At 65.5% G+C, this 57671-nt stretch carries 49 protein-coding genes and 1 tRNA gene (1 of these 50 running past the window's edge); 39 read left to right on the top strand and 11 right to left on the bottom strand.

The genetic code is table 11. The features are described from left to right. The 3 genes in view from ABW18_RS21305 to ABW18_RS21295 are tightly spaced (each overlapping or abutting the next) and all read right to left on the bottom strand, a layout consistent with a single transcriptional unit that may run on beyond the window. Positions 1-1096, bottom strand: partial view of an ABC transporter ATP-binding protein gene (locus ABW18_RS21305; protein ID WP_152930172.1) — the beginning only. The gene continues 2810 nt to the left of window position 1, outside the view; the window shows 1096 of its 3906 coding nt (coding positions 1-1096); its start codon is at positions 1094-1096; its stop codon lies beyond the left edge, outside the window. Beyond that, entirely contained in the window at positions 1093-1833 is a 741-nt protein-coding gene (locus tag ABW18_RS21300) for a hypothetical protein (RefSeq protein ID WP_049701001.1), read from the bottom strand. Before ABW18_RS21300 ends, ABW18_RS21305 begins: the two co-directional genes overlap by 4 nt. Continuing rightward, a complete protein-coding gene (locus ABW18_RS21295; RefSeq protein ID WP_049701000.1) occupies positions 1830-2939 on the bottom strand; it encodes a glutathione S-transferase family protein in 1110 nt (369 codons plus the stop codon). Before ABW18_RS21295 ends, ABW18_RS21300 begins: the two co-directional genes overlap by 4 nt. A 97-nt stretch (positions 2940-3036) precedes the next feature. Here ABW18_RS21295 and ABW18_RS21290 point away from each other — a divergent pair, with 97 nt between their 5' ends. From ABW18_RS21290 to ABW18_RS21270, 5 genes are all read left to right on the top strand, one after another. After that, positions 3037-3726 (top strand): PadR family transcriptional regulator, encoded by a 690-nt coding sequence (locus ABW18_RS21290; protein ID WP_083444493.1) that lies wholly within the window; start codon positions 3037-3039, stop codon positions 3724-3726. Beyond that, positions 3723-5258, top strand: coding sequence for an MFS transporter (locus ABW18_RS21285; RefSeq protein WP_049700998.1), 1536 nt, complete (start codon positions 3723-3725; stop codon positions 5256-5258). Before ABW18_RS21290 ends, ABW18_RS21285 begins: the two co-directional genes overlap by 4 nt. Before the next feature lie 65 nt (positions 5259-5323). Then, entirely contained in the window at positions 5324-6535 is a 1212-nt protein-coding gene (locus tag ABW18_RS21280; RefSeq protein WP_049701008.1) for an exonuclease SbcCD subunit D, read from the top strand. Further along, positions 6532-9513 (top strand): AAA family ATPase, encoded by a 2982-nt coding sequence (locus tag ABW18_RS21275; protein WP_049700997.1) that lies wholly within the window; start codon positions 6532-6534, stop codon positions 9511-9513. Before ABW18_RS21280 ends, ABW18_RS21275 begins: the two co-directional genes overlap by 4 nt. Positions 9514-9699: 186 nt before the next feature. Next, positions 9700-9772: transfer RNA gene (locus ABW18_RS21270), tRNA-Arg, on the top strand. 50 nt (positions 9773-9822) lie between these two features. On the opposite strand, the gene ABW18_RS21265 is transcribed toward ABW18_RS21270, so the two are convergent. Continuing rightward, positions 9823-10206: a cupin domain-containing protein gene (locus ABW18_RS21265; protein ID WP_049700996.1), complete on the bottom strand. Its 384-nt coding sequence runs from the start codon at positions 10204-10206 to the stop codon at positions 9823-9825. A gap of 69 nt (positions 10207-10275) precedes the next feature. Here ABW18_RS21265 and ABW18_RS21260 point away from each other — a divergent pair, with 69 nt between their 5' ends. The 7 genes from ABW18_RS21260 (at position 10276) to rho (ending at position 20141) form a co-directional block, all read left to right on the top strand. Continuing rightward, positions 10276-11169 (top strand): class II glutamine amidotransferase, encoded by an 894-nt coding sequence (locus ABW18_RS21260; RefSeq protein ID WP_049700995.1) that lies wholly within the window; start codon positions 10276-10278, stop codon positions 11167-11169. Positions 11170-11251: 82 nt separating this feature from the next. After that, positions 11252-12904, top strand: coding sequence for an arginine--tRNA ligase (gene argS, locus ABW18_RS21255; RefSeq protein ID WP_049700994.1), 1653 nt, complete (start codon positions 11252-11254; stop codon positions 12902-12904). Next, positions 12901-14319, top strand: coding sequence for a diaminopimelate decarboxylase (gene lysA, locus ABW18_RS21250; protein WP_049700993.1), 1419 nt, complete (start codon positions 12901-12903; stop codon positions 14317-14319). Before argS ends, lysA begins: the two co-directional genes overlap by 4 nt. A 78-nt stretch (positions 14320-14397) precedes the next feature. Further along, positions 14398-15705, top strand: coding sequence for a homoserine dehydrogenase (locus tag ABW18_RS21245; RefSeq protein ID WP_049700992.1), 1308 nt, complete (start codon positions 14398-14400; stop codon positions 15703-15705). Beyond that, positions 15698-16792, top strand: a complete 1095-nt coding sequence (thrC, locus tag ABW18_RS21240) for a threonine synthase (protein WP_005205757.1) — start codon at positions 15698-15700, stop codon at positions 16790-16792. The genes ABW18_RS21245 and thrC overlap by 8 nt, the downstream gene beginning before the upstream one ends. 19 nt (positions 16793-16811) lie before the next feature. Then, the gene (gene thrB, locus ABW18_RS21235) at positions 16812-17750 is read left to right on the top strand and encodes a homoserine kinase (RefSeq protein ID WP_200903299.1); all 939 of its coding nucleotides are present in this window, start codon (positions 16812-16814) and stop codon (positions 17748-17750) included. A gap of 399 nt (positions 17751-18149) precedes the next feature. Further along, positions 18150-20141, top strand: coding sequence for a transcription termination factor Rho (gene rho / locus ABW18_RS21230; protein WP_049700990.1), 1992 nt, complete (start codon positions 18150-18152; stop codon positions 20139-20141). 36 nt (positions 20142-20177) lie between these two features. Here the strand turns inward: rho and ABW18_RS21225 are convergent, their stop codons facing one another. The 4 genes from ABW18_RS21225 to ABW18_RS21210 form a co-directional block, all read right to left on the bottom strand. After that, positions 20178-20708 carry a CGNR zinc finger domain-containing protein gene (locus ABW18_RS21225; RefSeq protein WP_049700989.1) on the bottom strand — a complete coding sequence of 177 codons (531 nt, stop codon included), beginning with the start codon at positions 20706-20708 and terminating at the stop codon, positions 20178-20180. Positions 20709-20902: 194 nt separating this feature from the next. Next, the gene (locus tag ABW18_RS21220; RefSeq protein ID WP_338043855.1) at positions 20903-21892 is read right to left on the bottom strand and encodes a ChuX/HutX family heme-like substrate-binding protein; all 990 of its coding nucleotides are present in this window, start codon (positions 21890-21892) and stop codon (positions 20903-20905) included. 35 nt (positions 21893-21927) lie between these two features. Continuing rightward, entirely contained in the window at positions 21928-23778 is a 1851-nt protein-coding gene (locus ABW18_RS21215; RefSeq protein ID WP_049700987.1) for a sulfite reductase subunit alpha, read from the bottom strand. 1 nt (position 23779) lies between these two features. Beyond that, positions 23780-29200 carry a glutamate synthase-related protein gene (locus ABW18_RS21210; protein WP_049700986.1) on the bottom strand — a complete coding sequence of 1807 codons (5421 nt, stop codon included), beginning with the start codon at positions 29198-29200 and terminating at the stop codon, positions 23780-23782. Between the two features lie 448 nt (positions 29201-29648). On the opposite strand from ABW18_RS21210, the gene rpmE reads away from it, so the two are divergent. The 15 genes from rpmE to ABW18_RS21135 all read left to right on the top strand — a co-directional run bounded on the left by rpmE (position 29649) and on the right by ABW18_RS21135 (position 42935). After that, positions 29649-29876 (top strand): 50S ribosomal protein L31, encoded by a 228-nt coding sequence (gene rpmE / locus ABW18_RS21205; protein WP_049700985.1) that lies wholly within the window; start codon positions 29649-29651, stop codon positions 29874-29876. Between the two features lie 99 nt (positions 29877-29975). Beyond that, positions 29976-31082 carry a peptide chain release factor 1 gene (prfA, locus tag ABW18_RS21200; RefSeq protein WP_049700984.1) on the top strand — a complete coding sequence of 369 codons (1107 nt, stop codon included), beginning with the start codon at positions 29976-29978 and terminating at the stop codon, positions 31080-31082. Between the two features lie 26 nt (positions 31083-31108). After that, positions 31109-31966, top strand: a complete 858-nt coding sequence (gene prmC, locus ABW18_RS21195) for a peptide chain release factor N(5)-glutamine methyltransferase (protein WP_049700983.1) — start codon at positions 31109-31111, stop codon at positions 31964-31966. Between the two features lie 35 nt (positions 31967-32001). After that, positions 32002-32655: an L-threonylcarbamoyladenylate synthase gene (locus ABW18_RS21190; RefSeq protein ID WP_049700982.1), complete on the top strand. Its 654-nt coding sequence runs from the start codon at positions 32002-32004 to the stop codon at positions 32653-32655. Then, positions 32655-33872, top strand: a complete 1218-nt coding sequence (locus ABW18_RS21185; protein ID WP_049700981.1) for an MraY family glycosyltransferase — start codon at positions 32655-32657, stop codon at positions 33870-33872. The genes ABW18_RS21190 and ABW18_RS21185 overlap by 1 nt, the downstream gene beginning before the upstream one ends. A 339-nt stretch (positions 33873-34211) precedes the next feature. Further along, entirely contained in the window at positions 34212-34628 is a 417-nt protein-coding gene (locus ABW18_RS21180; protein ID WP_005205734.1) for an ATP synthase subunit I, read from the top strand. Further along, positions 34625-35395 carry a F0F1 ATP synthase subunit A gene (gene atpB / locus ABW18_RS21175; RefSeq protein WP_049700980.1) on the top strand — a complete coding sequence of 257 codons (771 nt, stop codon included), beginning with the start codon at positions 34625-34627 and terminating at the stop codon, positions 35393-35395. The genes ABW18_RS21180 and atpB overlap by 4 nt, the downstream gene beginning before the upstream one ends. A gap of 86 nt (positions 35396-35481) precedes the next feature. Beyond that, entirely contained in the window at positions 35482-35739 is a 258-nt protein-coding gene (locus ABW18_RS21170; RefSeq protein ID WP_005179417.1) for a F0F1 ATP synthase subunit C, read from the top strand. Between the two features lie 49 nt (positions 35740-35788). Next, positions 35789-36292: a F0F1 ATP synthase subunit B gene (locus tag ABW18_RS21165; protein WP_049700979.1), complete on the top strand. Its 504-nt coding sequence runs from the start codon at positions 35789-35791 to the stop codon at positions 36290-36292. 2 nt (positions 36293-36294) lie between these two features. Next, entirely contained in the window at positions 36295-37647 is a 1353-nt protein-coding gene (locus tag ABW18_RS21160) for a F0F1 ATP synthase subunit B/delta (protein ID WP_049700978.1), read from the top strand. 93 nt (positions 37648-37740) lie between these two features. After that, positions 37741-39369, top strand: coding sequence for a F0F1 ATP synthase subunit alpha (gene atpA, locus ABW18_RS21155; protein ID WP_049700977.1), 1629 nt, complete (start codon positions 37741-37743; stop codon positions 39367-39369). A 62-nt stretch (positions 39370-39431) separates the two neighbouring features. After that, positions 39432-40367: a F0F1 ATP synthase subunit gamma gene (locus ABW18_RS21150; RefSeq protein WP_049700976.1), complete on the top strand. Its 936-nt coding sequence runs from the start codon at positions 39432-39434 to the stop codon at positions 40365-40367. Positions 40368-40418: 51 nt separating this feature from the next. Continuing rightward, complete coding sequence (atpD, locus tag ABW18_RS21145) at positions 40419-41867, top strand: F0F1 ATP synthase subunit beta (protein WP_049700975.1); 1449 nt, start codon at positions 40419-40421, stop codon at positions 41865-41867. 9 nt (positions 41868-41876) lie between these two features. Next, positions 41877-42254 carry a F0F1 ATP synthase subunit epsilon gene (locus ABW18_RS21140; RefSeq protein WP_049700974.1) on the top strand — a complete coding sequence of 126 codons (378 nt, stop codon included), beginning with the start codon at positions 41877-41879 and terminating at the stop codon, positions 42252-42254. Between the two features lie 237 nt (positions 42255-42491). Beyond that, complete coding sequence (locus ABW18_RS21135) at positions 42492-42935, top strand: DUF2550 domain-containing protein (RefSeq protein WP_049700973.1); 444 nt, start codon at positions 42492-42494, stop codon at positions 42933-42935. A 57-nt stretch (positions 42936-42992) separates the two neighbouring features. Here the strand turns inward: ABW18_RS21135 and ABW18_RS21130 are convergent, their stop codons facing one another. Beyond that, complete coding sequence (locus ABW18_RS21130; RefSeq protein WP_049700972.1) at positions 42993-43589, bottom strand: cob(I)yrinic acid a,c-diamide adenosyltransferase; 597 nt, start codon at positions 43587-43589, stop codon at positions 42993-42995. 70 nt (positions 43590-43659) lie between these two features. Between ABW18_RS21130 and murA the strand changes: the two genes are divergently transcribed. The 12 genes from murA (at position 43660) to ABW18_RS21070 (ending at position 55911) form a co-directional block, all read left to right on the top strand. After that, positions 43660-44916, top strand: coding sequence for a UDP-N-acetylglucosamine 1-carboxyvinyltransferase (gene murA, locus ABW18_RS21125; protein ID WP_049700971.1), 1257 nt, complete (start codon positions 43660-43662; stop codon positions 44914-44916). A 4-nt stretch (positions 44917-44920) separates the two neighbouring features. Continuing rightward, the gene (locus tag ABW18_RS21120; protein ID WP_049700970.1) at positions 44921-45229 is read left to right on the top strand and encodes an ArsR/SmtB family transcription factor; all 309 of its coding nucleotides are present in this window, start codon (positions 44921-44923) and stop codon (positions 45227-45229) included. Between the two features lie 202 nt (positions 45230-45431). Beyond that, the gene (locus ABW18_RS21115) at positions 45432-46142 is read left to right on the top strand and encodes an energy-coupling factor ABC transporter permease (RefSeq protein ID WP_049700969.1); all 711 of its coding nucleotides are present in this window, start codon (positions 45432-45434) and stop codon (positions 46140-46142) included. Further along, entirely contained in the window at positions 46139-46534 is a 396-nt protein-coding gene (locus ABW18_RS21110) for a PDGLE domain-containing protein (protein WP_049700968.1), read from the top strand. Before ABW18_RS21115 ends, ABW18_RS21110 begins: the two co-directional genes overlap by 4 nt. Positions 46535-46536: 2 nt before the next feature. Further along, complete coding sequence (gene cbiQ, locus ABW18_RS21105) at positions 46537-47313, top strand: cobalt ECF transporter T component CbiQ (protein ID WP_049700967.1); 777 nt, start codon at positions 46537-46539, stop codon at positions 47311-47313. Further along, positions 47310-48068 (top strand): energy-coupling factor ABC transporter ATP-binding protein, encoded by a 759-nt coding sequence (locus ABW18_RS21100; RefSeq protein ID WP_049700966.1) that lies wholly within the window; start codon positions 47310-47312, stop codon positions 48066-48068. Before cbiQ ends, ABW18_RS21100 begins: the two co-directional genes overlap by 4 nt. Positions 48069-48255: 187 nt before the next feature. Further along, on the top strand, positions 48256-49548 hold the full coding sequence (gene mdo / locus ABW18_RS21095; protein ID WP_049700965.1) for an NDMA-dependent methanol dehydrogenase: 1293 nt from the start codon (positions 48256-48258) through the stop codon (positions 49546-49548). 147 nt (positions 49549-49695) lie between these two features. After that, positions 49696-50961, top strand: coding sequence for an AAA family ATPase (locus tag ABW18_RS21090; protein ID WP_049700964.1), 1266 nt, complete (start codon positions 49696-49698; stop codon positions 50959-50961). Positions 50962-50976: 15 nt separating this feature from the next. Continuing rightward, positions 50977-52500, top strand: coding sequence for a VWA domain-containing protein (locus ABW18_RS21085; protein WP_049700963.1), 1524 nt, complete (start codon positions 50977-50979; stop codon positions 52498-52500). 62 nt (positions 52501-52562) lie between these two features. Then, a complete protein-coding gene (locus ABW18_RS21080) occupies positions 52563-53777 on the top strand; it encodes an iron-containing alcohol dehydrogenase (protein ID WP_083444491.1) in 1215 nt (404 codons plus the stop codon). A 65-nt stretch (positions 53778-53842) separates the two neighbouring features. After that, on the top strand, positions 53843-55255 hold the full coding sequence (locus ABW18_RS21075; protein ID WP_235434482.1) for a MadS family sensor histidine kinase: 1413 nt from the start codon (positions 53843-53845) through the stop codon (positions 55253-55255). A gap of 35 nt (positions 55256-55290) precedes the next feature. Next, positions 55291-55911 carry a MadR family response regulator transcription factor gene (locus ABW18_RS21070; RefSeq protein WP_200903301.1) on the top strand — a complete coding sequence of 207 codons (621 nt, stop codon included), beginning with the start codon at positions 55291-55293 and terminating at the stop codon, positions 55909-55911. Positions 55912-55974: 63 nt separating this feature from the next. Here ABW18_RS21070 and mftM read toward each other — a convergent pair whose 3' ends face one another. Both mftM and ABW18_RS23260 read right to left on the bottom strand, forming a co-directional pair. Beyond that, on the bottom strand, positions 55975-56865 hold the full coding sequence (gene mftM / locus ABW18_RS21065; protein ID WP_049700961.1) for a mycofactocin oligosaccharide methyltransferase MftM: 891 nt from the start codon (positions 56863-56865) through the stop codon (positions 55975-55977). A gap of 542 nt (positions 56866-57407) precedes the next feature. Beyond that, on the bottom strand, positions 57408-57671 hold a 264-nt coding region (locus ABW18_RS23260), incomplete at its 5' end, for a hypothetical protein (protein ID WP_235434481.1).

The raw sequence follows: 57671 nt of genomic DNA, 5'->3' as shown, positions 1-57671 counted from the left end.
CGACGTCGTCGAAGCGAAGTCCGAGAGCGCCGTCGGGCAGTGTGCCGGTCTGTCGGTCGCCGGGGTCGGTGGGTTCGTCGATGACGTCGTAGACACGGTCGACGGCCGCGCGGGCCAACTGGCCACTGACCACGACGTTGGTCAGCAGGCGTGCCAGTGACGTCATCGTGGCGACGTAGGTCGCGAATGCGAGGAAGGTGCCCGCGGTGATGGTGCCGCGCAACGTCAGCCACCCGCCGAGAGCGATGACCGCGACCATGCCCAACTGGGGTATTGCCGCCATCGTCGGGGCAAACCGCGCGTTGATCTTGGCCGCGCGCAGGCGTTTTGAATAGAGGTCGCGCGCGAGGCCGACGAGTTCGTCGACGGCTCGCGACTCCTGACCGAATCCCTTGACCACCCGCACGCCGGTCACGGTCTCCTCGACGTGCTGTGCGACGTTGGCCGCAGATTGCTGCGCCGACCAGGTGGCGGCGAAAAGCTTTCTGCGCGTAGTGAAGACGACGATGCCGACGACGGGGATGATGCTCAACGCGACGACCGTCAGCAGCGGCGACAGATAGGCCATGATCCCGATCGCGATCACCACCTGGACCGCGGCACCCGCCGACAACGGGACCACGGCCAGCAGTCCCTGCACGATCTGCAGGTCCGAAATCGACCGCGAGACAACCTGTCCCGTGCTGATGCGTGACTGAGCGGCGCCGTCGAGATGCAGCAGCGTGTGCATCAGGCGCAGCCGCAACGCATTCTGCACGCTGATCGACAGTTGTCCCGCGGTGAGCCTGCGCCCGAACTGACAGGCGTAACGCACGACCGCCAACACGAGCAGCGCCGCGACGATCACCGAGATTGTCGCGCCGCCGCGTTGCGCTCCGGTCGCGTGATCAATCGCAGCCTTGGCCAGCAGGGGCGCGACGAGGTCGACGGCAACGGCAACCAGGGTCACCGCAAGAGTGACGACCACCAATCTGCGATGTCGCCAGCATTCAGTGGAGAGTCGACGAATCCAGCCGGTGTGCTGCGCGGGAGTCGGATTGTTGGTGGGTGGGGCATCTCGGATCGGGGCCGGGCTGTCCGTGAGGGAGCCGGTCACCGATCCCCGGCGGGCAGGCCGGGTTCGGTGACGACGCTCCCGTCGACGACATCGCCATGCCACGACTTCGGCGCCGGACCGAACGCCTCGCGTGCGTTGAGGACGACGCGACGTCCGAGTGCGCGGTTTCCGGCACCGCCGACAACGGCTCCGATACCTGCAGGCATCAGCTTCCCGAAGATGAGCGGCGCGCGCTTGATCGCATACTTCTTGACGATCTTGTTCATCAAAGTGGTGTTCAGTTTCCCGAGGCCACCACCGGGGATGGCTGCGGTTCCGAGTCGACGCAGTGCGCCACCTCGGGTGCCGATGAGGCGGCCGAGCGCTGCGACGCCCTCCTCACCGAGAGCCACCGCCAGGACGAGCGTCTTTCGTCGTTCGGACTGCTCGACGCCGATGCCGTGTACCTCGGCGACGGCGAGTGCAAACAACGCCGAGGCTTCGAGGAACAGGGCGGTCTCGCCCGTCATCGCGGTCAGCGCCGTCATGGTGCCGACCCCGGGGATCGCCGCGGTCGCGCCGACCGCGCTACCCGTTCCCATGACGGTCCGCAGGAACTGCTTCTCCAGCCTCCGGATGATCTGCTCCGGCGACTCGTCTGGATGCGCCTTACGCAGCGCGTCCACGTACTTCTTGACCGCCGGAGCCTGGAGGCGCTGGGCCTTGTCCAGCAGGCCCCCGGTCACCTCGACCGCCTTCGCGGGAGGTTTCTGTTCGGTTCGTTTGGCTTCGGTCATGGCAGTGGTACCCAATCCTGTGCTGGCACGACCTCATTCGGCCGCGGCGGGGGTGGTGGCGTTCCATCTCCGAAGGGGCTGCCCCCGAGCTCGTCGCGATGGTGAGGAGTGAGCCAATTCCTCAGGTCCGGGCCGTCGGGCACGATCCCGGTGGGATTGATGTCGCGGTGGACCAGGTAGTAGTGCTGCTTGATCTGTGTGAAGTCGACGGTGTCGCCGAAACCCGGAGTCTGGAAGAGGTCGCGCGCGTACGCCCACAGCACCGGCATCTCCGACAGTTTGCTCCGATTGCACTTGAAATGCCCGTGATAGACCGGATCGAATCGCGCAAGCGTCGTGAACAACCGGACGTCTGCCTCGGTGATGGTGTCGCCCACCAGGTAGCGCTGCGATGCCAGGCGTTCGGTCAGTTCGTCGAGTTTGGTGAAGAGCCTGTCGTATGCCTTGTCGTACGCGTCCTGACTGCCGGCGAATCCGCAGCGGTACACGCCGTTGTTGACCTCGGTGTAGACACCCTTGCTGACGGATTCGATCTCGTCGCGTAGGTGCTCGGGGTAGAGGTCGGGTGCCCCCTCGCGGTGATAGTCGGACCACTCGACCTCGAAGTCGACGGTGATCTGCTTGAAGTCGTTGGTCACGACCTCACCGCTGGGGACGTCGACGATCGCCGGTACGGTGATGCCCTTCGGATAACCGGGGAACCGCTTCTCGTACGCGTCTTTGAGACGTGGAATCTTCAGGACGGGGTCGACGCCGCCGGGGTCGAGGTCGAACGTCCACGAGTCCTTGTCATGGGTGGGACCGCACAGTCCCAACGAGATCGCATCCTCGAGACCGAGGAGTCGCCGAACGATCAGCGTGCGGTTGGCCCACGGGCACGCGCGCGCCGCAACAAGTCGATACCGACCTGCCTCGACCGGATAGCCGTCGCGACCATCGCGCGTGATGCGGGTCTCGATGTACTGCGTATCGCGGACGAACTCCTGTCCGCTGGTGACATAGGACGCCTGCGTGCCTGACTGGGCTTGTTTGCCTGACGGGGCTTGTGTGCCTGACTGGGCTTGTGTGCCTGACTCGGCTTGTGTGCCTGACTGGGCGGGACTCATGACTCCACAGTAGTGATCGCCACCGACGGTTGGCACCCGTTATTCGGCGCGGTATATTCCACCCGGAATATTTGGCAGCGAGAAAGGGGGCCACGCCGTGACTGTTACGCGACCGTTGGCTCCGCAGGCGATCCTGGTGCTCGGCCTGGTTGCCGAACGGCCGATGCACCCGTACGAGATGTTCCAGACCACGATCGAGCGCGAAGAAGACCGCCTCACCAAGATTCGTCCCGGCACGCTCTATCACACGGTCGACCGCCTGGCCGCCGACGGACTCATCGAGGTCGTCGAGGTCCGTCAGGAGGGCAACCGACCGCAGCGGACCGTTTACGCGATCACCGAAGCGGGTAGGGCCGCGCTCGCTGCGAGCCTCGAGGCGATTCTCGAACGTCACCCCGTCGAATATCCCGAGCTCTACCTCGCTCTGTCCGAAGCGCATTCGTTGCCGCGACAGCGGGTCGTCGAACTGCTCGAACGACGTATCGATGCGATGCGCGCCGATCGTGAACGGGTCGAGGTGGCGGCAGAAGCAGCGCATGCACGCGGAGCGGTCGAGATGTTCTATCTCGACGTCGGGTGCCGCCTGGCAACTCTGCAAACGCAGATCGATTGGCTTGTCGATCTCGTCGGGCGTCTGCGTCACAACGACATCGAGTGGATCGACGACCCCGGCTCGACGTGGCGCACGAAGCACACCACCACGCCGGCACCGCCTCAATCCTCCCCAGCACAGAACTCGTCCCCAGCACAGGATTCGTCCACACCTCAGAAAGTGCAGAACTCATGACCGCTCCGGCATTCAAGTCGGTGACCAACCGACCGTGGCTTTCGCTCATGTCCCTGTGCGTCGGCTTCTTCATGATCCTCGTCGACATGACGATCGTCGCCGTCGCACAGCCGCAGATCCGTGCGGCGCTCGATACCGACGTCAACGGCATCGTCTGGGTGACCAGCGCGTATCTGTTGACGTACGCTGTGCCGCTGCTGATCACGGGCAGGCTGGGCGACAAGTACGGACCCAAGACCGTCTACCAGGTGGGCCTTGTGGTGTTCACCGCCGCGAGCGTCTGGTGCGGGTTCTCCGGCTCGATCGGCGAACTGATCGCAGCGCGCGGACTGCAGGGCGTCGGAGCTGCGTTGATCACGCCGCAGACGATGGCCATGATCACGCGCATCTTCCCGCCCGAAAAGCGTGGTGCCGCAATGGGTGTCTGGGGCACCGTCGCCGGTGTGGCAACGCTGGTCGGCCCGCTGCTCGGCGGCGTGCTGACCGACAACCTCGGCTGGGAGTGGATCTTCTTCGTCAACCTCCCCGTCGGCATCGTCGGTCTGATCCTCGCGGCCGTGCTCGTCCCCGAGGTCGAGAAGCACGACCACTCCTTCGACTGGGTCGGAGTCGTACTGTCGGCAATCGGTCTGTCCGCCTTGGTGTTCGGTATCCAAGACGGTGAGAAGTACGACTGGGCGCCGTGGATCTGGGCACTCATCATCGTGGGCGTCGTCGTGTTCGCGCTCTTCATCTTCTGGGAGTCGCGGGTCAAGACCGAACCGCTCGTTCCGCTCTCGTTGTTCCGTCAGCGCAATTTCTCGTTGTCCAACATCGGTATCGCCTCGATGGGCTTCGCGATCTCCGGTCAGATGATTCCGGCCATGTTCTTCCTGCAGCTCGTCGGTGGCATGACGCCGACGCAATCGGCGTTGGTCATGGTGCCGATGGCGATCTTTACCGGAATCCTCGCACCGATCGTCGGGCGAGTTCTCGACCGCGTGCATCCCAGCCTCATCATCTCCACGGGTCTGTTCCTGGCATCGATCTCGCTGTTCTGGATGGGAAGCATCGCGCGGTCGGCGACCCCTGTGTGGCAACTGATCCTGCCGCTGGCGCTGATGGGCATCGCGTCTGCGGGTATCTGGGCGCCGCTCGCGGCGACAGCAACTCGCGACCTTCCCTGGTACCAGGCTGGTGCGGGAGCCGGCGTCTACAACACCACGCGAATGATCGGCTCGGTGATCGGCGCGGCCGCTGTCGGCGCACTGATGCAGACGAGACTGGCCGCGAATCTGCCCGGCATGGACACCGCGTCGAACAACGACAGCGCCAAGCAGTTGCCGATCGAGGTCTTCGGTCACCCTGTCCGTGAGCCGTTCGCACTCGCGATGGGACAAACGCTCTATCTGCCCGCGGCGGCATTGCTGATCGGCGTCGTCGCAACGCTGTTCCTCAAGCGGCCGGCGACGCAGCGTTCGTATCCGCCTGCGGCAGAAGCCAAGGCCGCAGCGGCCGCCGAAGGTGCGGTGGAAGAGGCCGGGGCAGCGTGACGGCATCCGGGGCGGGCTGACGCGCCTCCCCGGATCTGTCGGTGGCAGATCGTACGGTGTTTCCCATGCGAATCCTGCACACCTCCGACTGGCATATCGGCCGAACCTTCCACGGCGCCGACCTGCTCGATGACCAGCGCGCGTCGCTGCGTCACCTCGCAGACGTCGTCGCCGCGGAATCGGTCGACGTCGTCGTGGTCGCGGGTGACGTGTTCGACAGGTCGGTGCCCTCGGCCGACGCCGTCCGTGTCTACGACGACGGCCTTGCCGCGATCGCTGCAGCCGGTGCCGCGATCGTCGTGACCTCCGGCAATCATGATTCGCCGACGCGACTGGGTGTCGGATCGAGCTTCGCCGCGGCCGGTGGTCTGCATCTGCGCACCTCGGTGGCGTCGATCGCCGACCCCATCGTCTTCTCCGACGAACACGGAGACGTGGCGATCTACGGAATCCCATACCTCGAACCCGAGGTCACGCGAACCGAACTCGGCGTCGACGACGCGCGCGGACACTCCGACGTGCTCACTGCGGCCATGGAACGCATCCGTGCCGATCTCGCCCCACGCGATGCGCGTTCGGTGGTCATCGCGCACGCGTTCGTCGTCGGTGGCCTCGCTACCGGATCCGAACGTTCGATCAGTGTTGGGGGAGTAGAAACCGTTGCAGCCGAGGTGTTCTCGGGGGTCGACTACGTCGCACTCGGCCACCTGCACTCGCCGCAGGAACTCACGCCGACAGTCCGCTACAGCGGGTCGCCCATCCCGTACTCGTTCGGTGAGAACACACACCACAAAGCCGTGTGGCTCGTCGACCTCGACGCCGACGGTGTATCCGACGTCCGTCGCCACGATCTGCCGATCGTGCGCGGTCTCACTTCGCTGCGGGGCACGCTCGACGAGTTGCTGACCGACGAGTCGCTATCGATTGCCGAAGACCACTACGTCGAAGCGACGCTCACCGATGCGGTCCGCCCGGTCGACGCGATGCGTGCTCTGCGACAACGGTTTCCGCATGCCGTGCACGTGCAGTGGCAGCGTCCCGACGCCGAGAACAGCGTCGACTACCGCTCTCGGGTGCGCGGTCGCAGCGATGCGGAGATCATCACATCCTTCGTCACCGATGTACGCGACAAGCCGACCACCCGTGAGCGGGCGCTTGTGGAAAGCGCGCTACGCGCTGTCGTCGGCGAGCCGGAGCAGGTAGCATCCTGCGAGCCGTTGGCGCTCTTCGAGATCGACGCGCCGGCAGACGGCCACCGGGTGGCAGAGTCGGCATGAGACTTCATCGGTTGCGCATGAGCGCGTTCGGGCCGTTCGCCGACGATACGGCCATCGACTTCGACGCGCTCGGAGCCGACGGCCTGTTCCTGCTGCACGGACAGACGGGTGCGGGCAAGACGACGGTGCTCGACGCCGTCGCGTTCGCGCTCTTCGGCCGGGTGCCCGGCGCCCGGAACGAGGCCAAACGTCTGCATTCCGATCATGCTCCGGCAGAACAGGTTCCGCAGGTCGAGGTCGAAGCGACGATCAACGGCCGCCGTTTCCGCATCGTCCGTTCGCCCGAGTATCAGCGCCCCAAGAAGCGGGGGACGGGGACAACAAAGGTCCAGGCGAAGGCGACGCTCGAGTGGGTCGACGGGTCGGGGGTGGCACTCACCCGATTGCCCGAGATCGGCGAGACCGTGAGCGAACTCCTCGGCATGAGTGCCGAGCAGTTCTTCCAGGTCGTGCTTCTCCCGCAGGGCGACTTCTCGCGGTTTTTGCGCGCACCCAACGAAGAGCGAGAAGCGTTGTTGGAGAGACTTTTCGACACCGAGCGATTCGGCGACGTCGAGGAGTGGCTGCGCGAGCGCGCGCGAGAGAGTGCAGCGGCGCTCGACGCAAAGGCGGCGTCGATCGACCGCGTCGCCGCACAGATCGGGGCCCTGGCCGACGTCGAGGCACCCATTGAGCCCGACATGGCCTGGGCGCAGAAATGCCTCGACGACGCCCGCGAGGCAGAACGCCGCGACGCCACGGCGTTGGCGGAGGCGCGCGACGTACTCGACGCCGCGCAGCAGTCATACGACCGCGGCAGAAAGATGATGCACGACAGGCAGCGTGGACTCGCCGCGCGGTCACGCATCGAACAACTCGACGCCGCCGAGCCCGAACTCGATGTCGCAGAGAAGGCACTCGCCGCTGCGCGTCGCGCGGCGCCCGTGGTCCCCGTGCTCGCCGATCACGAGCAGGCGATCGCCAACGCCCGTGCTGCCGATGCACTCCGTGCGGCAGCGGAATCGGCCGTGTCCGAGCATGCGGTGTCCGAAGAGGTGGAGGCGGCGTGGGCGCGCGAGTGCGACGACACCGAGTTGACCCGCGCGATCGACACCTGGGCGGCGGAGTCGGGTCGGCTCGAACCGCTGGTGCGCAGGGCACTCGAACGTCCCACGCTGATCGCTGCGATCGGCGCAGCTGAGGCCGAGGTCTCGGCTGCCGCCACCCGCACCGTCGAACTCGACGACGCGCTCGCGGCGCTGCCGGAGCAACGGACCGCAGCTATCGCTGCCCTGCACGATGCTCATGAGCAGCGTGCCCGGGTCGAGACGCTGCGCAATCAGCAGGCACAGCAGACGTCGATTCTCGGGGCCATCGATGAGCGCGACAACCTCGAGGTTGTCCTCAGTCGTGCCGAGCGCGCTGTCGCCGACGCACACTCGGCGCACAATGACGCACGGACCAGACTGCTCGACCTTCGCGAACGTCGCCTTGCCGGGATGGCGGCCGAACTCGCGTCCCAACTCGTCGACGGCGAGCCGTGCACCGTCTGCGGCTCGCGCGAGCACCCCGCACCCACGACGACCGATCCGGGCGATCATGTGGGCGACGCCGACGAGGCGGCGGCTGCTGACATCGAACACCGCGCCTCCGCCGAGCTGACGAGTGCGCGCTCGTCGCTGGACACCTATCGCGAGCGAAAAGCCAATCTGGACAAGCTGATCGGTGATGCGGAGCGCGAATCCGTACGCTCCGATCGCGACGATACGGTCAAGCGCCTCACGCAGGCCGAACACGCTGCGGCGTCGGTCGACAAGCTGCAGCGCGTCGTCGACGAATTGGACGGGCGGACCAGAGCATGGCAGGCCGAACGATCGCAGATTCAGGCGCGGCGGGCTGCGGCGTCCGTGCGTCTGGACTCCCTGCGTGGCGAACTCGAGTCGCTCGACGCGGAGGTCTCGACGGCAACCGGAGGCCGGGGCGATGTCAGCGGCCGCCGGGCCGAACTGGCCGAACTGTGTCGCTGCGCGACGGCTTTGCGGGATGCGCGTGCGGAGGTGCGCCGTGCCGGAGAGTGGGTGACACAGGCGGCGAGGCGCGCCGCGTCCGCGTGCGACGAAGCGCAGTTCGCCGACGAGAGCGCGGTGCGAGCGGCGATGGCGACGGACGAGCAGATGGGAGTCTGGGAGTCGTCGCTGCGCAAGGCGCACGGCCTGAGAGTCGAGGCGCAGGGCACGCTCGACGACGACGACGTGCGTTCGGCGCTGGCGGCCGAGCCCGTCGATCTGGCCCACCTCGAGACCACGCTCGAGGCGGTGCGTGCCCGCTGCGACGCCGCGTCCGGCGCTGCGGCCGTCTCCGCGCGGCGAGCGACCAGCCTGGCCGATCACGTCACCCTCTACTGGGAGGCGCTGACCGATTTCGAGCCGATTCGTCTGCGGCAGAAGGAGATTCACGATCTCGCCGAATTGGTGAGTGGACGAGGGCAGAACGCGAAGCGAATGACACTGCGCTCGTACGTCCTCGCGGCACGCCTCGAAGAAGTCTTGGTCGCGGCGTCGGATCGACTTCGGCAGATGTCCTCTGGCCGTTACGAATTCGCACACTCCGATGCCGGAGGGCCGCGGGGGCGTCGTGGCGGTCTCGGTATCGAGGTGCGCGACGAGTACACGGGTGTCACGCGTGCGGCGACAACCCTCTCGGGTGGCGAGACGTTCTTCGCGTCCCTGGCGCTGGCACTCGGACTCGCCGACGTCGTGTCGAGCGAAGCGGGCGGCCGTGTGCTCGACACGATGTTCATCGACGAGGGGTTCGGCACCCTCGACCCGGAGTCCCTCGACCTGGTGATGGGCGTGCTCGACGAATTGCGTTCGGGCGGCAGAGTTGTTGGCGTGGTCAGCCACGTCGACGAACTGCGTGCCCGTATTCCGTCGCAGTTGCACGTGCTGCGCGGCGAATCCGGGTCCAGGGTCACCGTCCGGACACTGGCCGCCCCGTAAATGTGTGTCGTATCGAAGGATGTGGGCGCTGCAGCACCCACATCCTTCGGTACGACACACATCTAGAGCTCTCCGCCCCACGTCGGCCGGCCATCCCAGCGCCGGAGACCTGCCACCGTTCTGACACGCGTACCGACCGGGTTGGGATCTGTTGTCGCCGTGGGTTAGGCTTGCTGCGCCCGATGAGCCCCCGTAGCTCAGGGGATAGAGCGTCTGCCTCCGGAGCAGAAGGCCGCAGGTTCGAATCCTGCCGGGGGCACAGTTATATTCTCCCGGCCTCCCGTCGTGGGCATCGCTCCCCGGACAGGCCTAGCCCTCAGCCCCCGCCACGAAGCCCGACGCCGCGTCGTCGGCGAGGCCGACGTACAGGCGCCGCCACGGATCGTCGCCGATCAGCTCCCACTGGTGACCGCTGCCGTCGGTGTCCTCGGCAACAAGTACGACGCCGGGTTCGAGCCGAAAGCGCTCGCCGTCGCGGGTGATGAAATCGAGGATTCCAGCAAGGGTGATCACGTACTGCCGACGCGGGGCGGTGTGCCAGGCGAGCGACCCGCCCTCCGCTGTCTCCTGAAAAGCCGCCGTGGTCGTCGCCGTCTCGGACGACCGCAATGTGCCGGCGTCGAGAGAGATCGTGCCGTACTCGACGTGGGAGCGGCCGTCGTCGTCGTTGAAGAGTCGAATCGCCGAGATCATGCCATGAACTCTACGAGCTCGTCGCCGTGATTCCCGCGCGCAACGGCGCACCCTGTTAGCGTCGAAACCATGTGCCGCTGGCTTGCCTACGCTGGTTCTCCCATTCGTATCGAAGACCTTCTCACCAGGCCATCCCATTCGCTGGTCGATCAGAGTTTTGAGGCGCGACAGCTGTACCTTCCCGGGGCGCCGATGACGTCGATGTTCCGTAACCACGCGTGGCCGACGAACGGCGACGGATTCGGTGTCGGATGGTGGGGTGATCGCAGCTTCCCGGGTCAATACCGCGATGTACGGCCCGCATGGAGTGACGCAAATCTGCATCGGCTGGCCGAACAGGTCTCCTCGCCGATGTTCCTCGCCCACGTCCGGGCTGCGCTGGGAGGCACGATCGATCGAGCGAACTGTCACCCATTCCAGTACGGGCGGTGGCTGTTTCAGTACAACGGCGAGATCGGCGACTTCTTCCGGCTCAAGCGCGACCTCACACTCGATGTGGCGCCCGAGCTGTATCCGTTCATCGAGGGCAACGCCGACACCGAACTGTGCTTCTACCTCGCGTTGACCTACGGACTCGACACCGATCCCAAGGGTGCGTTGGCGCGCCTGGTCGGGCGTGTGGAGCAGGCGCGCACCGACAACGGCGTCGACTCCCCGTTCAGTGCCACGATCTGCGCCGCGAATGGCGAGGAGATCTACGCCGTGCGCTATTCGAGCAATCGGGCCTCGAATTCGCTCTATCACTCGGTGGGCACGATGCGATTGACCGCCGGCGACCGCGGGGGAGACATCGAACTCCCCGCTGACGGGCGCATCGTGGTGTCCGAACCGTTGGAACTCGAGTATCGCGATACCAAGTGGGTGGAGATTCCGGAGTGGTCGATCGTGACCGTTCGTTCAGGGGTTGAACCCACGATCGAACCCTTCACTCCGACCGTGCTCCCTCACGAGCACGCCTCCTAGGGGCTTTCGGCTACCCGTACACCGACGTCACCTACCAGGGGCGTTGTCGCCCGAAGAATGCAGGCCAATAGGATGGTGACCTGTGACTCCCGCCGACCTCGCTGCATTGCTGAGTGCCGTGACCCGGACCGTCGTGTCCGACCACGGACTCGACGCTTCTCTGGTGCCCGACTCCGTGGTCGTCGAGCGCCCGCGCCTCGCTGATCACGGCGACTACTCGACCAACGTCGCACTCCAGCTCGGCAAGAAGCTCGGCGTCAACCCGCGTGAGCTCGCCGGCTGGCTCGCCGATGCCTTCTCCGCGGCTGACGGAATCGACAAAGCCGAGGTCGCGGGCCCGGGATTCGTCAACATCTGGCTCGCAGCGGCAGCACAGAACAGCGTGATCGAGACCGTCCTCACCGACACCGTCGACTACGGCAGGGGCGACGAGTTCTCCGACAAGACCATCAACCTCGAGTTCGTCTCCGCCAACCCGACCGGCCCCATCCACCTCGGTGGCACCCGCTGGGCCGCCGTGGGCGACGCGCTCGGACGAGTGCTCGCCGCACGCGGGGCGAAGGTCGCCCGCGAGTACTACTTCAACGACCACGGCTCGCAGATCGACAAGTTCGCACGGTCACTCGAAGCGTCGGCACTCGGTGAGCCGACGCCCGAGGACGGTTACGCGGGCGAGTACATCGTCGAGATCGCGAATCAGGTTGTCGAGGCGGTACCGGGCGTACTCGAGCAGCCGCAGGAGCAGCGTCGCGAGACCTTCCGCTCGGTGGGCGTCGAGCTGATGTTCGACCACATCAAGTCGAGCCTGCACGAGTTCGGAACCGACTTCGACGTATTCACCCACGAGAACTCGATGTTCACCTCGGGCCTCGTGGAGGAGTGCATCGCCGAGCTGCGCGCAAACGGAAACCTCTACGAATCCGACGGCGCGTGGTGGCTGCGCACGACGAACTTCGGCGACGACAAGGATCGAGTCGTCATCAAGAGCGACGGCGAGGCCGCCTACATCGCGGGCGACATCGCCTACTACCGCGACAAGCGCAACCGCGGTTTCAACCTGTGCATGTACATGCTCGGCGCCGACCACCACGGCTACATCAAGCGACTCAAGGCTGCGGCCGCGTCACTCGGTGACGATCCCGACACCGTCGAGGTCCTCATCGGCCAGATGGTCAACCTCGTCCGCGACGGCAAGCCCGTGCGGATGAGTAAGCGTGCCGGCACCGTGATCACGCTCGACGATCTCGTCGACGCGGTTGGAGTCGACGCCGCGCGCTACGCACTCATCCGCTCGTCGATCGATGTCAACATCGACATCGACCTCGACCTGCTGGCCAAGCAGTCCAACGACAACCCGGTGTACTACGTGCAGTACGCACACGCGCGGTTGTCGGCGATCGCTCGCAACGCCGACGAACTGGGCCTCAAGCCCCGGCTCGAACACCTCGACCTGCTCGACTCCGACACCGAGGGCGATCTGATCCGCACGATCGGCGACTTCGACGAGGTGGTGGCCACGGCGGCGCAACTGCGTGAGCCGCACCGCATTTCGCGCTACCTGGAGTCGCTCGCGGGTGCCTACCACCGGTTCTACGCCCACAATCGGGTGCTGCCACAGGGCGATGAGGAACCCGGTGACATCCACGGCGCGAGGCTCGCGCTGAGCGCGGCAACCCGTCAGGTGCTGCGCAACGGGCTCTATCTCATCGGCGTCAGCGCTCCGGAGCGGATGTGAACGCGCATCCGGCGGGACCCCGCCACGCCGAGACCCACGCGGCACCGCAGTTGGCCCAGCAGCGCAGCGACCCGGCCGCGGTGGCGCAGATCCCGGCAAACGTGTTCCCCCGCAATGCTGTTCGTGCCGAGTCCGGTGAGCTGACCATCGCGGGCGTCGGTGTAGGCGAGCTGGCCGAGACATTCGGCACCCCGCTGTTCGTGCTCGACGAGGATGATTTCCGCTCCCGCTGCCGCGACATGATGACCGCGTTCGGGCCATACGGACGTGTGCACTACGCGTCGAAGGCGTTCCTGTGCAGCGAGGTTGCGCGCTGGGTCGACCAGGAAGGTCTGTCACTCGACGTCTGTTCCGGTGGTGAGCTCGCGATCGCCCTTCACGCGGGCTTCCCGGCGGAGCGAATCGCGTTGCACGGCAACAACAAGAGCCTCGACGAACTCGACGCGGCACTCGAGGCCGGTGTCGGTCACATCGTGCTGGACTCGATGATGGAGATCGAGCGCCTCGACCGCTTGGCGGGCGAGCGTGGCGTTGTTGCCGACGTACTGATCCGCGTGACGGTCGGCGTCGAGGCCCACACCCACGAGTTCATCGCCACGGCGCACGAGGATCAGAAGTTCGGATTCGCGCTGTCGGGCGGCGTCGCCATGGAAGCGGTTCGACGCGTCTTCGCCACCGACAACCTGCGACTGGTGGGGCTGCACAGCCACATCGGCTCCCAGATCTTCGACATGGACGGTTTCGAGCTCGCGGCACATCGCGTGCTCGGATTGCTGCACGACGTCGTCGACGAGTTCGGTGTCGACAAGACATCGCAGATGTCGATCGTTGATCTCGGTGGGGGACTGGGTATTTCGTACCTTCCCGACGAACGTCCGCTGTCCATCGCCGACGTCGCCGAGACACTCGCCGCCATCGTCCGCCGCGAATCGGAAGCGGTTGGTTTGCCGATGCCGACCATCGCCGTCGAACCCGGTCGCGCGATCGCGGGGCCGGGCACCATCACGCTCTACCGGGTCGGGACCATCAAAGACGTCGAACTCGGCGGCGGGTCGGTACGTCGCTACGTGTCCGTCGACGGCGGAATGAGCGACAACATCCGGACGGTGCTGTATCAGGCCGAGTACGACGTGCGGCTGGTCTCGCGGGTGTCCGACGCCGATCCGGTGGTGAGCCGCGTCGTCGGAAAGCATTGCGAGAGTGGCGATATCGTGATCAAGGACTGCTGGCTACCCGGCGACCTCGAACCCGGCGATCTGATCGCCGTCGCGGCGACCGGTGCGTACTGCTATTCGATGTCGAGCCGATACAACATGGCGATGCGACCGGCCGTGGTCGCCGTGGCCGACGGTACGGCGAGGGTGATTCTTCGCCGCGAGACACTCGACGACTATCTGCGGCTGGAGGTGAGCTGAATGAGTAACGGTGCAGGACAAGAAGAATCAGCAGGACAAGGCAACTCGGTAGGGCAAGACCAATCGGCGGGACAAGGCATGACAGCGCAGGACAAGACGATCGGCGTCGCGGTCCTCGGTATGGGCAATGTGGGTTCCGAGGTCGTGCGAATCCTCGAGGACAACGCCGCCGACCTGAGGGCTCGGGTCGGTGCGCCCGTTGAACTGCGCGGCGTCGCGGTGCGTGATCTGACTCGACCACGCAAGATCGCTCAGGAACTGATCACCGACGACCCCGCGGCACTCGTGGCACGCGACGACGTCGACATCGTCGTCGAACTCATGGGCGGAATCGATCCCGCGCGCGAAGTGATCCGCACCGCACTGCAATCGGGCAAATCCGTGGTGACGGCCAACAAGGCGCTACTCGCCGAGTACACGGGCGAACTCGCCACCGCAGCCGCCGACGCCAAGGTCGACCTGTACTTCGAGGCGGCCGTCGCCGGAGCAATTCCGGTGGTGCGTCCGCTGATGCAGTCTCTCGCGGGCGACACGGTCGAGCGAGTCGCCGGAATCGTCAACGGCACCACCAACTTCATCCTCTCGGAGATGGCGGAGACCGGTGCCGACTACGCCGAAACCCTCGCCGAGGCAGGACGTCTGGGTTACGCCGAGGCCGATCCGACGGCCGACGTCGAGGGCTACGACGCCGCGGCCAAGGCCGCGATCCTCGCGTCGATCGCGTTCCACACCCGCGTGACCGCGGCCGACGTCTACCGCGAGGGCATCACGAATGTGACGCCCGACGATCTGGTGGCGGCGAAGAAGTTCGACTGCACGGTCAAACTTCTCTCGATCTGTGAACGGGTGCGAGGCGCCGACGGCTCCCAGCGGGTGTCGGCGCGCGTGTACCCGGCGCTGATCCCGTTGTCGCACCCGCTCGCAACGGTCAACGGCGCCTTCAACGCGGTCGTCGTCGAGGCCGAGAATGCCGGAAGGCTCATGTTCTACGGGCAGGGTGCGGGCGGTTCGCCGACGGCATCGGCGGTGCTCGGCGACATGGTGATGGCCGCACGAAACAAGGTGCACGGTGGTCGCGGACCGCTTGAATCGACCTACGCGTCGTTGCCGATTGCGTCGATCGACGAAGTGCCGACCCGCTACTACGTCTCCATGCGAGTCGCCGACAAGCCCGGTGTACTCTCGCAGGTCGCCAACGAATTCTCGAAGCGATCGGTGAGTATCGCCGCAGTCCGTCAGGAAGGCGCGGGCGACGACGCCCGGCTCATCGTCGTCACACACCGCGCACCCGATCGAGCTCAGTCGGAATGCGTTGCAGCACTTGAGGACATGGACTCCGTGACCACGGTTTCCAGCGTTCTGCGATTGGAAGGAACCGATGACTGACGCGACCAACGCACCCGCGCACGCGCCTGTGCACGCCGGCTGGCCGGGGCTGATCGAGGCCTATCGTTCACGACTGCCCGTAGGCGACGACTGGAAGGTCGTGACCCTCCTCGAGGGTGCGACCCCGCTGGTGCCGGCGCCATACCTGTCGGAGCTGACCGGCTGCGAGGTGTACCTCAAGGTCGAGGGCCTCAACCCGACGGGCTCGTTCAAGGACCGCGGCATGACCATGGCCGTGAGCAACGCCGTCAACAACGGCAAGACCGCGGTCCTGTGCGCGTCGACGGGCAATACGTCGGCGTCGGCGGCTGCCTACGCCACCCGCGCCGGTATCACCTGTGCCGTGCTGATTCCCGAAGGAAAGATCGCGATGGGCAAGCTCGCCCAGGCGGTCATGAGCGGGGCCAAGATCATCCAGGTGCAGGGCAACTTCGACGACTGTCTCGAACTCGCTCGCAAGGCCACCGCGGAGTTCACCGAGATCGAGCTGGTCAACTCGGTCAATCCGGCGCGTATCGAGGGGCAGAAGACCGCGGCATTCGAGATCGTCGACGTCCTCGGTCGCGCGCCCGACGTGCACGTGCTCCCGGTGGGCAACGCGGGCAACATCACCGCGTACTGGAAGGGCTACCGCGAGTACCACGCCGACGGCATCAGCGATCTTCCGCGCATGCTCGGTGTGCAGGCCGCAGGTGCTGCTCCGCTGGTCAACGGCGCGCCGGTGAAAGATCCCGAGACCATCGCCACCGCGATCCGCATCGGGTCGCCCGCAAGCTGGAACCAGGCCGTCGCGGCCAAGGAGGAGTCGGGCGGCCAGTTCCGCGCAGCCACCGACGAGAAGCTGCTCGAGGCGTACCGACTCGTGGCGGGCAAAGAGGGCGTCTTCGTCGAGCCCGCGTCCGCTGCCAGCGTGGCGGGCCTGCTCGCGGCCCACGCCGACGGCTGGATCACTCCGGGCCAGACGGTTGTGTGCACCGTGACCGGAAACGGCCTGAAGGACCCCGACACCGCGCTCCTCGGGATGCCGGAAGTCGAGGCGATTCCCGTCGATCCCGTGGCAGTTGCCGATGCACTCGGCGTCGCCTGAAGCTGGGACGGCCCGACGAATGGTCAGCCCGGATACGGTGTATAGGCAACTGCCGGAAGGTCTTTCGACCAAGGTGCGTGTGCCTGCGTCGAGTGCGAACCTCGGACCGGGGTTCGACTCGCTCGGCATCGCGCTCGGCCTCTACGACGAGGTCGTCGCATCGACGACACCAGCGGGCATCGACGTCGACGTCGTGGGTGAGGCAGCCGACGACGTGCCACGTGATGCCAACCATCTCGTCGTCCGCGCGCTCCTCGCAGGGCTCGCGCACGCGGGGGTTTCGGCCGCTGGGCTGCACCTGAAGACGGTCAACGCCATCCCGCATTCGCGCGGCCTCGGATCGTCGGCCTCGGCCGCGGTCTCAGGACTCGCCGCAGCGTCGGGACTCGTCGTCGCCGCAGGCCTCGGCAACCCCATCTCCGACGCCGACCTGGTGCAACTGGCCAGTGCCTTCGAGGGGCACCCCGACAACGCCGCGGCAAGCGTGCTGGGGTCCGCGGTCGTGACCTGGATCGAACCCGGTGAGCATGCCCACTATGGCGCGCGGCGGCTCGATGTCCACCCCGCGATCCGCGCGACAGCCTTCGTTCCGTCGACCGAGTCGTCGACGTCGTTCACCCGTGGGCTGCTGCCCGACGACGTCCCGCGTACCGACGCGATTTTCAATGTCAGTCGCGCAGCGCTCGCCGTCGTGGCCCTGACGTCCGATCCGAGTTGTCTGTTTGCAGCAACCGACGACCGGTTGCATCAGCCCTATCGCGCGGCCGCCATGCCCGAGACCGCGCGGCTCGTCGCCGCCCTCCGGGCGCGGGGATACGCGGCGACAGTCTCCGGGGCAGGCCCGAGCGTGCTGGTCCTCGACACGCGATCGGTCGATTCGACGACCCGCGAACTGGCAGGCGAACAGGGCTTTCGCGTGCAGCAACTCGAGATTGCCGGCGGCGTCCAGATCGGCTGAATCTCCTCATGCGGATTCGGCGTGTTGCCGGTACCATGCCTGGGGGGTTATCATAAACTGGTCTAGCCGCGCAGGCTCGTTCCGCCGTGCTTCTCACCGATCTCTGATCAACATCCGGTCGGCTCCCGGGTGTGCACATGAGCAGTCACCGATCTGGGGCATCGCGCAATCCGCGAGTCGGCACTTCTTGTCGAGAGCAGATTCTTGTCGAGAGCACAGCAGTTCAGGAGTGACATACCGCAGCCGGACCACAATCTTGTCCGCCCGTCCACCACGGACGGCGGTCATTTCCTCTGAAGGTTGACGACGCGTCGAGCCGATCGAGCGGCGTTGGACACCTCAGTAGGCGACATCACGACCTCATGCAGCATCTGACTGCGGAGGAACGAAAGGACATCCGTGACTGATACGGACCTGATCACCGCGCCTAGCGTCGCCGACGACCAAGGCGCACCCAAGACCAAGCCGCGCGCAGGCCTCTCCGGCATGGTGCTGACCGAACTCCGTTCACTCGCAGGTGAGCTGGGCATCAAGGGCACGTCCGGAATGCGCAAGGGCGATCTGATCGCCGCCATCAAGGAGCGCCAGGGCGCAGGATCACCTGCCGCCGACACCCAGAAGGCAACCGCACCCAAGGCTGAGGCTGTTGCCGGTGAGGCTCCCAAGGCGGTCCGCAGCGCGACCCGCCGCACGAAGACCGCGACATCTGCCGAGGCTGCGCCGGAGCAGATGACGATCACCTCCGAGACCACTGCGAGCCCGCAGTCGGAGAAGTCTGCCGACAGTACTCCTGCCAGCAGTGGTTATGCCGACGGTGCTGCTACCGACTCGGCGAACGGTGCGTCGGTGGAGTCGAGCGCGCAGAGCACTCGGACCGACAGCGACCAGTCGAACAATCACCGTGGCGACAACGACCGTGGTGGCAACGGGCGCGGCGAGTCCGACCACGCGTCGAACCAGGGCGGCGGCAACAATCGCAACCGCACCCGCAATCGCAACGGTGGGCAGGGCGGTTCGAACTCGAACGGCTCGAACTCGGCTCAGCAGGGCGGCGGCAACCAAAGCAGCGAGGGCGGCCAGAACAGCGGCAAGAACCAGGGCCCCAACAACAATCGCGACAACAACAATCGCGACGACGATGGCGAAGGTGGCCGCGGGCGCCGCGGTCGTCGCTTCCGTGAACGCCGTCGTGGACGTGACCGCGACGGTTCGGGTGGCGGCGAGCCGCAGATCTCCGACGACGACGTGTTGCAGCCTGTCGCAGGCATTCTCGACGTTCTCGACAACTACGCCTTCGTGCGGACCTCGGGATATCTCGCCGGTCCCAACGACGTGTACGTCTCGATGAACCTCGTTCGCAAGAACGGTTTGCGTCGTGGCGACGCGATCACCGGTGCCGTGAAGGTTCCGCGCGAGGGCGAGCAGCAGAATCAGCGACAGAAGTTCAATCCGTTGGTGCGTCTCGACTCGGTGAACGGGTCAGATGTCGAATCCGCCCGTAAGCGACCGGATTTCAACAAGCTGACACCGCTGTACCCGAACCAGCGACTGCGTCTCGAGACGGCCAAAGAGCAACTCGACACCCGCGTCATCGACCTCATCATGCCGATCGGTAAGGGGCAGCGCGCGCTGATCGTGTCGCCTCCGAAGGCAGGCAAGACGACGATCCTGCAGGACATCGCCAACGCGATCGCCATCAACAACCCCGAATGTCACCTCATGGTGGTCCTCGTCGACGAGCGACCCGAAGAGGTCACCGACATGCAGCGGTCGGTCAAGGGCGAGGTCATCGCCTCGACCTTCGATCGTCCGCCGTCAGACCACACGTCGGTCTCGGAGCTCGCGATCGAGCGCGCCAAGCGCCTCGTCGAGCAGGGCAAAGACGTCGTGGTGCTGCTCGACTCCATCACCCGCCTCGGCCGCGCGTACAACAATGCGTCGCCCGCATCGGGACGCATCCTGTCCGGTGGTGTCGACTCGACGGCGCTCTACCCGCCGAAGCGATTCCTCGGCGCTGCTCGCAACATCGAGAACGGCGGATCTCTGACGATCATCGCATCCGCACTGGTCGAGACCGGTTCGACCGGCGACACGGTGATCTTCGAGGAGTTCAAGGGCACCAGTAACGCCGAGCTCAAGCTCGACCGCAAGATCGCCGATCGTCGTGTGTTCCCGGCTGTCGACGTCAACCAGTCGAGTACCCGTAAGGACGAACTGCTGATGTCGCCCGAGGAGTTCGCCATCATGCACAAGCTCCGTCGCGTGCTGAGCGGACTCGATTCGCAGCAGGCCATCGACCTGCTGATCAGCCAGCTCAAGAAGACCAAGAACAATTACGAGTTCTTGCTGCAGGTGCAGTCGAACGCCCCCGGCGCCATGAAGGACGACTGACGCAGCAGGACGGCTGACACAGCAGGGCGACTGACGCTAGCTTGCGCTGGCCTGTGCGGCGCGGTGGCGTCGCACGGCTGCGCGGTTTGCGCAGGCCGGTGAGCAGTAGCGCTGCCGCCCGTTGCGTGAGGTGTCGGCGAAGACACGGGTGCATTCGGCGAGTTCGCATGCACCCATGCGGTCGATGCCGCGTCCGGTGAGGTGCAGTGCCGTTGCCGCAGAGATCAGCACACAGATCTGCTGCCAGCCCGCGACGTTGTCGTCGCGAAAGTGTAGATGCCACCCGGTCTTCGCATGGTTGGTGAGTCGGGGAGCCGCGGCGTGCTGTAACAGCAGGTCGTTCAACAGGTCAGCGCGCGCCTGCTCGTCGGTCGCGCGCGCGACATCCCGCCAGTGTTCGAGGTATTCGAGGGTCTTGCGCAGGTCCTCGGGACCGATGTCGTCGGCGTCGAATACGAAACCTGCTGCACGGCATCGGGTGACGAGTTCGTCTGCATCCCTCGGAGGGCTATTGGCCAAGTCGACGGCCAGCACGACGGCATCCCGTCCGTAATGGTTGAAATGCATAATGCCATTACATTACAGTGGAGGCATGTCACTCACGCATATCGACCACGCACACCACTGGACCGTTCAGTCATGCCACCTCACCTCGACGGGTGTGGTTGTCTACCAACGGTGTTCGTGCGGAGCTCTTCGCGTCGTCGAACATGACCTCACGGCCACGGAATCGGCAGCCGAACACGTCGTCGGACCTGAACTCAGGCGGCCAGTTCGGTCATCAGGTGATCCCACGCGTCGAACATCGCGGCGGGTACCGCGCCGGTCTGCGTGATCACCATTCCGCATCGTGCGTGGCGGTCGTAGATCTCGATGGATCCGGTCGGACCCCACACGCCCTGCGACCAGGTCACCCAGCACTCGGTGACGAGATTGAAGTTGATCATCGCCCGTCCGCGCCCGGATGCCAGCAGCATCTGTCCCTCGTGTTCGCGGGCGCCGTCGAGCTGATCGTGGTGTAGCTGGACACAACCGGGTGCCGTCGCGGCCATCGTCAGTTCCACACCGTGCAGCGCCGCATGCTCGAGCGCGGCGATAGCCTGACGAGAGTCGATGCGTGCGAAGCCTTCTCGCGCCGGCATCGAGGCGAGACGTGAGACTCCGCCGTCGACGAGGATGCTGTCGAGCTGCGCGACCTGATCGTCGAGCGCGTCGTCGCAACAGACGATGACCTCCGGCGCATCGTTCGCGATATCGACGTCGGGCGGGCCGTCGGACGAGAACGTGTCGGCAGACAATCCGATGGCCTCGAATGCCAATCTGTCCGACGCCTCCGTCAGATAGGTTGCGTGAGCGGTGTTTCCGTCGGCGTCGAACAGTCGGAGCATGGGCGGCGCCTGCGCTGCGGGTTCGCTGACGAGTGCGGAGCCGAGACGATCGGGGTGCAGACGCAGCGACACCCTGCCGGCGCGACAGCGAATCGGCCCGCCCATGATCGTCGGGGTCTCGTGGACACCGACGTCGTTCAAAATGACAGGTCCGGCAACGGTCACGCCGACGATCTGATCGAGCAGTGGTAGATGTCCTCCGAGGGCAGAGGCGTTGCCGCGCAGCAGATGTCCGGAGAACTGCGGATCTGCGAGCAACGCGTCGAGGTCGCTCGTGTGCGTTGCTCTGCTGCAGCGACACGCGCCCTCGCGTGCGCAACGTCGCGTTGTCGGCTGCTCGGGATCCGGCGGGTTGGCTGGCATCGTTGCCATCCTTTCAACTGCTGATCGGGGTGAGGTCAGTAGACGTCACGCATGTACCGCTTGTCCTTCTTGAGCTGTGACACCGCATCCTGCGCTGCGGAGGCACTGTGCCCGCCGTGCTCGGCGATGATCTCGTGCAACGCATCGTCGACGTCGCGCGCCATTCGAGTCGCATCGCCGCACACATACAGGTACGCGCCGTCGTCGAGCCAGCGGAAGAGTTCGGCTCCGCGAGCGCGCATCCTGTCCTGCACATAGACCTTGTGTTCCTGATCGCGTGAGAACGCGAGGTCGAGATGGGTGAGCAGCCCGTCGGACACGAACTGATCGATCTCGTCGCGGTAGATGTGATCGCACGTTTCGTGTTGGTCGCCGAAGAACAGCCAGTTGTCTCCCGTCGCACCGCGTTCGGCTCGCTCGTGGAGGAATGCACGAAACGGAGCGATGCCGGTACCCGGTCCGACCATCACGACCTTCGCGTCGTCGGGTGGCAGCCGGAACGACTTGTTGGGTGTCACGAACACGCCGATCGTCTCGTCGTCGGCGATCCTGTCTGCGAGGTGCGTCGAGCACACCCCTCCGCGGTCTCGCTCGCCGGAACGGTAGCGGACCGTCGCCATCGTCAGGTGGACGGTTCCTGCATGAGCGCGGGGGCTCGACGAGATCGAGTAGACGCGGTGGGCGAGCGGCTGCAACTCCGCGAGGAGTTCGTCGGGGGTGATGGTCAGCGATTCGTCGACGTTGAGGAGGTCGAGCACGTCCTTGCCCCACAGCCACGCGTCGAGCGCTTCGCGGTCGCCGGTGGAGGCGAGGTGTGTGAGTTCGGCATCGCCGCTGCGGGCCGCGATGTAGTCGACCAGATACTTTGAGGCAGTCGCGATCTCATAGCGGTGCAGCAGTGCCTCGCGCAGCGGACGTTGCTCCTTGCGATCGACGACCGGTGTCTGCGGCGAGACGCCGAGCCTGTCGATGATGCGGTCGACGAGCGCGGGGTCGTTGCGCGGCACGACGCTCAGCCCGTCGCCGGGCTCGTAGGTGATGCCGCTGTCGCCCAACGAGATCACCAGGTGCCGAACCTCTTTGGCCGAACCGGGGCCGGAGAGAACGGTGTTGGCGATCACCGTCGCCGGGTACGGATTCTTGCGGCCCCACGTCGACTTGCGTTGGCGCGCAGGCTTACCGGCCTTCTCGGTGACGTCCTTGCCGGCCTCGGAGAGCTCGACTGTCGCCGCGGGAGCGGGCGCCTCGTCCGCAAGCTCGGAGCCCGTCTGCTGCGGTGTGGCCGCGGCAAACAGAGGTAGAGCCCGTGCGAGCCACTCGTCGGCCGTCTGCTGATAGTCGACATCGCAGTCGACACGTTCGACGACCCGTGTCGCCCCCAGTTCCGCGAGCCGTGCGTCGACGTTCTTACCCGCCTGACAGAAGCCGTCATAGATCGAATCCCCGAGCGCGAGGACGCCGAATGTCAGTCCGTCGAGTCGACCGACCTCCGGTGCCGCGAGTGCCTGCCAGAAGTCCTCGGCGTCGTCCGGCATGTCGCCCTCACCGTAGGTCGACGTGACGACGAGCAGCCGTGTCGTCGTGCCGAGTGCGGCGAGATCGAGGTCGGCGAGGTCGCAGACCCGTGCGTCGATGCCGATCTCCGCGGCCTTCGCCTTCGCCTTCTCGGCGAGCATCTCCGCGTTTCCGGTCTGGGTGCCGTAGGCGATGAGCAAGGGTTGCGACACGTCGGCCGTACTCGATTCGGCCGACATGTGTCCGAGGCCGGGCGCGGACGCAGGCTGCGGCATCGTCATTCTCGTGTTCAGGCCTGCGAGGAATCCTGCGAGCCATGCCTTCTGGTCGCCTGTGAAGGGAACATCGGTGGGAATGTAGGGCAATTGCATGTCATCCCGCCTTCGGGTGTGAGAGAGGTGCGATGTCGTCGGCAGCGACGGTTCCGTGCGGTGTCGCTGCCGCGAGCGCCTCGACGACGGTCGGCACTGTGCGCGAGGCGAACAGGGCGTCGAAGTCGGGGAGCGACCCCAATACGTCACGGATGTGGTTGTCCTGGTGCATGATCCAGCCGTAGGTCGCGGGTGCATCGACGGAGCGCACGTTGCGGGCCGCGAGCGCCCGCTTGTAGTCGTCGATCCGTTTGGCGGAGATGAGCGCGGCGATCTGTTGCTCGTCGTAGTCGGCGAGGATGTCGCGGACGAACGTACCCACGCGTGTGACGAGGTCGAAGTCTTCTGTCAGGACGAGATTGCGTGCGGCTCGCGCGATGAGCTGTTCCGACCGCGAATCCGCGCCCACGACCGTCGATCTCGAGCGACGCATGCGCGTCTGGGCGACCTCTCGGGCGAGATGGAACACCGTGAACGCATTGAGGAGTCGGTACATCGTGGCGTCGTCGGTGTGACCGTACGCCGGTACGAGGCCGTCGAGGATCGGCGTGCGGTTTCTGACATGCCGTTTGAGAGTCCTGACCTGGTCGGTGGCGATCGACGTGGACAGTTCGTCGACGAGTGCACGGTGACCGAGCGTGGCCAGCAGCGTCGGGGCGTCCTGGTGACTGACGAGCGCGCGCGGCATGGCGTAGCTGATGTAGTGCCGCTCGGTCTCCCAGTTCTCGAGGAGCCGGTTCGCGAGCGCGGAACCGGTTGCCTCGGCGTGCATCTCGAGGAGTAGGTGGACCGCATGGTGGTGGATCGGTGCGAGCGGGTCGTCGACTCCCGTGATCGCTCCGACAAGCACCGAGTCCGAACTGATCCGGTCGGCGAGTACACAGGCCGGATCGTACTGATAGAGGAAGCCGCCGCTCATCCCGTTGCCGAGTCCTCGACCGAACCCGCCGATATTGAGCACCGCTCCGTTGGTCATGTATTCACAACCGAACTCGCCGATGCCTTCGACCACTGCGGTGGCACCCGAATTGCGTACGGCGAAGCGGTCTCCGGCCTCTCCCTCGACGAAGAGGCGCCCACCGGTGGCCCCGAACAGCGCGAAGTTGCCGACCAGGACGTTGCCGCCCTCCGCGGGCGAACCCCCTCCGGGAGAGCGCACCACGACCGTTCCACCCGACATCGACTTTCCGACGCCGTCATTGCACGTGCCGGTGTGCTCGAGGCGCAGACCGTCGTTGCAGAATGCGCCGTAGGACAACCCTGCAGACCCTGACGTGGGGATCGTGACGGAATCGGGTGCGAGATAACGACGCCCGCGCTCGTCGACATAGACGGCCGGTAGCCGGTCGATATTTTCGGAAGCGGGGTGTTCGGAAGCGGGGTGGTCGGGTGCGGTGTAGTTGAGCATGCGCTCGATGTCGACGGCCAGTTGCGCACCGACACTCTTGTTGCGGTTGCCGAGCACCGTCGGGATGGTGACGATACTCTCTGCCCCATCATCGAACAGCGCGTCGCACACCTGGGTCAGCAGCGAGTTGTCGACGGCGAAGTCGGCCTCGAGGTAGACCGGATCGGTGATGGCCTCCCTGTCGACGCGCGCGAGAAGCGGTGCGGTGTCGAGGCGTCCGACGATCGCGGGATGCTCGATCCCGACGAGTAGATCGGTCCGACCGCGTGCCGCGCGCAGATCGGGTAGCGCGAGTTCGGCGAGAATCTCCCGCACATCGTGCGCGACGTTGAGCAGGTATTGCGCCATGGCACGCGGATCCCCGTCGAACAGTTCGGGATTCGTCGTGAGGCCAGCCGGACATTTGATGTTGCAGTTCTTGGCCATCACGCAGCCCATCATCATCAGGGCGGCGGTACCGAACTCGAAGCTGTCGGCACCCAGCAGCGCCGAAACCACCACGTCGCGACCTGTCTGATGAGCTCCCGACGCACGGAGCACGACCTTCTCGCGGAGACCGTGCGCACAGAGCGCCTGGTGTACCTCGGCGAGACCTATCTCGGCGGCACGCCCCGCATAGCGCAGGCTGGTGACCGACGCCGCGCCGGTGCCGCCGGTGTTTCCGGCGACGTTGATCACGTCGGCGCCTGCTTTGGCGACTCCGACGGCTATGGTTCCGATGCCCTCGGACGACACCAGCTTCACGATCACGCGCACCCGCGCTGCTTTGCAGTCGTGGATGAGCTGAGCGAGGTCTTCGATCGAGTACGTGTCGTGATGCGGTGGGGGAGAGACGAGTTCGACTCCCGGAGTGCCACCGCGGGCCGCAGCGATCTCGACGGTGACTTTCGGCGACGGAAGTTGGCCTCCCTCACCGGGTTTGGCGCCCTGGCCGATCTTGATCTCGAGCTCGGTGAGCATGGGGTCGGCGAGGTATCCCGCCCAGATCCCGAATCTGCCCGAGGCGAACTGCTTGATCCTCGACGCGCGTAGCGTGCCGTACCTCGAATAGTGCTCGCCGCCTTCACCGCTGTTCGACAGCGCGCCGACCATGTTGGTGCCGTGGGCGATTGCTTCGTGTGCCTGCGCGACGAGAGCGCCGTGGCTCATGGCCCCGGACGCGAACGTTGCGGTGATCTCATGGGCGGGTTGCACATCGGTCAACCTGCGTGACGTGTCGGCACGACGAAGGTCGAGGACGTCGCGGACGGTACTCGGGCGTTCCGCCCGAGTCCGCGCAATGTCGTCGACGAATGCGCGGTAGGCGTCGGTGACGGTGAATGCGTCGATCTCGGCATCGGTGAGCCGGTCATAGCTGCTCGATGAGTACAGTTGCGCGGTCTCGCCGAATGCGCCGTCGAGGTCGCCGAGCGTGAGCAGTCGCAGAAGATCCGCGGCCCCCGCCTCGTCGGCACGTACGGAGTGGACTGTCGCCGTGGCAAACTGCAATGTCTCCGAGACCATCTCGCCGTAGCCGCGGACGGCGGCGACGCCAAAGGAGTGACCGGCTCCGTCGGCACGTTCCTTGAACAGCCCGAGTAGTGGAAGATCTTTGTCCGACGACGCGGCCGGCGCGGCCATCGCAGCTCGGTGAGCACCGGCAATGGCGTCGACGACATCGGCGAGTGCAGCCCCGCCTGCTGGCGAGCGCATCGTCGGAAACCATTCTGCGAGTACAGGGTCGGAGGTATCGAGGAAGTTCGGCTCGAAGAACTCGCCACCGATGTAGCTTTCGACCGTGCACAACCCCACTCGGCCCATCGTCTTCATGAGCGACTTCGTGGCCGCAGCGGCCCAGCGAGCGAATCCTGCTGTCGCCGTCTGTTGGTCACCGGAGCGCGTTGCGCGCCGCGCGACCGAATGAGGATGTGCCGCAGCGGCTCCGAAGCCGAGTACCGCGGCGAGGTGATGCGACGACTCGATCTGGCCAGAGTCAGCCACCAGGGACACGCTCAGCCGTGCGCCAGAAGCGATCAGCCGTTGGTTGACTGCAGAGACGAGGAAGATCATCGGCAAAGCGGCACGATCGGCCCGAATCGCACGGTCGCTGAGGACCGCGATTCCGCCGGTGGCGGAGGCGAACTCGACGACCTGGGTGCACACTCGCTCCACTGCGTCGACGAGTGCCGTGGCGTCGTCTTGTGCTGGGGTGTTATCGGCCCTTGCCGTATCGGAGCCGTCGGATACCTCCGGCAGCGCGAACGTGGCGTCGAAGACGCGGACGGGGGATTCGTCCTGCGCGAGCAAGACGTCGAGCGCGGCGGCGTCGAGTATCGGCGACGGGATGACGATCTGGCGATGCGGATGTGTTGTGGCCGTGTCGATCTCACTGATTCGAGGCCGTGCACCGAGCGCAACGCGCAGCGACATCCCGTCCGCTTCACGGATACTGTCCAGCGGTGGGTTGGTGACCTGCGCGAATCGCTGCGAGAAGTACCGGGCGACGCTGGGCTCCCGATTGGTGAGCGCATTGATCGCGTTGCCGAAACCCATTGCGGAGACGCGTTCGACACCGTCGTCGATCATCGGGTCGACGAAGTACCGCAGGCTTTCCTGGTCGAGGTGATACGCGCGGAAGCGTTGATGGTCCGTCAGCGTCGGATCGTCGCAGGGAAGGGCCGGCGAAACGCCGTTCTCGGGACTGCGTGAAGAGTGTTGTGGCGCAAGCGCTGTCAGTTCGACCCGCGCGGCATCCAGGAGTGCCGGGTAGTCGCGTGCCGCGGCGAGCTTCGCGTACGCCTGTTCGGTGGTGTAGCTGCGGTGCTCGCGATGGTCGTAGTAGATCATCCCGCCCGCGGAGACACGCCCACGGGCGATCACGCGCTCCGGTGGGAACGAGATCTGTCCCGCCTCGGAAAACGCGCACAGGTAGTCGGCGGTCTCGACGGTGCGCAGGGGGCGTAGTCCGAGTCGGTCCAGGCGTGCGCCGATGACAGTGCCGTCGCCGAACACCACGGCCGCCGGGCCGTCGTTCTTCTCCTCGTAGAGAGAGAAGTACTCGAACATCGCCCGAACCTCGGGGGCGAGTGTCGTGTCGTTCTCCCAGGCGGGCGGCATCATCGACACGATCGCGGTGACGAGGTCGACGCGCTCGGATACGACACGCGCGGCGACGGTCTGGTCGAGTCTGCTGGAGTCGGATTGGCCCGGCGGTCGCGAGATGGTCTTCCCGGATGCCGCGGCCGCGGTGACCTGCGCGATGCGGTTCTTCTTGTCGGTGTTGAGCTCGCCATTGTGTGCGAGGAGCCGGAATGGCTGGGCCATCGTGGGATGCGGGTCGGTGTTGGTGGAGAAGCGCGTGTGGAAATACAGCGTGTGGACCCGGTGGTCAGGATCGGCGAGGTCGGTGAAGTAGTCGACGACCTCGTTCGACGAGAGCCTGCCCTTGAGGACCTGCGTGCGTGCGGACAGCGACAGGGGATAGAGGCCCGCGAACTCGTCTGAGGTGTAGGCGATCGACTCGATGTGCAGCAGTGCCTGCTGGACAAGGTGGTCGAGATCGGCCGGATCGGGGCAGGGATCGGGTGCGGCGAACACCCATTGCCGGATCGGGAGCTGCGCTGCCGCGGATGCGGGCCGCAGCACCGAGGGGTCGACGGGAACATCGCGCACGCACAGGTCGGTGAATCCGCGGTCGTGCATCGTGCGCTCGATGAGTCGCGTGGCTCTCGCTGCTGCGGCCGGCGACGGCGGGAGGAAGAAGTTGCCGACGCAGAATCGGCCGAGCTCAAGGTCGGGTCGACCGGTCACCGAACGAAAGAATCGTCGGGACAGATCCATGGACACGCCGCCACCGTCGCCGATGCCGAGCGCCGACATTCCACCACGGTGGGGTACCGAGCAGAGCGCCTCACGTGCCATGTCGATGACGTCGTGCGTTGCCCTGCCGTCTTTGCGCGTGATGAAGCCGACGCCGCAGCTGCTCTTTTCGTCGCTGTGATCCCACACCAGGTGTGGTCTCCGGATCGCGTGCACGCAGGTCCTCTCGTAGGGATGTGGGTTCCAGATGCGAATGCAACCCGCTGCGGCGTTGGAGCGGTTCGCCGCTGCGACAATGGAGCGGCTCGCCGCTGCGACATCGGAGCGGCTCGCACGACTATAACTTAGGTAAGGCACAGTAAACTAAGGCTTACCTTCACAAGAAGCGTCGACGCACGTCTTCGACGCGTCACGTATGCACGTTTACGCAGCGTGTGGCGCGTTCGGCGGAGTGGGAGCTGCGTCGGAATGAATACGGGTGGGGCCGTGTTGAGGCGGGTGACAGGCAGTCGAGTCGAATCCGGCGCCCGCGGTCGTCGCCAGCCAGAAGGTTGCGATTTCCGTCTGGGCCTGGGGCGATGGCATACTGATCGGTCGAGTCCGGTACCGGTTCACACCGCCGAATCGCGGCGGTGACCCGGCGACCACAGAAAGGGACACCAGAATGAAGCAGGGAATTCACCCCGATTACCACGTCACAGAGGTCGTTTGCGGCTGTGGCAACACCTTCGAGACCCGCAGCACCGCCGAGAACGGTCGGATCAACGTCGAAGTCTGCTCGCAGTGCCACCCGTTCTACACGGGCAAGCAGAAGATCCTCGACACCGGCGGCCGCGTCGCGCGCTTCGAGAAGCGCTACGGCAAGCGCACCAAGAACGCAGACGCCAAGTAGCTATCCCGACGACGCCCGCCCGGTCACACCGACCGGGTCGGGCGTCGTTTTCGTTGGGCGAGCAAGTATCTGGGCGAGCAAGTATGAGGAGGACGAGCGGTGAATAAGAGCGCACACACGCGCGACGCCGGAGGCGGTGCCAATGGCGGTGCCATCGACGACATTCTTGCCGAGCACGCGGGGCTCGAGCAGCAGCTCTCTGATCCCTCATTGCACGACGATCCGTCGCATGCGCGGCGGGTGGGCAAACGATTTGCCGAGCTCGCGCCGATCATGGCGACGTATTCGAAGCTGCAGACCTCGCGCGATGATCTCGCCGCGGCCAGGGAACTCGCTGCAGACGATGCGGCGTTCGCCGAGGAGATTCCCGCTCTCGAAGCTGCGGTCGAATCTCTGGATGCGACGCTGACCGATCTGCTCGCACCACGCGACCCGCACGATTCCGACGACGTCGTGTTGGAGATCAAATCGGGTGCCGGCGGCGAGGAATCGGCGCTGTTCGCCTCCGATCTGGCCCGCATGTACCTCAAGTACTGCGAGCGGCACGGCTGGAAGGCCCAGGTCCTCGGTGTCACCGAGTCCGATCTCGGGGGCTACAAGGAGGCCACGCTCTCGATCAAGGGCCGCGAGCCGTCGCGCGACGGTGTGTGGTCGCGGCTGAAGTTCGAGGGCGGCGTTCACCGCGTGCAGCGTGTCCCGGTGACCGAGTCTCAAGGCCGTATCCACACGTCGGCGGCAGGCGTGCTGATCTACCCGGAACCCGAGGAGGTCGAGGAGATCGAGATCGACGAGTCCGATCTGCGGATCGACGTCTACCGCTCGTCCGGCAAGGGCGGCCAGGGCGTGAACACCACCGACTCGGCGGTCCGTCTGACCCACCTGCCCACCGGGATCGTCGTGACCTGCCAGAACGAGCGATCGCAGCTCCAGAACAAGGCCCGTGCTATGCAGGTGCTGGCTGCGCGGTTGCAGTCTGCTGCCGAGGAGGAGGCCGACGCCGCCGCGGCGGAGGGCAGGGCTGCGCAGATCCGGACGGTTGATCGTTCCGAACGCATCCGCACCTACAACTTCCCGGAGAACCGGATCACCGATCACCGGATCGGTTACAAGGCAAACAATCTCGATGCCGTGCTGAGTGGCGACATGGACGCCCTGCTCGACGCGCTCGTCGCCGCAGACCGTCAGGCGCGGCTCGAGGCCGAGTGAGGTCGACCTGCGTGACAAGTGACCAGATGACGTCGGCGGGCTCGGAGCTGCATTCGGCAGCATCGCTGCTCGCGGAAGCCGGAATCGACTCGGCGCGCAGCGATGCCGAGTGGTTGATGGCGCATGTCCTCGACGTCGATCGGGGTTCGTTGGCTTTCGTCGACGGACCGGACGCGGGTGAGCGCAGGCGCTTTCGCGAGCTCGTCGCGCAGCGTGCACGTCGAATTCCGTTGCAGCACATCATTGGTCGGGCCGCTTTCGGCCCCATCGATCTGGCCGTCGGGCCGGGGGTCTTCGTGCCGCGGCCCGAGACGGAGCTCATCCTCGAATGGGCCGTCGAGAATCTGCGGGGCATTTCGCATCCGCTCGTCGCCGATCTGTGTAGCGGCAGTGGGGCACTGGCCATCGCGATCGCCGTGTCGGTGCCGTCGGCCCGTGTGGTGGCGGTCGAGAAATCGCCGTCGGCACTGTTGTGGTTGCGCCGGAATGTCGAGAACCTCGGTGTCGGCGATCGCGTGGCAGTTCTCGGCGCCGATGTCACCGATTACGCACAACTGTCCGATCACATCCCGGACGGCTCGCTCGACCTCATTGTGGCGAACCCGCCGTATGTGCCGACCGACACCGACGTCTCGCCCGAAGTCGAGGCGGATCCGGCCGAGGCGGTGTTCGCCGGCCACGACGGGATGAGCGTGATCACGCCGCTCGCCGACGTCGCCGCGCGACTACTGGCACCCTCCGGGCGCATCGGCGTCGAGCATGACGATTCGACGTCGTCGCAGGTAATCGGGGCCTTCGAGGCGACGGGACGGTTCGACGACGTCGTGGCGCGCCGCGACCTCGCAGGTCGACCGCGGGTCGTGACCGCGCGCCGTCGACCTTGATCCGGGGCAGACGTGTCGCGTGAAAGGATGGATGGGTGAGCACCGTTTTCGATTGCACTGACGAGGACACCCGTTCTGCGGGCATCCAGGCGGCCGTGGGGGCCGCCAAGGCCGGGCGCCTGATCGTCACGCCCACGGACACGGTCTACGGCATCGGGTGCAACGCGTTCGACGCCGAGGCCGTCACCGACCTCCTGGCTGCAAAGCACCGGGGTCGCGACATGCCCGTACCCGTCCTGGTCGGTTCCTGGCATTCCATCGACGGTCTGGTCTTGTCGGTGTCGGCATCGGCGCGCAGCCTCGTCGAGGCGTTCTGGCCGGGCAGTGTGAGTCTCGTCGTCGAGCAGGCTCCGTCGCTCGCGTGGGATCTCGGCGACACGTCGGGCACCGTGATGTTGCGGATGCCGCTGCACCCGGTGGCCATCGAGGTGCTGCGTGAGGTCGGACCGATGGCGGTCTCGAGCGCCAACGTCTCCGGCAGGCCTCCCGCGATCACATGCGACGAGGCCCGCGAACAACTGGGCGACTCGGTGTCGGTCTACCTCGACGGTGGTAGAGCACCCAAGGGGGAGCCGTCGACAATTGTCGACGTCACGGGTCCGAGTCCGCGTGTTCTGCGCGAGGGCGCTGTGACGACGGCCGAGGTGGCAGAGGTGCTCGACGTCGATCCGGCCAGCCTGGTCAACTGATGCTCGAGCCCGTCACCGGTACCAGCATGGTCGTCGCCGACATGCTGTCGGCCGATTCGAGCTCGGGCGGTGCCGGTGTCCCGCTGCGCGAATTGCTGTTGGTCGGCCTGACCGCGGCTGCCATCACGTACCTGCTGACATCGCTGGTTCGGGTGATCGCGATCCGAGTGGGTGCTGTGGCCGTACCCCGTGTGCGAGACGTACACACCATTCCCACACCGAGGCTCGGCGGCGTCGGCATGTTCGCGGGAGTCGTCGCCGCGATCGTGTTGGCTGCCAACCTCCCCGCGCTCAACCGCGGATTCGCCTATACCAACGACATGGGTGCGGTGGTGACGGCCGGAGCGGTCATCGTCATCGTCGGGATCATCGACGACCGGTGGGGCCTCGACGCGTTGACGAAGTTCGTTGGACAACTCACGGCGGCGGGAGTCATGGTGGTGATGGGCGTGAGCTGGCTGCAGGTGCCGGTTCCGTTCGGAAACATCGGGACCATCGTTCTCGACCCTTTCCAGTCGGGGTTGCTGACAGTCGTGATCACCGTCGCCACCATCAACGCCGTCAACTTCATCGACGGACTCGACGGTCTCGCCGCGGGGCTCGGACTCATCTCGGCGTCGGCCATCTGCATGTTCTCGCTCGGCCTGCTCCGAGACCAGGGTGGCGACGTCAGCTATTACCCACCCGCACTGATCTCGGTCGCACTCGCGGGTGCTTGCCTCGGGTTCCTTCCGCACAACTTCTCGCCCGCGAGGATCTTCATGGGCGACTCGGGTGCGATGCTCATCGGCTTGATGCTGGCAGCGGCGTCGACGAGCGCGTCGGGTCGTATAGCGGTGAACGCGTACGGTCCGGCCGACGTGTTCACGCTGCTCTCACCCCTGATCCTGGTTGCGGCCGTTGTCTTCATCCCGATGCTCGACATGCTGATGGCGGTGGTACGACGCACCAGGGCAGGCGTCGGGTTCTACACACCGGACAAGCTGCACCTGCATCATCGGCTGCTCGAACTGGGGCATTCACAGCGACGCGTCGCGCTGATCATCTATCTCTGGGTGGGAATCCTGGCGTTCTCGGTGGCTGCGAGCACGATCTTCCCGATGTCGGTGGTCGTGCCGGCATTCGCGGCCGGTCTCGTGGTCGCGATGCTTGCGACGATGGCGCCCCGGCTTCAGCGGCGCATCGCGGAGCTGCGGACCGCGCGAGCGCTGCGCTGACAGACACCCTCGCTGAGGCAAGTGCTGTGCTCGAAAGGCCAGGTAGGGGCCGATTCGGCGGGGTGGGTGACGGTTGACCCACCGGTTAGGTAACCGGACAGTAAAATCGTGTACTATCTGCTGTAGTACTTGAGGGGGACGCATATGATGCGCCGCTGGCGCGACGTGCCCCACCTCGGTAAGTCAACACAAACTGCGAAGACACCCCCCGGTGACCGCGGCACACCGTGTTGATAAGGTCACTGCAAATGCAGAGCGTACGCTCGGCGGCACCTGCCGCGAGGACGCACGCTCATCGCCTGATGCCTTTGGCATGAGGTGTTCACGTGAGGAGAGGCAATGGCGACGTCCGCCCCTGACTCGGCTCCCGTGTATTACCCGCCCGCGCCGACCGGCCTCCGACGACCGGCGATCATCGCCGCCGTACTGACGGTCATCGTCGCGATCATCGCGGTGTTCCTCGGGAGCTGGTTGTTCCCGCTGTTCTTCGCAATCGGTGTGGTCGCCGTCTTCATCAACACCAAGATGGTCATCATGTCCGTCGAACGTGTTGCGGCAGAAGAGAATCCTCGCAAGAAACTGCTCGCCGTCAACTCTGCCGCACGCCTCGGAGCCATCACTGTGCTCGCGCTGGCGGCGGCGTTCCTGTTCCGGCCCGAAGGGCTGGGCGTGATGTTCGGACTCGCTCTGGGCCAGGTTGTCCTGGTGCTGAACACGGTGATTCCGGTAATGAAAGGACTTCGTAAGCAGCTATGATCGCATCGACTTACGGCGCCGAGAGCCTGGTGCTGGCCGAAGCCCAAATCGAGGTCGGCCACCACAAGCAGGTGGAGTGGCTGGGCCTGACGTGGAACATCGACACGATTGTGGCCACTTCGATCGCGGGCTTGATCGTGATCGCATTGGCATTCTTCGTCCGGTCGAGGATGACTTCCAAGCGCCCCAATTCGGTGCAGCTGTTCTTCGAAGCAGTGACCACGCAGATGCGCAGCCAGATCGAGAACTCGATGGGCATGAAGGTCGGTGGATTCGTTCTGCCGCTCGCGGTAACGCTGTTCACGTTCATCCTCATCGCCAACTGGCTGGCGGTGCTGCCGCTGCAGTACGGCGATGCCGAGGGCAAGAGCGCTGAGGTCTTCGCGCCTGCGGCCAGCGACGTCAACTTCTGCTACGCACTCGCTGCGTTCGTGTTCATCTGGTACACCGCAGCGGGCATCAAGCGCCGCGGGCCTGTCGGGCACTTCACCCGCCTGGTCAAGGGCCACGTCGCATTCCTCGCGCCGATCAACATCATCGAGGAGATCGCCAAGCCGGTCTCGCTCTCCCTCCGTCTTTTCGGCAACCTGTTCGCAGGCAGCATCATGGTCGCGCTGATCTCGCTGTTCCCGGCGTACATCATGTGGGCGCCGAACGCGATCTGGAAGTCCTTCGACCTCTTCGTCGGCCTCATCCAGGCATTCATCTTCTCCCTGCTGACCGTGCTGTACTTCAGCCAGGCCATGGAGATGGACGAAGACCACTAGCAAGTCCGACCCCGACCGGCACCGCGCCGGTCGGACCTTAGACCTGGCAATCCGATTGCCAGTATCACCCGAAAGGAAAGTTCTCAATGGATCCGAATCTGATTGGTCTGGGCGCGTTGATCGGTGGCGGCCTCATCATGGGTGGCGGCGCAATCGGTGCCGGTGTCGGTGACGGTATCGCCGGTTCCGCGTTGATCTCCGGCATCGCACGTCAGCCGGAGGCTCAGGGCCGTCTGTTCACTCCGTTCTTCATCACCGTTGGTCTGGTCGAGGCTGCGTACTTCATCAACCTCGCGTTCATGGCGCTGTTCGTGTTCGCCACCCCGATCTCCGGCCAGTCCTGATCTTCCCGGTCTTAGTCGGGTTCCTCGAACAACAAGGGACATCTGAACCATGAATCTCGCCGCAGAGAACTTCTTGATCCCCAACGGCACGTTCTTCGCGTGTCTGCTGATCTTCGTCATCGTGCTGGTCGTGATCCGCGCGTGGGTCGTGCCACCAATCGTGAAGGTGCTCGACGAACGGCAGGCGCGCGTCGCGAAGACCGCTGAGGACAACAACGCCGCTGCGGCGAGCTACGAGGACGCCGATCGGGAGTACCAGGCTCGAATGAAGGACGCCCGCGCCGACGCAACCGGTATCCGGGACGAAGCGCGGGCCAAGGGTAACGAGGAGCTGTCGGATGCGAAGCGGCGTGCGACGGATGAAGCCGACGCCGCTCTCGCGAAGATTTCCGCCGATCTCAAGGTGGAGGCCGACAGCGCCGTGACAGAGGCCAAGCGCGACGTCGATTCGTTGTCGCGAACGCTTGCCGACCGAGTTCTCGGCAAGCAGAGTGCCGGCGTGCAAAGTGCAGGGGCGTCGACCGCCTCGGCAGAGACTGAGACGGTGAAGTAGCAGTGGATATTTTTATCGGACAGCTCATCGGCTTTCTGATCGTCATCTTCCTGTTGTGGAAGTTCGTCGTCCCGTTCTTGCGCAAGGTCGTGAAGAACGCGCAGGACGTCGTCGATCAGCAGGTGGCCGAGAGTGACGCGGCCAAGGCCCGCCTCGAGGACGCCAAGGTCGCGCACGAGCGCTCGATCGAGCAGGCAAAGGTCGAGGCAAAGCAACTGCACGAAGGTGCGGTCGAAGATGCCGAGGGCATCGCGGATGACCTGCACAAGCAGGCAGACGCCGAGGTCAAGCGCATCTCCGAGCACGGCAAGGCGCAGGGCGAACTGACCAGAACGTCCATGGTTCGCCAGTTGCGCAGCGAGCTCGGACTCACCGCGGTCGACGGCGCGGGCAAGATCGTTCGCGATCACCTCGCCGACCCGGCCAATCAGTCGGAGACGGTCGATCGTGTCATCGACGAGCTCTCGGCCATGTCGCGCGGCGGACAGCCGTCGACCGGTGTGCCGAGTTCGAGCGAACTGATCGGTCTGCATTCGATGCATGCCGCGAGCCGAGAGGCCGCGCGTGCGGTCGCTCGCGAGTTCGCCACCAACACTGAGGGCAAGTCGCCTCAGGACCTGCTTGCGGCAAGCGAGGATCTGACTCAGATCATCGACTTCCTCCAGCAGAATCCGGTGTTGCGCAAGAAGTTCACCGAGGACGAGGATTTCCCGGCACTCAAGAAGAACCTGGTGCACACCCTCTTCGACGGCAAGGCATCGCCGATCGCGGTCGAGATCGTCGCATCAGCCGTCGCACAGCACTGGTCAGCGCCCAACGACATTCTCGTCGCGCTGCGCAGGCAGAACGCGCTTGTCGTGCTGACCGCCGCCGAGCGTGACGGTCAGATCGAACAGGTCGAGGACGAACTGTTCCGGGTGAGCCGCCTGCTCGACGCGAATCCGACCCTGGCGTCGTTGCTGACCGACTTCACCAAGCCGGCCGACAGGCGTAACGGCCTGCTCACCGGGCTGGTGGGGGATCAGATCGGCGACTACACCTCGCATCTACTCACCCAGACGATCAGCCTGCTCCACGGACAGCCCGCGGAGTCTGCCGTCGACCAACTCGCTGCGCTTGCAGCAGCGCTGCGCGGCGAAACCGTTGCCCACGTGGTGTCGGCGGCCGAATTGAGCGATGCTCAGAAGGAACGTCTCGGTGGAGTGCTCGCCGAGATCTACCACCGTTCGATCTCGGTGCAGACCGAGGTCGACCCGTCGATCATCGGCGGATTGCGTATCGGTGTCGGCGACGAGGTCATCGAGGCCGACATCGCGACACGCCTGGCGAAAGCCGCCGAGACACTGCCGAGGTAAGCGCCTCGCCGTACTGGCCACCACCACGACGGCGACCGTGCCTCACCACCACGACTCACTCACACCGACCGACATCAAGAAAGACGAGAACCCATGGCGGAGTTGACGATCTCAGCAGACGAGATTAAGGGAGCGATCGAGCAGTACGTCTCGTCGTTCGAAGCCGAAGCCTCGCGCGACGAGGTCGGCACGATCACCGACACGGCTGACGGTATCGCCCACGTCAGCGGTCTTCCGGGCGCGATGGCCAACGAGCTGTTGCAGTTCCCGGGCGGCGTCCAGGGTGTTGCACTGAACCTCGACGAGGACGAGATCGGCGCCGTCATCCTCGGTGACTACGAGGATCTCGAAGAGGGCGCTCAGGTCAGCCGTACCGGCGAGGTGCTCTCGGTGCCCGTCGGCGACAAGTTCCTCGGACGCGTCGTCGACCCGCTCGGCGCGCCGATCGACGGTCTCGGCGACATCGAGGCCGAGGACAACCGCGTCCTCGAGCTGCAGGCAGCCACCGTGCTCGAGCGTCAGCCCGTCGAGGAGTCGCTGGCCACCGGCATCAAGGCCATCGACGCCATGACGGCGATCGGTCGCGGACAGCGTCAGCTGATCATCGGTGACCGCAAGACCGGTAAGACCGCGGTCTGCGTCGACGCGATCCTGAACCAGAAGGACAACTGGGCAACCGGTGACCCCAGCAAGCAGGTTCGCTGCATCTACGTCGCGATCGGCCAGAAGGGCTCGACGATCGCCGGCGTGAAGACGGCTCTCGAAGAGGCCGGCGCGATGGAGTACACCACCATCGTCGCGGCTCCCGCGTCCGACTCGGCCGGCTTCAAGTGGCTCGCCCCCTACACCGGCTCGGCCCTCGGCCAGCACTGGATGTACCAGGGCAAGCACGTTCTGGTGGTCTTCGACGATCTGACCAAGCAGGCCGAGGCGTACCGCGCGATCTCGCTGCTGCTGCGTCGCCCGCCGGGCCGCGAGGCATACCCCGGCGACGTCTTCTACTTGCACTCCCGCCTGCTCGAGCGTGCTGCCAAGCTCTCCGACGAACTCGGTGGCGGTTCGATGACGGCACTGCCGATCATCGAGACCAAGGCCAACGACGTCTCGGCGTTCATCCCGACCAACGTCATCTCGATCACCGACGGACAGGTCTTCCTCGAGTCCGACCTGTTCAACAAGGGTGTTCGTCCGGCCATCAACGTCGGTACCTCGGTGTCGCGCGTCGGTGGTGCAGCACAGACCAAGGGCCTCAAGAAGGTCTCCGGCTCGCTGCGTCTCGAGCTCGCACAGTTCCGTGAGCTCGAAGCGTTCGCCGCCTTCGCCTCCGACCTGGACGCGGCGTCGAAGGCTCAGCTCGAGCGCGGCGCCCGCTGGGTCGAGATGCTCAAGCAGGACCAGTACAGCCCCTACTCGGTCGAGGACGAGATCGTCTCGATCTACCTCTGCGGTGAGGGCCACTACGACTCCGTGCCGGTCAACGACATCCGCAACTTCGAGACGCAGCTGCTCAGCCACCTGCACCACAACGCGACCGGTGTCTACGACTCCATCGCCGGTGGCAAGGTTCTCGCCGACGATGAGGCCGAGGCGCTCGTCGCCGAGACCAACAAGTTCAAGAACAGCTACCTCACCCACGACGGCAAGCGCGTCGTCAACGAGGCCGAGGCAGCCGCAATGGACGCCGACGACGTCGAGCAAGAACAGATCAAGATCCGGAAGTGACCTTGTGACTGTCTGTGCCCGCATCGGGCGTATCCGTGCGAAGGAAGAAGGGGTGAGGGCTCATGGCCAGCATTCGTGAGCTGCGCTCACGCATCCGGTCGGTCCAGTCGACGAAGAAGATCACCAAGGCACAGGAGCTGATCGCGACCTCGCGTATCACCAAGGCTCAGGCCAGGGTTGCGGCAGCCAAGCCGTACTCGGAAGAGATGACCAAGGTGCTCTCGGAGCTGGCCAGCAGCGCGGGGTCGCTTGACCATCCGCTGCTCAAGGAGCGCGAGGATCCCAAGCGTGCGGCGATCCTGGTGATCACCAGCGACCGCGGCATGGCGGGTGGATACAACTCCAACGTGCTCCGGTCGTCGCGCGAGCTCATCTCGCTCATCCGCGACGAGGGCAAAGAACCGGTGGTCTTCGTCATGGGCACCAAGGGCGTGAACTACTTCACGTTCCGTGGCATGGACGTCGCGGCATCGTGGACCGGGTTCTCGCAGTCCCCGGAATACGCAGATGCGGCGCAGGCGAGCAACTTCCTGGTCGACCTGTTCGTGGCCGGGTCGGGCGAGAACATCGACCTCCCCGACGGCGAGGGAACCATCGAGGGCGTCGACGAGCTGCACATCGTCTACACCCGGTTCGTCTCCATGCTGACCCAGACCCCCGAGGTTCGCCGGATGGCGCCGCTGGTGGTCACCGAGAACGACAACCCGGATCACGGCGAGGTCGAGGTCGACGACGAGTCGCGCAACTACAGCTTCGAGCCCAGTGCGGAGACGCTTCTCGAGGCACTGCTGCCGAAGTACGTCGCCACGCGCGTCTACGCGGCGCTGTTGGACTCTGCGGCATCTGAGTCGGCCGCTCGTCGCACCGCCATGAAGGCGGCAACCGACAACGCCGAGGAATTGTCCAAGTCGTTGTCGCGTGAAGCCAACCAGCTTCGCCAGGCTCAGATCACCCAGGAAATCAGCGAGATCGTCGGCGGATCGAGCGCGCTGGCCTAATGACGCCGATCCCGCCCCAAACTTCGATCAAAAGGAAGTGACCCAAGCATCATGACCGCAACTGTAGAGACACCCTCGTCGCAGTCGGCGGGGACCACTGAGGGCCGCGTGGTCCGCATCATCGGCCCCGTCGTCGACGTCGAATTCCCCCGCGGCTCGATCCCAGACCTGTTCAACGCCCTGCACACCGACGTGACGCTCGAGGCCGTTGCCAAGACGCTGACCCTCGAGGTCGCTCAGCACCTCGGCGACAACCTCGTCCGCACCATCTCGATGCAGCCCACCGACGGCCTCGTCCGTGGCGCGGTCGTGACCGACTCGGGCTACCCGATCCGCGTTCCGGTCGGCGACCAGGTCAAGGGCCACGTGTTCAACGCACTCGGCGACTGCCTCGACAGCCCCGGCCTCGGCCGCGATGGCGAGCAGTGGGGCATCCACCGCAAGCCCCCGGCCTTCGACGAGCTCGAGGGTAAGACCGAGATCCTCGAGACCGGCATCAAGGTCATCGACCTGCTGACCCCGTACGTCAAGGGCGGAAAGATCGGCCTGTTCGGCGGCGCCGGCGTCGGCAAGACCGTTCTGATCCAGGAGATGATCACCCGTATCGCGCGTGAGTTCTCCGGAACCTCCGTGTTCGCGGGCGTCGGTGAGCGCACCCGTGAGGGCACCGACCTCATCATGGAAATGGAAGAGATGGGCGTCCTGCAGGACACCGCCCTTGTCTTCGGCCAGATGGACGAGCCGCCGGGCACGCGTATGCGCGTCGCTCTCTCGGCCCTGACCATGGCCGAGTACTTCCGTGACGTGAAGCACCAGGACGTGCTGCTGTTCATCGACAACATCTTCCGATTCACCCAGGCGGGTTCGGAGGTGTCGACGCTGCTCGGCCGTATGCCTTCCGCCGTGGGTTACCAGCCGACGCTTGCCGACGAGATGGGTGAGCTCCAGGAGCGCATCACCTCGACGAAGGGCCGTTCGATCACGTCGCTGCAGGCGATCTACGTGCCTGCCGACGACTACACCGACCCGGCACCTGCGACGACTTTCGCGCACCTCGACGCGACGACCGAGCTCTCGCGCCCGATCTCGCAGCTCGGTATCTACCCGGCTGTGGATCCGCTGACCTCGACCTCGCGCATCCTCGAGGCGTCGATCGTCGGTGACGAGCACTTCCGCGTCGCCAACGAGGTCAAGAGCATCCTGCAGAAGTACAAGGAGCTCCAGGACATCATCGCGATCCTCGGTATGGACGAGCTGTCCGAAGAGGACAAGGTGACCGTCCAGCGTGCCCGTCGTATCCAGAAGTTCCTTGGTCAGAACTTCCTCGTCGCCGAGAAGTTCACCGGCCAGCCCGGATCGGTCGTGCCGCTCGCCGACACCATCGAGGCATTCGACCGCATCTGCAAGGGTGAGTTCGACGCTTACCCGGAGCAGGCGTTCAACAGCTGCGGTGGCCTCGACGACGTGGAGGCAGCCGCCGCCAAGCTCGCCGGAAAGTAGCGGTACGCCATGGCTGAGAAGTCCTTCCACGTCGAGGTCGTGTCCGCCGACGCCGAGCTGTACTCGGGCGAGGCCACGTTCGTCATCGCGCAGACCACGGTCGGCGAGATGGGTGTGCTGGCCAACCACGAACCGCTGCTCGGACAGCTCGTGCCCGGCGGGTTCGTGGTGATCGTCGAGGAAAGCGGTACCCGCAAGGCGGCCGCCGTCGAAGGCGGTTTCATCTCGGTGACCGGTGAGTCGGTGACGATTCTCGCCGAGGCCGCGGAGTGGGCAGATGGCGTTGACATCAACGCCGAGAAGTCCGCTCTCGAGTCCGCAGAGCCCGATACGCCGGAGTACAACCGCGCTCATGCACGGTTGCGCGCCGCAGAACAGATCGCCTGATCGAGAACAGGTCGACGCCCGCGGCGAAGTCCTGAACCGGACGAAACCCACAGCGTCACAACTGAATACGAGTCGTCACGATGACTCGGTAGTCGTCAGCCAGCCACCCGCGTATCGCGGGTGGCTGGCTGCTTCATACGGTCTACTGGCATGCTGGGGGTACGTCATCGCCGAATCAGCCCGTCGACAGCCCGCCGACATCTCGGTGATGCAACCCGCGCGAGGGAGGTTTGCCGCGTGACCGTTGTGGTCGTCCTGCTGATTCTGCTTGTGGTGGCGCTGGTTGTCTGCGGCCTGCTGGCATATCGACTACAACAGCTACGCAGCGCGGGGACCCCCGCGCTACTGCGCGACCTGCCTGCCGAGGTCGACGAGGGCTGGCGTCACGGCACCGTCCACTACGGCGATGAATCGCTGCGGTACTTCCGGCTCAGCTCGCTGCGGCCAGGTCCGTCACGGCGCTTCCCCCGCCACAGCATCGAGATCGTCGGTCGTCGATGCGCGGCAGGCAGCGAGGGCGTCATTCTCGACGGGATGACCATCCTGCACGTCCGCGAGTACCACGACGACGACGAGCCCAGCGAGTACGAGCTCGCCCTGACACCCGACGGCGTCACGGCCTTCCAGGCGTGGCTGGAGGCGGGCGCTCCGCAGCGGTCACAGCGGCGTCGAAGCGCCTGAAATCCCAACGTCCCGGAAGTCCGTCGCTCCGGAGCTGTTCACGCCCGAGGCCGGTACTCAGGGGCGGTGACGATCCCCTCCGGGAACCCAGGTCACGTCGCCATCTCCGCCCGGCCCCCGATTGGCTACTCGGGACAGAATGAACAGCAGATCCGACAGCCGATTCAGGTACCGGGCAGGCAGGACAGACGTGTGGTCGGGGTCGGCGTCGACCGCGGCCCACGCCGAACGTTCTGCTCGGCGAGTGACCGCGCGTGCTTGGTGCAGAAGTGCGGCGAACGGTGTGCCACCGGGCAGGACGAAGGAGTTCAGCGCGGGGAGATCGGCACCGAAGGCGTCGCACCATGACTCGAGGGCGTCGATGTAGCTCTGTTCGATGCGTAGCGGCGGATACTTGGGGTCGTCGACGACCGGCGTCGAGAGGTCCGCTCCGGCGTCGAAGAGGTCGTTCTGGACCGTCGTGAGCACGGTTGTGATCGCTTCTGGGATCTCGCCACCGAGCGCGAGGGCCGTGCCGATGAAGGTGTTGGCCTCGTCGCAGTCGGCATAGGCGACAACGCGCGCATCTGTCTTGGCTACGCGTGAGAAGTCGCTGAGCCCTGTGGTGCCGTCGTCGCCGGTGCGGGTGTAGATACGAGTCAGATGCACGGCCATGGACCCAAATGTAACCGCAGGTCCAGTGCTGTGCGTTGAGCACTGCCGCGAGGCGGATAAGGTATCTGACGTGAGTGATCGGTTTCTGGTGTCCGGGGGAGCACGCCTGCACGGCGAGGTGTCGGTCGGTGGGGCCAAGAACAGCGTCCTCAAACTGATGGCTGCGTCGTTGCTCGCCGAGGGCACGACCACGTTGACAAATTCGCCCGAGATCGCCGACGTTCCGCTGATGGCCGACGTCCTGCGCGGTCTGGGTGCTGTCGTCGAGATCAACGGTGAGACGGTCACGATCGAAGCGCCCGCGGAACCCAAGTACCACGCCGATTTCGACGCCGTGAAGCAGTTCCGCGCGTCGGTGTGCGTGCTGGGACCGCTGATGGCGCGGTGCCGACGCGCTGTGGTCGCGCTCCCCGGTGGCGACGCGATCGGTTCCCGACCCCTCGACATGCACCAGGCGGGGCTGCGGGCGCTCGGCGCTCACAGTTCGATCGAGCACGGCTGTGTGGTCGCCGAGGCTGACGCGCTCGTCGGCGCCCCGATCGCACTCGAGTTTCCCTCCGTCGGCGCCACCGAGAACATCCTGATGGCCGCGGTTCTCGCCGAGGGCGAGACGGTCATCGACAACGCTGCCCGTGAGCCCGAGATCGTCGACCTGTGCGTGATGCTTCAACAGATGGGCGCGCGGATCGAGGGCGCGGGTACGTCGACGTTGACGGTCACCGGCGTCGAGCGGCTGCATCCGACCACCCACCGGGTCGTCGGCGACAGGATCGTCGGCGCGACGTGGGGTATCGCCGCGGTGATGACCCGCGGCGACGTCACGGTCAACGGTGTCAATCCTCATCATCTGCAGTTGGTGTTGAACAAGCTCGTCGACACCGGAGCCCGCGTCGAGACGCATCCGAACGGATTCCGCGTCAGTCATGACCGCAGACCAACCGCCGTCAACGTCTCGACGCTGCCGTTCCCCGGATTCCCGACGGACCTGCAGCCGATGGCGATCGGCTGGGCGTCGATTGCCGAGGGAATGTCGGTGATCACCGAGAACGTCTTCGAGGCGCGATTCCGCTTCGTCGAGGAGATGGTTCGCCTCGGAGCCGACGCACGTACCGACGGCCATCATGCGGTCATCCGTGGCATCGAGAAGCTCTCCAGCGCACCCGTGTGGTGCTCGGACATTCGCGCGGGCGCGGGTCTCGTACTCGCGGGGCTCGTCGCCGACGGAGTGACCGAGGTGCACGACGTCGAGCACATCGACCGGGGATATCCGCACTTCGTCGAGAATCTTCGGAGCCTCGGCGGCGAGATCGAACGCCGCACCGGGTAAGCGCATGGCCGACATCGAGCACGCTCGCGGCGTCGACATCGCCGAATGGTCCACCCGGTTCGACCTGCTGTCGGACCCGCACCGCCTGGAGATCCTGCTGGTGCTGCACCGGCATCCGGGCATCATCGTCGGCGATATCGCCGCAGAGGTCGGACGCACCGAGACAGCGGTCTCGCAGGCGCTACGTGTGCTGCGTCATCAGGGATGGGTCACGTCGACGCGGGTCGGACGATCGGTGAGCTACCGACTCGACGACGAGACGGTTCACGATCTTCTGCACTGGATCGGTGCAGGACACAACCCGCCCTCCTAGGCAACGAACTGGCCGGCCACCTCAGAGCATCGTGTGGTCAGTGTCACACCTGACCCTTTGGATAGTCTGCCCGCTTCAACATCTGAATAAGTGGACAGATGTCGGCGCTGGACCTAACGTCTGTCGCATCGTGTTCGTGCGGACTGCGCATCCCGGGGTCTGACGGCACGCACGTGCTCACCCGTTGAAGGGACACCGCTCAATGTCCACCACCGTCGTCGCCATGCATATGAGCGACGGAATCATCAACGCGCAGACGTCGATCCTGTTCGGTGTCGTTGCCGCAGTGGGACTCGCATTCTGTGCGTGGCGCGCTCGGACCGATCTGGACGAGAAGGCCGTACCGATGGCCGGCCTCGTTGCCGCGTTCATCTTCGCCGTCCAGATGATCAACTTCCCGATACTGCCCGGCGTCAGCGGACACCTGCTCGGTGGTGCACTCGCCGCCATCCTGGTCGGGCCGTACACCGGTGCGCTGTGCATCGCGATCGTCCTCGTCGTGCAGTGTCTGCTGTTCGCCGACGGCGGCGTCACCGCCCTCGGTGCCAACATCACCAACATGGCTCTGATCTCGACATTCGTCGGGTACGGCGTCGCGGTCGGGTTGTCGCGACTCCTGCGCTCCCGACGCCGCGGGGTGTCGCGGCTCGGCGCGATCTCGTTCATTGCGGCGTTGTGTGGAACCGTCTCCGCTGCAACGGGTTTCGTCATCGAGTACGCGATCGGCGGTGCCGCGACGACATCCCTGACGACGGTCGCTGGCTATATGTGGGGCACACACATCCTGATCGGGATCGGTGAGGGGCTGATCACCGCGGTGACGGTCGTCGCCGTTGCCAAAGCGCGTCCCGACCTCGTCTACCTGCTGCGGCGCGAACGCGTTGCCTCCGAGCGAATCGAGGTGGCGGCATGAGTATCGCCGCGTCCGAGTCACGTCCGCCACGAGTGCGGCGTCGACACTTCCTCATCGGGTTCGCCGTGGTCGCGCTACTGATCGCGGGACTGCTGTCCTACTTCGCGAGTAGTTCGCCAGACGGTCTCGATTCGGCCACTCTGCAGGGTTGTCAGACCGTCACGGTCAACGGTGTCGAGGAGCTGAAGGGCACCTGCATCGCACAGCACGCCACCGATCACGCGATGTCGTCGTCGCCCCTCGCCGAGTACGCCGTGAAGGGTGCCCAGTACACGAACGGCATCGCTGGGATCATCGGCGTACTCGTCACTCTCGCGGTGGCGGTCGGCGCGTTCTGGTTGATCGCCCGCGCACGTCGAACGAGCGGTGCCGCAGTTCAGGCAGACGACTGACGATGGGCGCCGGGCACGCACATCCGCTCTACCGCGACGTCACCTCGCGTGTGCACCGCGCGCCGACCGAGGTCAAACTCGTCTGTCTCGTGGTGTTCGTCTTCGCCGTGGTCGCCACGCCGCGCGAGATGCTCTGGCCCTACCTGGGTTTCGCGGTCATCGTGCTCGTCGTGTGGCAGCTCGCCCGCGTTCCGCTTCGGTGGATCGTTCCGCGGATGCTGATCGAGGTTCCGTTCGTCGTCCTCGCCGTGTTGTTGCCGTTCGCCGAAGGTGGGCGTCGCGTCGACGTCGTCGGCGTATCCCTTTCCGTGGCAGGGCTTTACGCTGCATGGGGAATCGTCGTCAAGGGCACACTGGGTGTCGCGGCGTCGTTGACCTTCGCGGCAACCACCCCGGCCCGCGAGTTGCCCGTCGCACTGAGCAGGCTCGGGGTTCCCCGGACCATCACGCCGATCTTCGTGATGATGCTGCGGTATGTCGATCTGCTGTCCGCGGAGGTCAAGCGCATGCAGATCGCGCGCACCGCCCGCGGTGATTCTCCGCGCGCACTGCATCAGGCGAAAGCTGTTGCCGTGAGCGTCGGATCGGTGTTCCTGCGCTCCTACGAACGTGGCGAACGGGTGCACCTCGCGATGATGTCGCGGGGGTTCACCGGAACGATCCCCGACATGCCCGGCGTGGCCACGTCGCCACGTGCGACGTCTGCACAGTGGACGCTGGTGTTGCTTCCCGCGGCCGCTGCCGTCGCCGTTGCGGCCGCAGCGTGGAGCCTGGCATGAACGCGATAGAGATCCGAGAACTCCGATTCGCTTATCCCGACGGCCATGTCGCGCTCGACGGCATCGACCTGTCGGTCGCCGAGGGTGAGCGGGTGGCAGTGCTCGGTCCCAATGGGGCGGGCAAGACGACCTTGATGCTCGCGCTCAACGGTGTGCTTCTGCCGACCTCGGGGTCGGTGTCGATCTACGGCTCACCGGTGGGGAAGTCGACGCTGCGCGAGGTACGACGACGCGTCGGACTGGTGTTCCAGGATCCCGACGACCAGTTGTTCATGCCGACGCTCGCCGAGGACGTCGCCTTCGGTCCCGCGAACTTCGGTGTCGACGGCCCCGAACTCGCGCAGCGGGTTGCGGAGGCGCTCGAGGCGGTGTCGATGACGCAGCACGCGGGTGCCAGTCCACACCATCTGTCCGGGGGACAGCGCAGACGAGGTGCCCTCGCGACTGTATTGGCTTGTCGCCCAGACATACTCGTGCTCGACGAGCCATCGGCAAACCTCGACCCGGTAGCGCGGCGCGAACTCGCCGACACCCTGCTCACCCTCGACACGACGATGCTCGTCGTCACCCACGACCTGCCCTACGCGGCCCAGTTGTGCGACCGAGCGGTGATCGTCGATGACGGGCGCGTCGTCGCCGACGATTCCGTCGACGCGATACTTGCCGACACCGCACTGCTCGCCGCACATCGGCTCGAGCTGCCGTGGGGTTTCGACGCCGAGACCCTGCGGCGTGCGAGGGTGTGCCGACGCTGAAACCGCAGCGGTGGGTACCTGTCCGGAAGGTCAGGTGCTCACCCGACCGCGGGTCAGTACTGGCGGCAGTATCGGACGGTTCGGTCGCAAAGCACTTCTGAGGCCGGGTGTGACGCGCGTAACGTCTCGATCGCTCACCCACTCCCGACGCCGCGTGTGTCGGCAGCACGAGAAGGTCAGGTCAGAAATGCAGGTAGACGAACTACTCAAGCCGTTCCCCATCAAGGAGTTTCACCCGTTCCCGCGCGCCATGATGGGTCCCGGTGCGCACGAGATGATCGGGCCGGAGGCTCTCAAGCTGGGCTTCAAGAAGACGCTCATCATGACGACCGGCCTGCGTGGCAGCGACACGGTCCACAAGATCGTCGAGTCGTGCAAGTACCACGGACTCGAGGTTGTGCTCTACGACAAGGTCGAGTCCAACCCCAAGGACTACAACGTCATGGACGCGGTCTCGCTCTACAACTCCGAGCAGTGCGACTCGTTCATCTCGATCGGCGGCGGCTCCGCGCACGACGCCTGCAAGGGTGCACGCATCTCGGTCGCGCACGACGGCCGCAGCGTCAATGAGTTCGAGGGATTCAACAAGAGCGAGAATCCCAAGAATCCGCCGCACATCGCCGTATCCACCACTGCCGGAACCGGTTCGGAGACGTCGTGGGCGTACGTCATCACCGACACGACGACCGACCCCGACAAGCCGCACAAGTACGTCGCGTTCGACGACGCCGCCGTCACGACGCTGGCGATCGACGATCCGGTGCTGTACTACGACTGCCCGGTGGCCTACACCGCGCAGTGCGGCTTCGACGTGCTCGCGCACGCATCCGAGCCCTACGTCTCGCGGCTGAATTTCCCGCCGTCGATGGGTAACGCGCTTTACGCGGTGAAGATGACCGCGGAGAACCTGCGCGAGGCCACCTGGAACCCGACGGACCTCAAGGGTCGCGAGGGCATGATGTACGCGCAATACATTGCGGCGCAGGCCTTCAACTCCGGCGGTCTCGGCATCATCCACTCGATCAGCCACGCGGTCTCGGCGTTCTTCGACACCCACCACGGCCTGAACAACGCCATCGCGTTGCCGCGCGTGTGGGCGTTCAACATGCCCACCATGTACGAGCGTTTCGCAGACATGGCGCAGGCCATGGGCGTCGACACGCACGGCATGACCAAGGTGCAGGCAGCAGACGCCGCGCTCGGCGCTGCGATTCGACTGCTCCGCGACGTGGGCATCGTCGAGCGTTTCGCCGACGTCAAGCAGGATTCGTACCCGAAGAACCGTCTCGGCCAGGGCCCGACGAAGTTCTACGAGGGTCGTCCCGACATCACCACCGATGCCGCGACGATCGACGCACTGACCAACCACGTCCTCGGCGACGCGTGCACGCCCGGCAACCCCAAGGAGTGCACGTTCGAGACGGTCCGGCCGGTCGTCGAGCACTGCGTCAACGGCGACCTCGACGAGCTACTGCCGTAGGTCGGGAAGAACTCCGCACGGCTCGACCGTGCGGGCACGGCCCCGGATGGCGGATTCCGCTGCCCCAAAGCGGAATCCGCCATCCGGCTCCACTCCCTACGCAAGCCCGTCACCGCACCACCTCCCTTCCGAGCACAGGAGACGCCGATGTCCGTGCACTTCGCCGCAACCGACGACAGCACATCCGCCGCGGGGGCCGACCCCGCTGACCATTCACACTTCGCCGACGTCGACGACGTGGTGACCCGATTCGCCGACGCCGGCTACCTCGCCGACCAACGCCTGGCGACGACGGTCTTTCTGCAGAGCAGACTCGGCAAGCCCGTGCTGCTCGAAGGGCCCGCGGGAGTGGGCAAGACACAGCTCGCCAAGACTCTCGCGGACGTCACGGGGCGAGAACTGTTGCGGCTGCAGTGTTACGAGGGTCAAGACGAGACCACGGCGCTCTACGAGTGGGACTACGGCAAGCAGCTCCTCTACACGCAGGTGTTGCGCGAGAAGATCAGTCAGGTGGTCGCCGACGCCGCGTCGTTGTCGGAGGCAGTCGATCGGATCGGTGCCGAGGAGAGCGTCTTCTTCTCCGAGCGATTCCTCGCACCTCGCCCGCTGCTGGAAGCGGTGCGATCCGAAAAGCCCGTCGTGCTGCTGATCGACGAGGTCGACCGCGCCGACGAGGCGCTCGAAGCGGTGCTCCTCGAACTCCTCGCCGAGTACCAGGTGTCGGTTCCCGAGATCGGTACCTTCGTGGCCACTCACCAGCCGATGATTGTGTTGACCTCCAACAACACTCGCGATCTGTCCGCAGCACTCAAACGACGCTGCCTGCACCTGTCGCTCGATTACCCCGACGCCGCACGCGAACTCGACATCATCAAGTCCAAGGACACGGGACTCGCCGACGTCCTCGCGGCCAAACTCGTCGAGATCGTCCGCGGTCTACGAGATCTCGATCTGCGCAAGGCGCCGAGCATCTCCGAGACGATCGACTGGGCGCGCACCCTTGCCGTGCTCGGCGCCGACGAACTCAGTGCGGACCTGCTGTCGGCCACGGCCAATGTCGTGGTGAAGTACGACAGAGACCTGACCCGCGCGCTCGATGCGTTGCCGCGACTCGTCGACCCGAACGCCCAGGTGCCCGATCACCTTCACTCCCACGGACATTCGCACGGCCACTCTCACGGGCCGGGGCATTCGCACAGTCACGACGATCATGATCACGACCACGATCATGACCACGCGTCCGCCGACCGGTCCGGAAAGGCACGCCGCGCGGCGAAGGACGAGCCCGGCCGCCACGGCGACGAGTACTACGGGTCGCCCGGGGCGAAGAGCGACGCCGGAACGCGCACCGTCAGCGCGTCGCAGGGCAGCAGGTCGTTCAACGCTCGCGGTGCGCGCAAGCGGCCGGTCTAGCGGGGGAGTGCGCTGATGGAAGGTGCCGTACACCGCTTCATCCGTCTGCTCCGCCTGCACGGCGTGCGGATCGGGGTGTCGGAGGCGATGGACGCGATGGCCGCCGTTGCCACGGCGGAGATCCTCGCCGATCGCGAGCTGCTCCGCTCTGCGCTGCAGGCCTGTCTGATCAAGGATCGTCGGGATGAGGACACGTTCGCGCGGGTCTTCGACAGGTTCTTCGCACTGCGTCCCGTTGTGGAAGACGATGGGGGACAAGGTCATTCGCACACCCACGACGATCTCTCCGACGAGGGTGACCTCGAGGAGTACACGCTGTCGGACGAGGTCAGCAAGACTCCTGCCCAGGGACACAGTCACGGACCGCCGTCGAACATCAGGCAGTACTTCGATCCCGAAGATCTCGCCGAGCAGTACAACCTCCACCAGGAGGCCAACAAACTCGACATGGCGTCGTTGACCGACGAGATCGTCCTTTCGGCCGATTCGGTTCCGAACTCGGAGCAGGCGGCGCGTGTTCAGCTCACCGTGTCCCGCCTGCACAATCCAGGTCGGCCCGGAGAGTTGGTGAGCGGCAACGCAACACAACTCGACGCCGAGCTGTCGGTTGCCCAGGAGATGGCGCTGCTCGACTGGCTCGACGACACGGAGGCGGAAGGAGCGCAGCCCGACCCCGAGGAACTCGCAGCACTGCGCAGCGCGCTCGCGGGCCTGCTCGACGGCCTGCCCGAGAAACTTCGCGATCACCTCGAGCAACTGATGGCCACCGACCACGAGCTCGAAGATCGCGAGATCAAGGCGAGTGTTCGTGACGCGATCGGCGAGCAGGAGCGCGCAAGCCTCGAGGAGTCCGTGCGACGACTCATCCGCAGCCTGCACGGCGCGCCACGATCGCGACGGAAGGTGGCCGCGAGGGGCACGGTCGACGCCGCGCGCACGATGCGCGCAAACCTCCGATTCGACGGCGTTCCGTTCCGGCCGATTACCGTCGCCAAGGTCGAGGACAGGCCGAGCCTGTTGATCCTCGCCGACGTCTCGCTGTCGGTGCGTACGACGACGAGGTTCACCCTGCAACTCGTCCATGGTTTGCAGAGCATGGTCGCGCACGTCCGGTCGTTCGCCTTCGTGTCCGACCTCGTCGAGATCACCGACCTCTTCGCCGAGCACCCTGCCGAGGAGGCGCTGTCGCTCGTCGTGTCGGGCCTGCCGGCGGGCGGCGTGCTCGACGTCGACGCCGATTCGGACTACGGCAACGCGCTGCAGACGTTCCTCGACGAGTACGGCGGCGCCATCACCAGGCGGACGACGGTCATCGTGCTCGGCGACGGTCGCAACAACGGGAAGGATCCGAACCTCGGTGCGTTCGAGGAGATCAGCCGACGTGCACGCGAAACCATCTGGCTGACACCCGAGCCCGCCTACTCGTGGGGCCTCGGTTCGTGCGATCTCCCCGCATACGCCACGTACTGCGATCGCGTGAACGTCGTGCACGATCTTGCCGAATTGGAGCAGGTCTCGGTTGCGGCTTCGGGCGCGTGAGTGGTGGCATCGCGCGTAGGATTCGGGCCGGAAGACAACGCTGCGATGGGTAGGTGACAGGCGTGGGGACTGACGTCGTCGACACCCGCGCGCCCAGCACCGTTCGGGATACGCGGGCTGCGCGCGGCGGAGGCGTGCACATCGCCAAGTTCCACACACCGGAGATCATCATCGGGCCGGGGTCGCTCGCCGAGGTGCCGCGCGCGGCCGCGGGTCTCGGTATGCGTCGCCTGCTGATCGTCTCGGATCGCGGACTGGTGGCGACTCCGTGGTATCCCCAACTGGCACAAGCACTTCACTCCGATCGACTGTCTGTGTCGTCGTTCACCGACATATCGGTCAATCCGCGGGCTCCCGAGATCGTTGCGGGCTTCGCGCGGTACGAGGAGAGCGGTGCCGATGGCATCGTCGCCCTCGGCGGTGGCTCGGTGATCGACGCGGCGAAGGGGATCGCGATTCTGGCCGCCAACGGTGGACACATCCTGGAGTACGAGGGGATCGATCGCGCCCGACGGCCACTGCCCCCGTTGATCGCGGCACCGACCACGGCCGGAAGTGGTTCGGACGTCTCGCAGTTCTGCATCGTCAACGACGTCGATCGCATGACCAAGGTGACCATTATCGGTCGCGGTTTGGTGCCGGACGTCTCCGTAGTCGACCCGCGTACGTTTGTCTCGCTTCCCGCCGACGTGGCCGCGCAGTCGGGCATGGACGCGATCACCCACTGCCTCGAGGCGTACGCATCGCTCGCGCACAATCGGCTCAGCGATCGTGCGGCGCTGAGCTCGATCGGCACCGCGTGGCGCAGCATCGAGAGGTTTGTCGACGATCCGTCGGATCCCGACAGCGGAACCGACATGGCCTACGCCGCGCTCGAGGCGGGCATGGCCTTCACCAACGCGATCCTCGGGGCCACCCACGCCATGAGCCATCCCGTCGGCGGACTGTGCGACGCCGCGCACGGTGCGATCAACGCTGTCCTCCTGCCGCATGTCATCCGGTTCAACGCGGAGATCGACCCGACGCCCTATGTCGAACTCGCCGACGCAGTGGGTGTCCGGGGCGGCTCGCCCCATGCTGTCGCCGAGCGACTCGCCGACGAGGTCGCGTCGTTGTCGCGCCGCGTCGGATTGCCAGCCGACCTCAGATCGCTCGGCGTGCGCGACGAGCACGTCGCGGTGCTGACCGCGAACGCGCTGCTCGATGCCTGCATGACGACCAACCCGCGAAAACCGACCGCAGACGACGTCGCCCGCATCTATCGCGAGGCGCTGTGACCGGGGGCGCCCAGCCCGAGGGATACGGGCCTGGGATCGACGTACCGGGGGTGAGCGGATCTGGGGTGAACGGGTCCGGGCAGTACGGGCCCGAGTTGGACTCGCTGGTCGGGCTGCATTCGGTCAAGGGCTCGCACTATGCGCAGTATCGGGGCGTCGAGCAGCGGCTCACGCGCGTGGTGGGCGCGCTCGACAGGATCTCGCGCGCGCTCGTGCAAACCGCCGAGGGCCCCGAGAACCTGGTCCTCTCGGTGGTGCGTGCCGTGCGTGAACACCTCGATGCCGACTGGGTGGTCTTTGCCCTCAGCGACGGCGAACTCGAGCGCACAGGGCCCCGACATCTGATGATGAGCGGCGACGGAACCATCTACGCCTTCGAGGGCGTGCAGGCCGCGCGCACACCGAGTCACCTTCCCGACGAGGTGCTCAACCGGCTCAACGACGTCCTCCGCAATCAGATGGGCGAGCTGAGCCGACCAGTGGTCGCCGAGCATCACCTTCACGTGCCGGTGCACCTCGACGGCCGCGTCGTCGGCGGACTCTCGGCATGGACCCCGGATCATCACGTCGTCGACTCCGCCGATCTCGTCGTGATGCGCATTCTTGCCAGACAGGCGATGGTCGCCCTCCTGAACGCGTCGCTGCTCGAGGAGAGCCGACATCAGCTCGCGCGTGCCGAGGATGCCTACGCCAAGGCACGCGAGCAGGCGACCGACCTTGCCGTCAGAAACGCGGAACTTCAACGGACACAACGAGAATTGTCCGCCGTGATGCGCCAGCGACTCGTCACAGAGGAACGCGAACGCATCGCCCGCGAACTCCACGACTCCGTCACTCAGTCGGTGCTGTCGGCCGGCGTCCAGATCGAGGTGTGTCGGATGGAGTCCGACGCCGCGACGGCCGCGCGCCTCGAAGTCGCGGGGAAGCTGACCCGTGACGCCGTCGAACAATTGCGATCGGTTATTTACGCACTCAATCAGTCGCCGTCGGTCGAGGGGCTGAGTCTCGGCGAGGTGCTCGACGAACTGTGTTCGATGCACATGCCCGCCGATCTCGACACCGACGTCCGCATCGTCGGACGCCCGCGTGACGTCCCCGACGACGTGCAACACGCGGTACTGCGGATTGCGGGCGAGGCGCTGTTCAACACCGCGGTGCATGCCGGGGCACAGACTGCGCGCGTGGTCCTCACCTACGCCGACGACCACGTCGGCCTGGCCGTCGACGATGACGGCGGGGGCGATCCCGGGCATCTTCGGCGGGTGATGCGTGCGGCGATGCTCGGCGACCTCGCAGGCAGGCACCGGGGACTGGCCAACATGGCCGCGCGCGCGGATCAGTTGGGTGGCGAGGTCCGGGTACGTCGTTCGCGACTCGGTGGGATACGCATTGCGGCCACATTGCCCGACGTCGGATCGGCGTCGACGAGTTACTCGAGGAGCGAGTCAGGGCCTCGACACGAGGAGGTTGTGCGGTGAATTCCACAGAGGTCAGTGCCGGCTCGATACGGACCATGCTGGTCGACGATCATGCGCTACTACGGGCGGGCATACGATCACTGCTCGAACGCGAGGACACGATATCCGTTGTCGGAGAAGCTGGTTCGTTCGATCACGCGCTCGCAGAAGTTGCTCGGTGCCGCCCGGACGTGGTCGTCGTCGACCTCAAGCTGACAGCAGGCACCGAGTACGAGGGGCTGCGACTCATCACCGAGATCGCGCAGCGGCACAGCGATGTGGCCAGTCTGGTGCTCACCACGTTCCTCGACGATGATCTCGTCGTGCGCGCGGTGAAAGCCGGAGCACGCGGATACGTGGTCAAGGACGTCGACACGACAGAACTCGTGCGGGCGATCCAAGCGGTGTCGGGTGGCGGCAGCGCATTTGATCCGCGAAGCGCGGCAATCGTGCTGCGGACGGTGTCGGGCGGTGGCGAGAGTCCCGAGGCACTGACCGAGCGTGAGCGTGAGGTACTCCGACTGCTGGCCGACGGACTGAGCAACAAGCGGATCGGCGAGACCCTGTTCATCTCGGAGTCGACGGTGAAGTTCCACATTCGCAACATCATTCGCAAACTCGGGGTCACCAAACGCACCGACGCGGTCTACATCGCCAGCAAACGAGGCCTCATCTGAATCGCGGCGCTCGTGAGTTGAGTTCGCTTGTGAATGGCCGCTCGTGAATTGGTGTCGTCGGCGCTAGTCGGCCCGAGGTGTCAGGATCAACCAGCCGCCGTGGTCGTCGAGTATCTCCGCGCCCGCATGGTCGACGTGTTGCGCCCAGTCGATCAGGTCGCGCTCACGCAGACAGCTCAGGTGCCCGAAGTGTGGACTCGGCTCCTCCTCGTAGGGGACGGCGACGATCACGCGCCTCCGAGCGACCCGCAGAGCTTCTGCAAGCGCACGATCTCTTTCGTCACGTGACAAATGTTCGAGTAGGTGAATGAGGGTGACGGTGTCGACCGAGTCGTCGGCGCAGGGGAGATCGGTCGCGTTCGCGACGATCGCGTCGACAGAAGTCCGACGTCGCGCAGCTGCCGCCCGCAGAAGGTTGATCGCGCCGGCCGAGATGTCGCACGCGCTGACACTGAGCCCAGTTTCGGCGCATTGCAGCGCGAAAAGCCCGAAGCAACAGCCGACCTCCAACACCTCGGTGCCCTGCACCAGGGTGCGAGCTCGACGATGAACGGGACTGAACGAGGCGATACCCGTGACGAGATCTCGCAGCGAGTTGTCATAGAACGACGACCACGCGAGGTCCGCGGAGGAGGCGGACGAGCGAATCAGTCCGACCGCGGCCTCCTCGAACTCCCACTGACCCGCGAGCGCTCCGTCTTCGACGAGACAGACCAGGGCCGAGACCATGACATCGTCGGAGATCAGGTCGCTGGTGAACGGATGGCGGATGTCGACCGTCGTGGTTCCGTCCTGCGTAGTGGTCCGACGCCACGACAGCGAGCCGCATCGTCGGAAGCCCTCGGCAGTGAGTTCCCCGGTAGCCGGATCGGCCCGACGCACCGTAATGGTGCTGGTCGTCGGGGTGCCCGCGCTCCTGGTGGCTGCGCTCCTGATCTCTGGGGCGATGGTCATACCTCGAACGGTAGGAGCCGACCCCCGCACGCGTAACTGACCTGTCAGACGAGGTCACTGACCGAAAGTATGGGTTTCCGTCTCGGCCGCTGGGCGCTGAACTCCCTGGTAGGCGCCTCGCGCAAGGTCCACTGGGACGCCAGGAGACAGCCCACCAGCGCAGAATGACGCAGATCACATTCGTCGATTTCGGGGGTTCAGGCGAGATTTCGACGCCAAGCGGCAGGGTCTGACCGCCCGTCACCTGCGGAAACATCCATGGGCGCACATGCTGACCAGGCGATTTGACCCTCGCCGACGCATTGCGTAACTTTCTTCGAGTCAGCGCGCCACGGCGCCGCCCCGGACGGCCTCCTGAGAGGGAGAGCAACGGGGAAGGGAAACCGGGTTCAGCGCAGACCAACCCCCGAGAAATCACACCGGGTGCCTCGGCGCCCGGAGCGAGATCGCGGGAACCAGATGACTCCCAAACGAGAAACAACACGGAGTTGCGGATCGCAGAGATCATCTGGTAGGCTGGAAAAGTTGCTCCGGAGACGGGGTCAACATCCTCCAAACGGAACAAGCTTGCTGGTCAAGCCCTTTTCAGGGGTAGCGCCAGTGGGTGTGTGTTCTTTGAGAACTCGATAGTGTGTGATGAATTGTTTGATGCCATATTTTGGCATCGTGTGTCCAAGTTTTTGGATTATGTGATGATTTATTTTTGTGACGCTCAGGTCTTTGGGTCTGGGTGTTGCTAGTTTTTGTTTGGTCAGGTTTTTGTCTCTCTGGCTGAGATTGTGTTGAAAATTCTGTCGACTGTATGG

This window comes from Gordonia jacobaea (assembly GCF_001186365.1).
Classification (GTDB): Bacteria; Actinomycetota; Actinomycetes; order Mycobacteriales; family Mycobacteriaceae; genus Gordonia; species Gordonia jacobaea.
This window is presented reverse-complemented; position numbering and strand designations above follow the sequence as displayed.

Coding starts and splice junctions, on each gene's coding strand:
- rpmE (WP_049700985.1), top strand. CDS start 29,649: ATGAAGCAGGGAATTCACCCCGATTACCACGTCACAGAGGTCGTTTGC.
- atpA (WP_049700977.1), top strand. CDS start 37,741: ATGGCGGAGTTGACGATCTCAGCAGACGAGATTAAGGGAGCGATCGAG.
- mftM (WP_049700961.1), bottom strand. CDS start 56,865: ATGACCATCGCCCCAGAGATCAGGAGCGCAGCCACCAGGAGCGCGGGC.
- ABW18_RS21180 (WP_005205734.1), top strand. CDS start 34,212: ATGGCGACGTCCGCCCCTGACTCGGCTCCCGTGTATTACCCGCCCGCG.
- ABW18_RS21170 (WP_005179417.1), top strand. CDS start 35,482: ATGGATCCGAATCTGATTGGTCTGGGCGCGTTGATCGGTGGCGGCCTC.
- ABW18_RS21225 (WP_049700989.1), bottom strand. CDS start 20,708: ATGCATTTCAACCATTACGGACGGGATGCCGTCGTGCTGGCCGTCGAC.
- ABW18_RS21280 (WP_049701008.1), top strand. CDS start 5,324: ATGCGAATCCTGCACACCTCCGACTGGCATATCGGCCGAACCTTCCAC.
- ABW18_RS21215 (WP_049700987.1), bottom strand. CDS start 23,778: ATGCAATTGCCCTACATTCCCACCGATGTTCCCTTCACAGGCGACCAG.
- thrB (WP_200903299.1), top strand. CDS start 16,812: ATGGTCAGCCCGGATACGGTGTATAGGCAACTGCCGGAAGGTCTTTCG.
- prmC (WP_049700983.1), top strand. CDS start 31,109: ATGACGTCGGCGGGCTCGGAGCTGCATTCGGCAGCATCGCTGCTCGCG.
- ABW18_RS21120 (WP_049700970.1), top strand. CDS start 44,921: ATGGCCGACATCGAGCACGCTCGCGGCGTCGACATCGCCGAATGGTCC.
- mdo (WP_049700965.1), top strand. CDS start 48,256: ATGCAGGTAGACGAACTACTCAAGCCGTTCCCCATCAAGGAGTTTCAC.
- ABW18_RS21220 (WP_338043855.1), bottom strand. CDS start 21,892: ATGCCAGCCAACCCGCCGGATCCCGAGCAGCCGACAACGCGACGTTGC.
- ABW18_RS21285 (WP_049700998.1), top strand. CDS start 3,723: ATGACCGCTCCGGCATTCAAGTCGGTGACCAACCGACCGTGGCTTTCG.
- ABW18_RS21275 (WP_049700997.1), top strand. CDS start 6,532: ATGAGACTTCATCGGTTGCGCATGAGCGCGTTCGGGCCGTTCGCCGAC.
- ABW18_RS21090 (WP_049700964.1), top strand. CDS start 49,696: ATGTCCGTGCACTTCGCCGCAACCGACGACAGCACATCCGCCGCGGGG.
- ABW18_RS21150 (WP_049700976.1), top strand. CDS start 39,432: ATGGCCAGCATTCGTGAGCTGCGCTCACGCATCCGGTCGGTCCAGTCG.
- ABW18_RS21300 (WP_049701001.1), bottom strand. CDS start 1,833: ATGACCGAAGCCAAACGAACCGAACAGAAACCTCCCGCGAAGGCGGTC.
- ABW18_RS21165 (WP_049700979.1), top strand. CDS start 35,789: ATGAATCTCGCCGCAGAGAACTTCTTGATCCCCAACGGCACGTTCTTC.
- ABW18_RS21070 (WP_200903301.1), top strand. CDS start 55,291: ATGCTGGTCGACGATCATGCGCTACTACGGGCGGGCATACGATCACTG.
- ABW18_RS21245 (WP_049700992.1), top strand. CDS start 14,398: ATGACAGCGCAGGACAAGACGATCGGCGTCGCGGTCCTCGGTATGGGC.
- ABW18_RS21130 (WP_049700972.1), bottom strand. CDS start 43,589: ATGGCCGTGCATCTGACTCGTATCTACACCCGCACCGGCGACGACGGC.
- ABW18_RS21185 (WP_049700981.1), top strand. CDS start 32,655: ATGCTCGAGCCCGTCACCGGTACCAGCATGGTCGTCGCCGACATGCTG.
- ABW18_RS21110 (WP_049700968.1), top strand. CDS start 46,139: ATGAGTATCGCCGCGTCCGAGTCACGTCCGCCACGAGTGCGGCGTCGA.
- ABW18_RS21265 (WP_049700996.1), bottom strand. CDS start 10,206: ATGATCTCGGCGATTCGACTCTTCAACGACGACGACGGCCGCTCCCAC.
- ABW18_RS21085 (WP_049700963.1), top strand. CDS start 50,977: ATGGAAGGTGCCGTACACCGCTTCATCCGTCTGCTCCGCCTGCACGGC.
- cbiQ (WP_049700967.1), top strand. CDS start 46,537: ATGGGCGCCGGGCACGCACATCCGCTCTACCGCGACGTCACCTCGCGT.
- atpD (WP_049700975.1), top strand. CDS start 40,419: ATGACCGCAACTGTAGAGACACCCTCGTCGCAGTCGGCGGGGACCACT.
- atpB (WP_049700980.1), top strand. CDS start 34,625: ATGATCGCATCGACTTACGGCGCCGAGAGCCTGGTGCTGGCCGAAGCC.
- ABW18_RS21140 (WP_049700974.1), top strand. CDS start 41,877: ATGGCTGAGAAGTCCTTCCACGTCGAGGTCGTGTCCGCCGACGCCGAG.
- thrC (WP_005205757.1), top strand. CDS start 15,698: ATGACTGACGCGACCAACGCACCCGCGCACGCGCCTGTGCACGCCGGC.
- ABW18_RS21260 (WP_049700995.1), top strand. CDS start 10,276: ATGTGCCGCTGGCTTGCCTACGCTGGTTCTCCCATTCGTATCGAAGAC.
- ABW18_RS21100 (WP_049700966.1), top strand. CDS start 47,310: ATGAACGCGATAGAGATCCGAGAACTCCGATTCGCTTATCCCGACGGC.
- ABW18_RS21295 (WP_049701000.1), bottom strand. CDS start 2,939: ATGAGTCCCGCCCAGTCAGGCACACAAGCCGAGTCAGGCACACAAGCC.
- ABW18_RS21115 (WP_049700969.1), top strand. CDS start 45,432: ATGTCCACCACCGTCGTCGCCATGCATATGAGCGACGGAATCATCAAC.